Origin of the sequence: Dactylosporangium sp. NPDC050688 (assembly GCF_040654515.1) — a bacterium.
GTDB lineage: Bacteria > Actinomycetota > Actinomycetes > Mycobacteriales > Micromonosporaceae > Dactylosporangium.
Map to the genome: position 1 here is coordinate 57672 of NZ_JBFAIC010000038.1, position 50057 is coordinate 107728.

52 protein-coding genes, 1 tRNA gene and 1 pseudogene (1 of these 54 only partly in view) are annotated in these 50057 nt (G+C 73.1%); 23 read left to right on the forward strand and 31 right to left on the reverse strand.

Annotated features, from left to right (window positions below):
- The 4 genes from AB0H83_RS30550 to AB0H83_RS30565 form a co-directional block, all read right to left on the reverse strand.
- Positions 1-387: the beginning of a hypothetical protein gene (locus AB0H83_RS30550; RefSeq protein WP_360100756.1), read on the reverse strand. Its footprint begins 1215 nt before the window's first position; the window shows 387 of its 1602 coding nt (coding positions 1-387); the start codon lies at positions 385-387; its stop codon lies beyond the left edge, outside the window.
- A gap of 31 nt (positions 388-418) precedes the next feature.
- Positions 419-491 (reverse strand) — tRNA-Arg (locus AB0H83_RS30555).
- Positions 492-620: 129 nt separating this feature from the next.
- Positions 621-1418: an RNA-guided endonuclease TnpB family protein gene (locus AB0H83_RS30560; RefSeq protein ID WP_360100759.1), complete on the reverse strand. Its 798-nt coding sequence runs from the start codon at positions 1416-1418 to the stop codon at positions 621-623.
- Positions 1419-1997, reverse strand: a complete 579-nt coding sequence (locus AB0H83_RS30565; protein ID WP_360100762.1) for a helix-turn-helix domain-containing protein — start codon at positions 1995-1997, stop codon at positions 1419-1421.
- 292 nt (positions 1998-2289) lie between these two features.
- Here AB0H83_RS30565 and AB0H83_RS30570 point away from each other — a divergent pair, with 292 nt between their 5' ends.
- Complete coding sequence (locus AB0H83_RS30570) at positions 2290-3828, forward strand: DUF6493 family protein (protein ID WP_360100912.1); 1539 nt, start codon at positions 2290-2292, stop codon at positions 3826-3828.
- Between the two features lie 214 nt (positions 3829-4042).
- Positions 4043-6508: a tetratricopeptide repeat protein gene (locus tag AB0H83_RS30575; RefSeq protein ID WP_360100765.1), complete on the forward strand. Its 2466-nt coding sequence runs from the start codon at positions 4043-4045 to the stop codon at positions 6506-6508.
- Positions 6509-6747: 239 nt separating this feature from the next.
- On the opposite strand, the gene AB0H83_RS30580 is transcribed toward AB0H83_RS30575, so the two are convergent.
- Positions 6748-7194, reverse strand: a complete 447-nt coding sequence (locus AB0H83_RS30580) for a helix-turn-helix domain-containing protein (RefSeq protein WP_360100768.1) — start codon at positions 7192-7194, stop codon at positions 6748-6750.
- Positions 7195-7251: 57 nt separating this feature from the next.
- Here AB0H83_RS30580 and AB0H83_RS30585 point away from each other — a divergent pair, with 57 nt between their 5' ends.
- Entirely contained in the window at positions 7252-8067 is an 816-nt protein-coding gene (locus AB0H83_RS30585; RefSeq protein WP_360100771.1) for an alpha/beta hydrolase, read from the forward strand.
- Positions 8068-8079: 12 nt separating this feature from the next.
- On the opposite strand, the gene AB0H83_RS30590 is transcribed toward AB0H83_RS30585, so the two are convergent.
- From AB0H83_RS30590 to AB0H83_RS30645, 12 genes are all read right to left on the reverse strand, one after another.
- Positions 8080-8775: a hypothetical protein gene (locus tag AB0H83_RS30590; protein WP_360100774.1), complete on the reverse strand. Its 696-nt coding sequence runs from the start codon at positions 8773-8775 to the stop codon at positions 8080-8082.
- Positions 8772-9737 carry an NAD-dependent epimerase/dehydratase family protein gene (locus AB0H83_RS30595; RefSeq protein ID WP_360100777.1) on the reverse strand — a complete coding sequence of 322 codons (966 nt, stop codon included), beginning with the start codon at positions 9735-9737 and terminating at the stop codon, positions 8772-8774. The genes AB0H83_RS30590 and AB0H83_RS30595 overlap by 4 nt, the downstream gene beginning before the upstream one ends.
- Complete coding sequence (locus AB0H83_RS30600; protein WP_360100780.1) at positions 9734-11038, reverse strand: nucleotide sugar dehydrogenase; 1305 nt, start codon at positions 11036-11038, stop codon at positions 9734-9736. Before AB0H83_RS30600 ends, AB0H83_RS30595 begins: the two co-directional genes overlap by 4 nt.
- Positions 11039-11068: 30 nt before the next feature.
- Positions 11069-11989: an endo alpha-1,4 polygalactosaminidase gene (locus AB0H83_RS30605; RefSeq protein WP_360100783.1), complete on the reverse strand. Its 921-nt coding sequence runs from the start codon at positions 11987-11989 to the stop codon at positions 11069-11071.
- Entirely contained in the window at positions 11986-12930 is a 945-nt protein-coding gene (locus tag AB0H83_RS30610) for an NAD(P)-dependent oxidoreductase (protein WP_360100786.1), read from the reverse strand. The genes AB0H83_RS30605 and AB0H83_RS30610 overlap by 4 nt, the downstream gene beginning before the upstream one ends.
- A complete protein-coding gene (locus tag AB0H83_RS30615; protein WP_360100789.1) occupies positions 12927-13655 on the reverse strand; it encodes a sugar phosphate nucleotidyltransferase in 729 nt (242 codons plus the stop codon). The genes AB0H83_RS30610 and AB0H83_RS30615 overlap by 4 nt, the downstream gene beginning before the upstream one ends.
- A gap of 29 nt (positions 13656-13684) precedes the next feature.
- Positions 13685-15214: a hypothetical protein gene (locus AB0H83_RS30620; protein ID WP_360100792.1), complete on the reverse strand. Its 1530-nt coding sequence runs from the start codon at positions 15212-15214 to the stop codon at positions 13685-13687.
- The gene (pelF, locus tag AB0H83_RS30625) at positions 15211-16842 is read right to left on the reverse strand and encodes a GT4 family glycosyltransferase PelF (protein WP_360100795.1); all 1632 of its coding nucleotides are present in this window, start codon (positions 16840-16842) and stop codon (positions 15211-15213) included. The genes AB0H83_RS30620 and pelF overlap by 4 nt, the downstream gene beginning before the upstream one ends.
- Before the next feature lie 11 nt (positions 16843-16853).
- Complete coding sequence (locus AB0H83_RS30630; protein ID WP_360100798.1) at positions 16854-18959, reverse strand: hypothetical protein; 2106 nt, start codon at positions 18957-18959, stop codon at positions 16854-16856.
- 423 nt (positions 18960-19382) lie between these two features.
- A complete protein-coding gene (locus AB0H83_RS30635; RefSeq protein ID WP_360100801.1) occupies positions 19383-19835 on the reverse strand; it encodes a hemerythrin domain-containing protein in 453 nt (150 codons plus the stop codon).
- A 106-nt stretch (positions 19836-19941) separates the two neighbouring features.
- A complete protein-coding gene (locus AB0H83_RS30640) occupies positions 19942-21174 on the reverse strand; it encodes an NAD(P)/FAD-dependent oxidoreductase (RefSeq protein WP_360100804.1) in 1233 nt (410 codons plus the stop codon).
- 10 nt (positions 21175-21184) lie between these two features.
- Positions 21185-21733 carry an OsmC family protein gene (locus AB0H83_RS30645; protein WP_360100807.1) on the reverse strand — a complete coding sequence of 183 codons (549 nt, stop codon included), beginning with the start codon at positions 21731-21733 and terminating at the stop codon, positions 21185-21187.
- Positions 21734-21829: 96 nt separating this feature from the next.
- Here AB0H83_RS30645 and AB0H83_RS30650 point away from each other — a divergent pair, with 96 nt between their 5' ends.
- From AB0H83_RS30650 to AB0H83_RS30665, 4 genes are all read left to right on the forward strand, one after another.
- Positions 21830-23038 carry a homoserine O-acetyltransferase gene (locus AB0H83_RS30650; RefSeq protein ID WP_360100810.1) on the forward strand — a complete coding sequence of 403 codons (1209 nt, stop codon included), beginning with the start codon at positions 21830-21832 and terminating at the stop codon, positions 23036-23038.
- On the forward strand, positions 23035-24348 hold the full coding sequence (locus AB0H83_RS30655) for an O-acetylhomoserine aminocarboxypropyltransferase/cysteine synthase family protein (protein ID WP_360100813.1): 1314 nt from the start codon (positions 23035-23037) through the stop codon (positions 24346-24348). Before AB0H83_RS30650 ends, AB0H83_RS30655 begins: the two co-directional genes overlap by 4 nt.
- 2 nt (positions 24349-24350) lie before the next feature.
- A complete protein-coding gene (locus AB0H83_RS30660; protein WP_360100816.1) occupies positions 24351-24833 on the forward strand; it encodes a CoA-binding protein in 483 nt (160 codons plus the stop codon).
- 91 nt (positions 24834-24924) lie between these two features.
- A complete protein-coding gene (locus AB0H83_RS30665) occupies positions 24925-25578 on the forward strand; it encodes an SIMPL domain-containing protein (RefSeq protein ID WP_360100819.1) in 654 nt (217 codons plus the stop codon).
- A gap of 7 nt (positions 25579-25585) precedes the next feature.
- Here the strand turns inward: AB0H83_RS30665 and AB0H83_RS30670 are convergent, their stop codons facing one another.
- Positions 25586-26371: an FkbM family methyltransferase gene (locus tag AB0H83_RS30670; RefSeq protein WP_360100822.1), complete on the reverse strand. Its 786-nt coding sequence runs from the start codon at positions 26369-26371 to the stop codon at positions 25586-25588.
- Positions 26372-26460: 89 nt separating this feature from the next.
- Between AB0H83_RS30670 and AB0H83_RS30675 the strand changes: the two genes are divergently transcribed.
- The 4 genes from AB0H83_RS30675 to AB0H83_RS30690 all read left to right on the forward strand — a co-directional run bounded on the left by AB0H83_RS30675 (position 26461) and on the right by AB0H83_RS30690 (position 28148).
- Entirely contained in the window at positions 26461-26754 is a 294-nt protein-coding gene (locus AB0H83_RS30675) for a metalloregulator ArsR/SmtB family transcription factor (RefSeq protein ID WP_360100825.1), read from the forward strand.
- A complete protein-coding gene (locus tag AB0H83_RS30680) occupies positions 26751-27137 on the forward strand; it encodes a VOC family protein (protein WP_360100828.1) in 387 nt (128 codons plus the stop codon). Before AB0H83_RS30675 ends, AB0H83_RS30680 begins: the two co-directional genes overlap by 4 nt.
- A 49-nt stretch (positions 27138-27186) precedes the next feature.
- Positions 27187-27570, forward strand: coding sequence for a cupin domain-containing protein (locus AB0H83_RS30685; protein WP_360100831.1), 384 nt, complete (start codon positions 27187-27189; stop codon positions 27568-27570).
- A gap of 164 nt (positions 27571-27734) precedes the next feature.
- On the forward strand, positions 27735-28148 hold the full coding sequence (locus AB0H83_RS30690; RefSeq protein WP_360100834.1) for a hypothetical protein: 414 nt from the start codon (positions 27735-27737) through the stop codon (positions 28146-28148).
- 72 nt (positions 28149-28220) lie between these two features.
- On the opposite strand, the gene AB0H83_RS30695 is transcribed toward AB0H83_RS30690, so the two are convergent.
- The gene (locus AB0H83_RS30695; protein WP_360100837.1) at positions 28221-29120 is read right to left on the reverse strand and encodes a LysR substrate-binding domain-containing protein; all 900 of its coding nucleotides are present in this window, start codon (positions 29118-29120) and stop codon (positions 28221-28223) included.
- Between the two features lie 65 nt (positions 29121-29185).
- Between AB0H83_RS30695 and AB0H83_RS30700 the strand changes: the two genes are divergently transcribed.
- Positions 29186-30112 (forward strand): EamA family transporter, encoded by a 927-nt coding sequence (locus AB0H83_RS30700; protein ID WP_360100840.1) that lies wholly within the window; start codon positions 29186-29188, stop codon positions 30110-30112.
- A 42-nt stretch (positions 30113-30154) separates the two neighbouring features.
- On the opposite strand, the pseudogene AB0H83_RS30705 reads toward AB0H83_RS30700, so the two are convergent.
- Positions 30155-30895: pseudogene (locus AB0H83_RS30705) on the reverse strand (PQQ-binding-like beta-propeller repeat protein); the annotation flags it as partial.
- Positions 30787-31281, reverse strand: a complete 495-nt coding sequence (locus AB0H83_RS30710; RefSeq protein WP_360100843.1) for a hypothetical protein — start codon at positions 31279-31281, stop codon at positions 30787-30789. The pseudogene AB0H83_RS30705 and the gene AB0H83_RS30710, both read right to left, overlap by 109 nt.
- A gap of 79 nt (positions 31282-31360) precedes the next feature.
- Between AB0H83_RS30710 and AB0H83_RS30715 the strand changes: the two genes are divergently transcribed.
- On the forward strand, positions 31361-31870 hold the full coding sequence (locus AB0H83_RS30715) for a diadenosine tetraphosphate hydrolase (RefSeq protein ID WP_360100846.1): 510 nt from the start codon (positions 31361-31363) through the stop codon (positions 31868-31870).
- Positions 31871-32310: 440 nt separating this feature from the next.
- On the opposite strand, the gene AB0H83_RS30720 is transcribed toward AB0H83_RS30715, so the two are convergent.
- A complete protein-coding gene (locus tag AB0H83_RS30720) occupies positions 32311-33024 on the reverse strand; it encodes an HD domain-containing protein (RefSeq protein ID WP_360100849.1) in 714 nt (237 codons plus the stop codon).
- Between the two features lie 73 nt (positions 33025-33097).
- Here AB0H83_RS30720 and AB0H83_RS30725 point away from each other — a divergent pair, with 73 nt between their 5' ends.
- On the forward strand, positions 33098-34189 hold the full coding sequence (locus AB0H83_RS30725; protein ID WP_360100852.1) for a zinc-binding dehydrogenase: 1092 nt from the start codon (positions 33098-33100) through the stop codon (positions 34187-34189).
- Positions 34190-34233: 44 nt separating this feature from the next.
- Here the strand turns inward: AB0H83_RS30725 and AB0H83_RS30730 are convergent, their stop codons facing one another.
- Positions 34234-34764, reverse strand: coding sequence for a helix-turn-helix domain-containing protein (locus AB0H83_RS30730; protein WP_360100855.1), 531 nt, complete (start codon positions 34762-34764; stop codon positions 34234-34236).
- Positions 34765-34834: 70 nt separating this feature from the next.
- Here AB0H83_RS30730 and AB0H83_RS30735 point away from each other — a divergent pair, with 70 nt between their 5' ends.
- Complete coding sequence (locus AB0H83_RS30735; RefSeq protein WP_360100858.1) at positions 34835-35302, forward strand: group II truncated hemoglobin; 468 nt, start codon at positions 34835-34837, stop codon at positions 35300-35302.
- A gap of 11 nt (positions 35303-35313) precedes the next feature.
- On the opposite strand, the gene AB0H83_RS30740 is transcribed toward AB0H83_RS30735, so the two are convergent.
- Complete coding sequence (locus tag AB0H83_RS30740) at positions 35314-36051, reverse strand: TetR/AcrR family transcriptional regulator (RefSeq protein ID WP_360100861.1); 738 nt, start codon at positions 36049-36051, stop codon at positions 35314-35316.
- Positions 36052-36131: 80 nt separating this feature from the next.
- Here AB0H83_RS30740 and AB0H83_RS30745 point away from each other — a divergent pair, with 80 nt between their 5' ends.
- The 3 genes from AB0H83_RS30745 (at position 36132) to AB0H83_RS30755 (ending at position 40172) form a co-directional block, all read left to right on the forward strand.
- Positions 36132-37646 (forward strand): MDR family MFS transporter, encoded by a 1515-nt coding sequence (locus tag AB0H83_RS30745; RefSeq protein ID WP_360100864.1) that lies wholly within the window; start codon positions 36132-36134, stop codon positions 37644-37646.
- Positions 37639-38241, forward strand: coding sequence for an NAD(P)H-dependent oxidoreductase (locus AB0H83_RS30750; protein ID WP_360100867.1), 603 nt, complete (start codon positions 37639-37641; stop codon positions 38239-38241). Before AB0H83_RS30745 ends, AB0H83_RS30750 begins: the two co-directional genes overlap by 8 nt.
- Before the next feature lie 80 nt (positions 38242-38321).
- Complete coding sequence (locus AB0H83_RS30755) at positions 38322-40172, forward strand: Hsp70 family protein (RefSeq protein WP_360100870.1); 1851 nt, start codon at positions 38322-38324, stop codon at positions 40170-40172.
- A 22-nt stretch (positions 40173-40194) separates the two neighbouring features.
- Here the strand turns inward: AB0H83_RS30755 and AB0H83_RS30760 are convergent, their stop codons facing one another.
- The 3 genes from AB0H83_RS30760 to AB0H83_RS30770 form a co-directional block, all read right to left on the reverse strand.
- A complete protein-coding gene (locus tag AB0H83_RS30760; protein WP_360100915.1) occupies positions 40195-41211 on the reverse strand; it encodes a hypothetical protein in 1017 nt (338 codons plus the stop codon).
- A 111-nt stretch (positions 41212-41322) separates the two neighbouring features.
- A complete protein-coding gene (locus tag AB0H83_RS30765) occupies positions 41323-41700 on the reverse strand; it encodes a VOC family protein (RefSeq protein ID WP_360100873.1) in 378 nt (125 codons plus the stop codon).
- A gap of 4 nt (positions 41701-41704) precedes the next feature.
- Complete coding sequence (locus AB0H83_RS30770; protein ID WP_360100876.1) at positions 41705-42616, reverse strand: hypothetical protein; 912 nt, start codon at positions 42614-42616, stop codon at positions 41705-41707.
- A gap of 112 nt (positions 42617-42728) precedes the next feature.
- Between AB0H83_RS30770 and AB0H83_RS30775 the strand changes: the two genes are divergently transcribed.
- A complete protein-coding gene (locus AB0H83_RS30775) occupies positions 42729-43199 on the forward strand; it encodes a hypothetical protein (RefSeq protein ID WP_360100879.1) in 471 nt (156 codons plus the stop codon).
- A 225-nt stretch (positions 43200-43424) separates the two neighbouring features.
- On the opposite strand, the gene AB0H83_RS30780 is transcribed toward AB0H83_RS30775, so the two are convergent.
- Entirely contained in the window at positions 43425-44189 is a 765-nt protein-coding gene (locus tag AB0H83_RS30780) for an aminotransferase class IV (RefSeq protein ID WP_360100882.1), read from the reverse strand.
- A 33-nt stretch (positions 44190-44222) separates the two neighbouring features.
- On the opposite strand from AB0H83_RS30780, the gene AB0H83_RS30785 reads away from it, so the two are divergent.
- Genes AB0H83_RS30785 through AB0H83_RS30795 form a run of 3 tightly spaced genes read left to right on the forward strand, consistent with a single transcriptional unit; the run spans position 44223 to position 47083 of the window.
- Entirely contained in the window at positions 44223-45011 is a 789-nt protein-coding gene (locus AB0H83_RS30785; protein ID WP_360100885.1) for a HEAT repeat domain-containing protein, read from the forward strand.
- A 57-nt stretch (positions 45012-45068) separates the two neighbouring features.
- Positions 45069-46283, forward strand: a complete 1215-nt coding sequence (locus AB0H83_RS30790) for an MFS transporter (RefSeq protein WP_360100888.1) — start codon at positions 45069-45071, stop codon at positions 46281-46283.
- Positions 46280-47083 carry a hypothetical protein gene (locus AB0H83_RS30795; RefSeq protein WP_360100891.1) on the forward strand — a complete coding sequence of 268 codons (804 nt, stop codon included), beginning with the start codon at positions 46280-46282 and terminating at the stop codon, positions 47081-47083. The genes AB0H83_RS30790 and AB0H83_RS30795 overlap by 4 nt, the downstream gene beginning before the upstream one ends.
- Positions 47084-47335: 252 nt before the next feature.
- Here AB0H83_RS30795 and AB0H83_RS30800 read toward each other — a convergent pair whose 3' ends face one another.
- Both AB0H83_RS30800 and AB0H83_RS30805 read right to left on the reverse strand, forming a co-directional pair.
- Positions 47336-47794: a DUF4878 domain-containing protein gene (locus AB0H83_RS30800; protein ID WP_360100894.1), complete on the reverse strand. Its 459-nt coding sequence runs from the start codon at positions 47792-47794 to the stop codon at positions 47336-47338.
- A gap of 31 nt (positions 47795-47825) precedes the next feature.
- Entirely contained in the window at positions 47826-48263 is a 438-nt protein-coding gene (locus tag AB0H83_RS30805) for a TIGR03618 family F420-dependent PPOX class oxidoreductase (protein WP_360100918.1), read from the reverse strand.
- A 64-nt stretch (positions 48264-48327) separates the two neighbouring features.
- Here AB0H83_RS30805 and AB0H83_RS30810 point away from each other — a divergent pair, with 64 nt between their 5' ends.
- Complete coding sequence (locus AB0H83_RS30810) at positions 48328-49761, forward strand: glucose-6-phosphate dehydrogenase (RefSeq protein ID WP_360100897.1); 1434 nt, start codon at positions 48328-48330, stop codon at positions 49759-49761.
- Between the two features lie 7 nt (positions 49762-49768).
- Here AB0H83_RS30810 and AB0H83_RS30815 read toward each other — a convergent pair whose 3' ends face one another.
- On the reverse strand, positions 49769-49891 hold the full coding sequence (locus AB0H83_RS30815) for a hypothetical protein (protein WP_360100900.1): 123 nt from the start codon (positions 49889-49891) through the stop codon (positions 49769-49771).
- Positions 49892-50057 lie beyond the last annotated feature (166 nt).

Consider the following 50057-nt stretch of genomic DNA (forward strand, 5'->3'; position numbering starts at 1 on the left):
CGCCGCGGTGGTGACGGTCAGCCGCAGCCGCTGCGGGCCGGTCGGCGACATCGGCAGCCGCACCCGCAGTAGCGGCGCGGTGTCCGCGCCGGCCCGCGGGGCGAGGACCGCGCTCACCATCGGCTGCAGCGTGCTCATCCCGCCGCGGTGCCGGGGCAGGTGCCAGCGCAGCAGGTCCACGCTCAGGTGCCGCAGGTCGTCATCGAGCGCGGCGAGGGCGGCGGCGTCGAAGCGCGTGCCGTCGAGCGTGACGTCCACGTCGCAGCGGGCGAGGGCGGCCGCGCCGCGCCAGTCCCCGGCGGCGCGGGCGGCAGCCGCCGCGTCCACGACGTCGCTGGGCAGCGACTCGGCCCGGATCCGGCGCCACTGCGGCAGGTCATGACGCAAGACGGTGAGCACCTCCGCGCGGCGTGGGGTGGTAGGCCGACCGGATTCGAACCGGCGTCTTCCATCTTCGCAAGGTGGCGTGACGACCTCTGCACTACGACCTACCGCCCGCGAGCGTAGGCCATGCACCGCCCCCGGAAAAATGTCGTACCCCCGGACTACCTTCTGCGCCATGACGAATGCCGTGCAGTCGCTGAGCTACCTCGCCGTTGCCGTTGAGTGCTGTTGAGCGTTCATGCGGCTGCCGCTCCTTGCGGGGCGGCGGTCCCGGTTTTGCCCGCGGCGGTTGCCGTGGTGCCGGGTTGACGTTTCGTCGCCTCCTGCCCGCGGGTGCGGGTCTTGTGGTTGGCTCCACGTCCTGCCACCGGGCCACTCCCGGCGGATCGCACCTCGGCCGCGTTCGCGGCGAGGGCGGCGAGGTTGCGCGCGGCGTTGACGTCCCGGTCCAGGGTCAGGCCGCAGCTGGTGCAGGTGTAGATACGCTCGGCGAGGGCGAGTTTGGCTCTCACCGCGCCACACGCCGAGCAGGTCTTGCTGGAGGGATACCAGCGGTCGGCCACGACCAGCCGGCCACCGTGCCACACCGTCTTGTACGCCAGTTGCCGGCGGATCTGCCCGAACCCGGCGTCGGCGATGCGCCGGGCCAGCCTGCGGTTGGCGAACATGCCGGCCACGTTGAGGTCCTCGACCACGATCGTGCCGTGCTCGGCCGCGAGACGGGTGGTGAGCTTGTGCAGCCCGTCCCGGCGCTGGTTGCCCACCCGGGCGTGTGCGCGGCCGAGCCGGGCAGCGGCGCGCCGCCACCGCTTCGACGGCTGCTGTTTGGTGCGCGGGTCGGGGCCCTGCTTGCGTGCCAGTGCCCGCCCGAGCCTGCGCAGACACGCCTGCGCGGCCTCCAGATGCCGCGGATTCGGCACCAGCTCCCCGGTGGACAACACCGCCAGATGCGAGACGCCGACATCCACCCCGACAACCGACGCCGGTCGCGCCGGGACACGATCGGCCCGCTCGACCTCGACGGTGAACGCCACCTACCAGCGGCCGCCGGCGCGGCGCACGGTCGCGGACATGATCCGGGCCGTGCCGGCCTCCAGGCGGCGGGCCAGCTTCCGGGCGGACTCGTGCAGCTTCAACCGCCCCAACCTCGGCAGCACCACATGACGACGGTCCGGCTCCACCCGGATCGCGCTCGTGGTGAACCGCACCCTCGGCGCGCTGCGGTGCCGGGACTTGAACCGCGGGAACCCGACCGGCCTGCCGGCACGTTTCCCGCTGCGGGAATCGGCCCAGTTCTTCAATCCGCGGGCGAGCGCGTCCAGGCCGGTGTTGAACGCTTCCTTCGACACCTGCGGCCACCACGGCGCCACCACGCCCTTCACCGCGTTCCACTCCCGGCGCAACGCCGGCAACGACCAACCCACCGCCGTCGTCAACAACTCCTCCGGCACCCCGTAGGAGCGTTCGGCGGCACGCTGACCGACCACAGCCTTCACCCTGGCAAGGGCCCAGTTGTGCGCCACCCGGGCCGCACCCGCATGCGCCAACAACGCCCGCTGCTGCACCGGCGTCAGGTCGAGAGCGAACCGGTACGCCTGCACCACCCGCACCACACCACCTCCTCCAACCCGACACCCGGCAGTATCACCCACGGGTACGACACTTTCCGGCCACCCGCCACCAACACCCGCTCGAACGCACTCAACAGCACTCAACAACAGCAGTTGACGCCCCGTCGGCACTCCACGACGGGGGCCTGCAGCTGCAGACCGCCGGGGGCGTGGCGCAGCGGGCCGCCACCGCCAACCCGCGGTTCTTCACCGGGTTCCTGACCACGCCGGCCGCAGCGGCGGCCGGGCTGCTCGCGTCGCCTCACCCGACGAGCTGGCGGAGGAGGTCGCGGCGCTGGACCAGGCGCCCTGGCAGACGGTCCCGGTCGAGCGGGTCCTCGCGGCGCTGGTCCGGCTGCACGCCACCGACCCCGACGGGCTGCGGGCCGCGCTCGCCCCGGTGATGCAGCGCGCCGGCGACCGGCTCGGCGTCAGCTGGTGGGTCAGCGACGCCCACCGGGAGGCCGGGGCGCTGTTCACCGCCGGGCTCAACCAGGCCGCCGGCCTGCCGTATGTGCTCGCCGAGGCGACCAAGGTCCTGCGCGGCGCGCCCGCGGACGTGCGGGTCGGCAACCCGTATGCGAAGCTGCACGGCGTCCTCATGCTCCGGTTCGCCGAGGTCGTGGTGCGGCTGCGCACCGAGCCCGTGCCCGCGCTGGTGGCGACCCCGACCCGGGTCAACGGCCTGATCGACCCCGGCGCCCTGGTCGAGCGGCTGGCCCGCGCCGAGCGGGAGGACTGGCGGCCGTGGCAGCGGGACCTGCGCCAGGCGCTCTACCGGCTGCCCGCCGACGTCGACGCCGACGCGCTGCGGCAGGCCCGCACCCTGCGCTCGGAGGCCGGTCTGGCGCTCGTGGAGTGGCTGGAGTCCAGCGGCACCGGCCGTCCCCTGGTTGACGTCGTCCGGGTGCACCGCCAGCGCGCCGAGCGCGGCCGCTATCTCGACTGGCTGCCCGAGTCCCGCTTCTTCGCCGCCGCGCAACCCGACCCGTCGGCCCTGGACCCCTACCGGCTCACGGAGCTCACCCCGCCGACAGTCGTCGACGCCGACCTCGGCTCGCACAGCTGGGCCGCGGTGTGGCCGTCGGTGCTGCCGTCGCAGCGCGAAATCGTGGCCGGCTACCTGCTGCCGGTCATCGCCGCGGCGACCGACCTGTCCGGCGGGCGCGGCGACGCCCGGCTCCTGCCGCTGCCCGCCGAGCTGAGCGGCCCGGCCGGCAGCGCGACGGTGACCGCCATCGCATATGGTCTCGCCGCGACCCAGCCGGACGAGCGCATCGCCGCCCTCGACGCGCTCCTCGCCGTCGGCGGCCTGCCCGGCTTCCCCGGCGCCGCGCTCGGCACCCAGCTCGCCCGCCTGACCGCCACCAAGCTCATCGTCCTGGGCCGGGTCGTGACCCAGCTCGAGGAGGCCGCCCGGATCGCTCCGGGCATGACGTGGCAGGTCGTGGCGGGCGCCTTGGCCGGCCTGCTGCCCGCGGAGCACGCCGCCCGGGTCCCGGGCCCGGCCACCACGCCCGCCTCGTCTGCGCCCGCCTCGTCATCGCTCGCTTCGTCACCGTCCGCTTCGGCGTCGCCCACTTCGTCACGGTCCGCTTCGTCACGGTCCGCTTCGGCATCGCCCGCGCAGGCCGGGGGTGCGCCGGCAGCGAAGGGGCGTCCGGTGCATGCCACCCCGCGTGGCCTGCCGGATCTGCTGACGGTCGCCTCGACCGCGGCGGCGGCCTCGGGCTTGCGCGGCGAGGTGCCGGGCCTGGCGGATCTGGCCGCCCGGTCCGGTTCGACCAGGCTGGTCGTGGAGGCCAGGCGCCTGCACAAGACCCTTGCTACCTGAGGCCGGACCGACCGACCATCAGGGCGGTCCAGCGGCCCTCAGCCTGCTGGCACCTGCCGGCACCGGTGCCCTCGTGTCTCCGGTGCCGGCCTGCTGCGTCCATCGTGGCGGACGACGGGGCGTGGCTCCAGGACGTTGGCCGGAACTTTGTCGGAACTTGTCATACCGGAGGCGTACGGTGTCCGGCAGCAGCACGTGAGGGTCGGAGGTGGCGATGCATGAGGGTGACGGCTCCGGGGCGTTCGGTGCGCTCGTGCGCGCCCACCGGCGCAGGCTCGGGCTCACGCAGGAGGAGCTGGCGACCAAGGCCGGGCTGAGCGTCCGCAGCATCGTGAAGCTGGAGGGCGGGCGGATCGCGGTGCCGCGGCCGCCGACGGTGCGGCTGCTCGCCGAGGTGTTCGGGCTCACCGGCGCCGCCGCCGACGACTTCCACCGGTGCGCGGCGGGCGTCGCGGCCGGCACCGTGGCCGGCCCGCCGGCGCCGGCGGGGCGGGTGCCGGCGCAGCTGCCGCCGGACGTGTCGACGTTCACCGGGCGGGAGGCGGAGCTGGCCGCCCTCGACGCGATGGCCGCCGAGGCCGCCGACCAGCCGACGGCGGTGTTCGTGGCGGTCATCACCGGGCCCGCCGGGGTCGGCAAGACCGCCCTTGCGGTGCGGTGGGCGCATCACGTGCGTGACCGGTTCCCCGGCGGCCAGCTGTATGTGAACCTGCGCGGCTACGACCCGGCGCAGCCGATGCCCGCCGCCGACGCCCTCGCCCGGTTCCTTGCCGCGCTCGGGGTGGCGGCGCAGGACGTGCCCGTCGACGTGGACGACCGGGCCGCCCGGTTCCGCACCGAGGTCGCCGACCGGCGGGTGCTGCTCCTGCTGGACAACGCCTCGTCGGTCGAGCAGGTCCGGGCGCTGCTGCCCGGCACCGCGTCGTGCACGGCCCTGGTGACCAGCCGCGACACGCTGCCGGGGCTGGTCGCCGTCGACGGTGCGCGGCGGGTCGAGGTCGGCCTGCTGCCGGCCGGTGACGCCGGCGCGCTGCTGCGCCGGCTGGTCGGGGCGCGGGCCAGGGCCGAGCCCGGGGCCGCCGCCACCCTCGCCGAGCAGTGCGCGCGGCTGCCGCTGGCGCTGCGGGTCGCCGCCGAGTTGGTGGTCGCCCGGCCCGACGCCACGCTCGCCGACCTCGTCGCCGAGCTGCACGACCAGCGCCGCCGGCTGGCCCTGCTCACCGCCGGCGACGACCCGCGGGCCTCGGTGTCGGCGGTGCTGTCCTGGTCGGTGCGGCACCTGCCGCGGGCCGCCGCGCACGCGTTCGGGCTGCTCGGCCTGCACCCCGGGCCGGACTTCGACGCGTACGCGGCCGCCAGCCTCACCGGCGCCACCCTCGCCGAGACCCGGGCCACCCTGGACGTCCTCGCCCGTGCGCATCTGGTGCACCGGACGGCACCGGGCCGCTACGGCATGCACGATCTGCTGCGGGCGTATGCCGCCGAGCAGGCCACGCAGGTGGGGCAGGCTGGGCGGGCGGTGGACGAGGCGCGCGGGCGGCTGTTCGACCACTACCTGACGGCCGCCACCGCGGCGATGAACGTGTTGTTCCCGGCCGGCGGCCCGGCCCCCACGCCGGCAATGCCCGGCGGTCCTGTCCCCGCGTCGGCGACATCGGCGCCCGTCGACGCGGCGGCGGCCATCGTGGTGCCGCCGGTGCCGACCGACCGGGCGGCGGCACGGGCCTGGCTGGACGGCGAGCGGGCGGCGCTGCTCGCCATCGTCGCGCAGGGCGCCACCGGTGACCGGCCCGCACACGCGGTGCGGCTGGCATCCGTCCTGGGGCGGTACCTCGCCGGTGGGCAGCCGGCCGATGCGGTCGCCGTCCACGGGCACGCCCTCGATGCGGCGCGGGTGCTCGGCGACCCGGCGGGCGAGGCCGAGGCCGGCACCGCGCTCGGCGTCGCGCTGCTGCGGCTCGGCCGGACCGATGACGCCACGGAGCACCTCGAGCGGGCGGCGGAGCTGTACGCGGGCCTCGGTGACCTCGCCGGCGAGGCCCGGGCCTTTACGGGGCTGGGCCTGGTGGCCGGGAGCCTCAGCCGGCTGGCGTCGGCGGTGGCCTCGTTCGAGCGGGCGGTGCGGCTGTTCCAGCAGGCCGGCGACCCGGCCGGCGAGGCACGCGCCCTGAACAACCTCGGGCTCGTCGAGGAGCGGATGGGCGACTACGGTCCGGCCGGCGAGCACGTGGGGCGGGCGCTGCTGCTGTACCAGCAGATCGGCAGCCGGCTGGGGGAGGCGAGCGCGCTGACCGACCTCGGCATCGTCGAGCATCGGCTGGGGCGCCATGAGCTGGCCGCCGAGCACCACCGGCAGGCACTGGCGGTGTTCGTCGACGGGCAGGACCGCACCGGCGAGGCGTGGGCGCGCAACGGGCTGGGGGAGGCCGCCCGCGAGCTCGGCGACCCGGCCGGCGCGCTGTCGCACCACGTGGCCGCCCTGGCCGCCGCGATCGTCGCCGACGCCCGTGACCAGCAGGCCAGGGCGCACCGCGGGCTCGGCGACGCGCACGAGGCCCTGCACGACCTGGCCCGCGCGGGCGTGCACCACGAGCACGCGGTGTCGCTGTACGCCGAGCTCGGCATGCCGGAGGCCGCCGACCTCCGGGCCCGCCTGACGTCGAGTTCCCGGCCCGCCTGACGTCGAGCTCCCGGCCCGCCTGGGGTCAGGCTTCAGGTCCGCCTGAGGTCAGGCTTCAGGCTTGCGTGGCGACGAGCGCGCAGGAGGCCACCGGCCCGAGGTGTCCCCGAAGCCCGCGCCGGGAGACGCCGTGGGGGAGCGACCCGCGAAGCCCGCCGCGCGAGAAAAGCCATGCGGCAGCGAACCGCCGAGCCGTCCACGGCCCTGCGGCGCTGCGCAGGGCACGGGCGGCGCTGCTCCTACCGCCCGTCGCGGGCGCGGGCCACCGCCTGTGGCGTCAGGCGGCTGCCCAGCACGTCCAGCGCCGCGAGGACCTCCGCCAGTTCCGACGCCTCGTGGTCGCCGAGGGCCGCGGCGACCGCCGGGCCGATGTTGATGGCGGCGACCGCGAGCTGGCGGGCGGTCGGCGAAGGGTTGCGGCGCAGCAGCTGGCGGCGCCGGTCGGTCGGGTCGGGGGCGGCCAGGACCGAGCCGGCCTCGCGCAGGCGCGCCACGGCACCGGAGACCGCGCTCTGCGGCAGGCCGGTCCGGTCCGCGATCTCGCCGACCGTGGTGCCGGGGTGCTCGTACACGTCGCTCATGACGATCACGACCGTGCGCTCGCCGCCTGCGGGGGTAGCCGGCAGCGCCTGCTCGCCGATCTTCATCAGGGTCCTGCCGAGCAGGATCAGTTCCGCTGGGCCCATGCGCACCACAGTACATCACTCTTGATGCATCAGAAATGATGCATTAGCGTCCCGGGCATGCAGACCCTTGTGCACGTCGACGGCGCCCGCATCCACTACGAGGTGGCGGGGCGGGGTCCCGTCCTGTTCATCGCGCAGAGCGGGGAAGGCGACGCCGGCCGGACGGTCGACCTGGTCGCCCGGCTCGTGGACCGGTTCACGGTCGTGACGTACGACCGGCGGGGGCTGTCCCGCAGCCGCCCCGGCGACCCGGCCGCACGGGTGTCGGTCCGTCAGCACGCCGACGACGCGGCCGCCGTCCTGCGGCAGGTCACCGACGGACCGGCCATCATGCTGGGGCTCAGCCTCGGCGCGGCGATCGGGCTGCATCTTCTGGCGGCGCACCCGGGCGCCGTGGGCACCCTGATCGCGCACGAGCCGATCGCGCTGCGGTTTCTCGCCCCGGCGGACGACGCCGAAGCCCGCGCGCAGCTGGAGTCGGTGCGTGCGGTGCACCGGCGGGACGGGTGGCGGGCCGCGGCCGTGCGAGTCGCTGCCGTGCTCGGCATCGACCCGCGCGGCCAGGAGACCGAGCCCGGCGTCACCCCGTTCCCGTTCACCGAGCAGCGCGCGGCGAACTTCGAGTTCTTCCTCGCCAACGACCTGGCCGCCGTGCTGACGGACCCGCTCACCCTCGCCGACATCCCGGCCGGCGCGCGCATCCTGCCGGCCGTCGGGCGGACCAGCCCACCCGACGGCTTCGACTTCAGGGCGGCCCAGGCGCTCGCCGCCCACCTCGGTGTCCCGGCGCACCCGTTCCCGGGTGGGCACAACGGTAACCTGACCCACCCGGGTGCGTTCGCCGACGCGGTACGGCAGCTGGCCACCGCGTAGCACCGCGTGCCCTCACACCAAGGACAGCGCCCGGTCGCTCACCACGCAGTGCATGCCGAACAGGGCGGCCCGGCGGCGGGCGAAGTCGGCGAGCCCGGGAGTGTCGGCGTAGTCGAGCGCGAACAGCTCCAGGTCGTAGCGCGGCAGCTCCTCGGCGACCTTGGCGTGCCCTTCCAGGATCTCCGCCGGCCAGGGGCCGTACCCGTCGTCGGTCCAGCGCGCGGAGAAGGACTCGAACAGGATCCCGTCGACGTGCTCGGCGAGGTCCGGCAGCAGCCCGAAGCCCCGGTTGGCCAGCACGTAGCCGGAGCCGGGCACCGACCGGACCTCGGCCACGAGGCGCAGCAGGTGGGGCAGGTCCTCCGGGAACGTCAGCTCGACGTTGAGCGTGTCGAGGAACAGCCCGGTGAACCCGCCGTCGATCGCGGCGCGGGCCTGTCCCAGGATGTGCTCGACCCATCCCGGGTGGCCCACGTGCACGAACGCGCCGCCCCAGTCGGGGTTGCGTTGCGGACGCTGCCAGGGTGCCGGCGGCCCCTGGTCCTCGGACAGCGACAGGTAGGCGAGAGGCTCGGTGCCGTCGGCCCGCAGCAGCCCCAGCTCCTGCGGGCCGTAGAACTCCGGCTGCAGGACCGCCCGCCGGTACCGGCGCAGGCTCGCGAGGCGTCCGGTGCCGTAGTAGAAGACGATCGGGGCCTTGTCGTTCACCGGGCCGCCCACCTTCGGTACCACTCGACGGTGCGCCGTACGCCCTCTTCCAGGTCGACGGCCGGGCTGTAGCCGGTCAGGGCGCGCAGCAGCCCCAGGTCGGGGCAGCGCCGGGTGACCGCTCCCGGTGCGCCCTCGACCGGCTCCAGGGCCGCGTCGGTGCCGGTGACCCGCAGGACCAGCTTGGCGAGGTCCGCGATGTTGGTCTCGGCGGTGTCGTCGCCGATGTGCACGATCCGCCCGGCCGCGTCCGGGCATGCCATCAGCCGCAGGATCGCCTCGACCGCGTCGTCGACGTAGCAGAACGCCCGGGACTGCTCGGCGCCCGGGACCTTGAACGGGGTCTCGCCCCGCAACGCCCGCAGCGCCATCTCCGGGATCGCGTGATCGGTGCCCATCCGCGGCCCGTACACGTTGTGGAACCGGCCGACGACGGCGTCGAACCCCTTCGCCCGGGCCCCGTGGATGAAGGCTGCCTCGCCGAGTAGTTTGCTGACGGCGTACGCGTAGCGGGGCGCGGTGACGTCCCCGACCGTCACCGGGGTGTGCTCGCCGGTCGGCACCGGGGCGATCCCGGCGTCCACCGAGCCCGCGTAGACCTCGCTGGTCGAGGCGAAGAACACGCGGTCACCGGGCAGAAGCCAGTCGAGCAGGTGCAGCGCGCTGAAGGTGTTGACCCGCACCACCCGGGCCGGGTCCGCTTCGACGTTGCGGACACCGACCACGGCGGCCAGCAGGTAGATCTGGTCCCAGCCGTGCGGCAGCCGCTGCCAGGTGTCCGGGTCGGTGAGGTCGCCGGGGCGGACGCTGACCGAAGGGCTGCGCGACAGCTCGGCCAGCTCCAGGTCGTCGCGCCCCCGGGAGAAGTCGTCCACGATGCAGACCTCGTGGCCGTCCTCGGCCAACCGGCGGGCCAGGTGCAGGCCGATGAAGCCCGCCCCGCCGAGCAGCAGCGCCCTCATGCGGACGCTCCCTGGCGGAAGTAGCCGATGCCGGCGTAGCGCACGCCGGCCGCGGTCAGCGCGTCCTCGTCGAGGATGCGCCACGAGTCGAAGACGATCGCAGGCCGCTTGGCACCGAGCACCGCGCCCATCTCGATCGCGCGGTAGTCAGGGTGGTCGTTGACCACGAGGACGGCGTCGCTGTCGCTGAACGCCTTGTCGATGCTGGTCGGTTCGCCGCCGTACTGGCGCACCACACTGTCGGGCACCATCGGGTCGTGGCCGAGCACGGTCAACCCGGCCTCGGAGAACACCGGCATCATCGACTCGATCGGCGTGCCGCGCATGTCGTCGGTGGGCGGCCAGCCCTTGTACGCCCAGCCGAGCACCGCCAGCCGCGCGCCCTGGGTCGACCCGCGCTCCTGCCGGATGAGGTCGACGACCTTCCGTGCCACGTGCACGGGCAAGAACTCGTTGAGCTTGCGCACCGGCTCCACCAGGAACGGCGGCCGTTCGCCGCTGCCGCTGAGCAGGATGTACGGGTCCTTCGACAGGCACCCGCCGCCGACGTAGCCGGGTTTGGCGAGGTCGGGCCGGGGATAGTCGAGGTTGGCCGCGCCGATGACCTCCAGCGGGTCGAGGCCGTGCTGTTCGGCGATCAGCGCGATCTCGTTGCCGTAGGCGTAGATGAGGTCGGTGTGGCAGTTGTTCGACAGCTTCACCAGCTCCGCGGCCTCCAGGCTGGAGACCGGAACGAGCTGCGTGGCCAGTCCGCCGAACAGGTCCATGCCCGCCCCGAGGCTCGCCTCGTCGAGCCCGCCGACGACCTGCGGCAGCTCGACGAGCTCCCGCAGCGCCTGGCCCTGGATCGTGCGCTCCGGCGCCATCACCAGGCGGGCCCGCCCCCACGTCTCCAGCAGCGGCGGCAGCACCACCCGCCGGCTGGCCCCGACCGGCACGGTGCTGCGCACCACGACCAGCGTGTCGGGCCCGCACCAGTCGGCGACCTGGCGGGCCGCGGCGGCGAGGTTCGTCAGGTTGGGGCGGCGGGTGTGCTCGTCGACCGGCGTGGACACGCAGATCACCGCGGCGTCGACCGTGTCGCGGGGCAGTGCGGTGTCGATGAACACCGACCGGCCGGCGTGCTCGGTGAGCGCCTCGGCCACGCCCGGCTCGTAGATGTGCGGCCGGCCTCGGTTGAGTGACTCGATGACGGCTGGTTGGACGTCCACGCCGTGGACGACGAACCCCTTGCGGGCGAGGGCGGCGGTCAGGGTCAGGCCGACGTAGCCCATCCCGATCACGCCGATCGTGCGTGCCATGTGTCTGGTTCCTTTCGATGTGGTGCCCGGTCAGCCGCACGGTGCGGCGATCCGGTCGAGTTCGCGGGTGGTCACGGTGCCGATGAAGCGTTCGGTGCGGTACCGGCGGCAGGCGGCGCGGACGTTGCCGGCCTTGCGGGCGTAGTCGACGGCGAGCACGACCTTGCCGGCGTCCCGCAGCGCCCGGACGTCGGCGAGGTTCTCTGCGCAGTAGTCCTCGGTGCAGGGCCGGTCGGTGGCGAGGAAGAACAGCTCCTCCACGCCGATGCCGTCGATCGCGTCGACGTAGCCGGGGTAGTGGCGCAGTTCCGGCGAGTTCTGCGGGACGATCCAGAATCCGGGCCGTCGCTGCCGGGCGTACCGGCTGACCCGCGCGATCAGGTCGACCATCGCGCGGGCCAGCCGGTCACGGGTCCAGCCGGGGACGAGACGCAGATCCAGTTCCTCGTACGCCAGCGGGGTGTCGAGGTAGACGCCGTCGAACCCGGCCTCGAGCGCCCGGTCGACGCGGACCCGCACGACCCGGTCCCACCACCGCTCGTCCCAGTAGCGCACGAAGTGCTCCTCGGGCCAGTCGCCCCACCGGTTGAGCACCAGGTCGCCGGCCTCCGCGCGCAGCGGGTCGTACTCCGGCCGGTACTGCTCGATGCTGCCGATCTCGAAGTACGCCAGCACCCGCTTGCCGGAGTCGCGGACCGTACTGATCTCGCCGGCGCGGAACAGGTCGGACCGCGCGTCGCGGGCCAGGTCGATCACCGCGATCCGTTGCGGCGCGCGGGCGATCGCCGCCAGGCCGTCCCCGTCGTAGCCCTGCAACTGGTACACCCAGCCGCCGGTGGCCGGCGCGGCGGAGCGGCTGGTGTCCCGCGGGCACCCGGTCAGCGCCGACGCGGTGAGCAGCAGCGCGGTGGCGAGCGCGGTCCGGCGGCGGCACCGGCCCGGCGCGTTCACCGGCCGGCGGTGGCATCGAGCCCGGTCCAGACGGCCTTCACCGACTCCGAGAGCTCGTACGTGGGCGCCCATCCGAGCGCTGCCCGGGCCCGGCCGACGTCGGCGCGGATCCAATCCACCCCGGTCGAGCGGGCCGGGCCGGTGCCCTGCTCGACGATCGCGCCCGGGTAGCCGGCGGCCTCGGCGAGCAGGCGGACCGCCTCACGGGACGTCACCGCCCGGCCGCTGGCGACGTTGACGACGCCGGTGCCCGGCTCCGGCGCGGTCACGGCGGCGAGCACCGCGGCCGCCACGTCCCGGACGTCGACGAAGTCCCGGTACGCGGTGAGCGGACCCAGCGTCACCTGGCCGTCCCCGCGGGCCAGCGCGTCCTGGATGAGCCCGGCGGCCCGGCCGAGCAGGTTGTCCCGGTGCAGTCCGGCGCCGATCGGGTTGAAGACCCGCAGGGTCACCCCGTCGACCCGGCCGTCCCGGTCGGCCAGCTGCAGCAGGCGCGTCGCGGCGAGGTGCGTCGTGCCGTACTCGCTGACCGGCTCGCACGGGTGGTCCTCGGCGACGCTGACGCCGTGGGCGACGATGCCGTACTCCGACGCCGAGCCGAGCCGGACCAGCCGGGCCCCCGGCACTGCGGCCGCGACGGCCTCGATGAGCCGGGCGGTCACCAGCGTGTTGCTCTCCACGAGGTCGTGCCCCGTGCCGGTGAGCCGGCCGGTGCAGTTGACGACCACGTCGGGCTGGACCTCCCGTACCAGGTCGGTCAGGGAGGCGAGGTCACCGGCGACGAGGTCGTGCCGGCTGCGGGGCGGGCAGACGACCGTGGCGATCCGCGGGTCGGCGGCGAGCGTCGTGCGCGCCTGCCCGCCGACGAACCCGTTGGCCCCGAACAGCAGTACCCGAACCTGGTTCATGCCGTCACCTCCGCTGCGCTGCGGCCTGCTCATGCCGCCACCTTGCTGCGCGTCGGAAGCAGGACCGGCTCGAGCTCGCCGAACCTGCGGTTGGCCTCGTCGTAGTCCTCCGGCCGGCCGATGTCGAGCCAGACGCCGCCGAAGTCGTAGCTGTTCGGGAACTCGCCCTGCCGCAGCAGGTCCTGCACCAGGCGGTCGAAGCCGAGCGGCAGGCCGGCCGGATACGGCTCGAGCGCCTTGCGGGACATCCCGTAGACCCCCATCGAGACCCGGTGCCGGTAGGTCGGCTTCTCGGTGAAGCCGACCACCCGGCCGGCCTCGACGTCGAGCACGCCGAACTCGGTGCGGATCGTCTGCGCGACGGCCGCGATCGTGAGCGTCGCGCCGGACACCGCGTGCGCGGCCAGCAGGTCGGCGTAGTCGATGTCGGTGAGCAGGTCCCCGTTCATGACCAGGAACTGCTCGGGCAGGTCGTCCTTGACGGTGAACAGCGGACCCACCGTCGACAACGGTGTGCTCTCCTCGACGTACTGGACCTCCAGCCCCCACCGGGTGCCGTCGCCGACGAACGCCCGGATCAGCGTGCCGAGGTGGTTGATCGCGAGCATGACGCTGGTGAAGCCGCGCGACGCCAGTTGCTCCAGGACGATGTCGAGAATCGCGTGCCGTTCTCCGATCGGCATCAACGGTTTGGGAAGTGCGGTGGTGTACGGGCGCAGCCGGACGCCCTTACCACCGGCCAGGATGACCGCGTGCATGTGTTGCGTGCCTCCGTTGAGTTTCGATGTCACCGGTACTGCCGGACGTGCCCGAGTGACGGGGACAGGGCGACGGACAGGAGTCCGAGCAGCAGTACGGCGCTGCCGAGATTGGCCAGGGTGTCGGTGAGCGCGGCCGGCGGCGCCGGCCACGCCACAGCGGTGGCGAGGAACGGGCGCCCGGCGAGGTGCGCCCCGAGCGCGACGGCCAGCACGGCGCACAGCCGTCCGTAGCCGCCGTGTCCTGCCAGGACGAAGATCAGGAAACAGGCGCCGGCGAGGGCGACCTGGGTGGCGGCCATCGCGGTGGCCGCCGGTGTGAGCCAGCCGGCGTGCCGCAGCGCGGCGAGCAGCGTGACCGCGGCCACGGCCGCGACGAGGCAGCAGGCGCCGACGTTCGCCGCCAGCAGCAGCCAGACCCGCCGCCGGAAGTGCCGCGGACCCCACGGGTCGTTCAGCATGCCCTGCGACCGCTCGCCGAACCGGCGGACCCGCCACTCCACGAACCCCATCGACACGACGAGCGGCAGCGCCGCGACGAGCACGTCGAAGCGGCCCGCCAGGTACGGCACCTGCCCCTGCAGGATCAGCGCCGCCAGCAGGGCGGTGTGGGCGACCACCAGCGCGAAGGTGGCCCAGCGGCCCCGCATCACGGCCCGGACGCCAGGCCCGGCCGGTGTCCCCGGCACGAGCAGCGCCCGCCTGACGGCGACGGCGAAGGTCACCGCGACACAGGCCACGGCGGGTATGAGCGCGGTCTCCGGCACCCGCCGGTCGCTCAGGGCGAACACGACGCCGGCGATCACGGCCGGCGACATGAGCGCCACCAGCCACACCTCGTCGCGCAGGTACAGCAGGAGGGTGCTCGCCAGCTGGTACGCCGCCACGGCCGGCACCAGCAACGCCACCGTCGGACCGCCACCGTCGGCGACGGCGATGACCGCGCCGAGCAGCCCTGCCACGCCGACACCGGTGACCGCCGACAGCGCCAGGAAGCGGCCCGCGGCGCGCTCGTCGCCGGCGTTGACGTACTGGTACGCGAGCCAGGTGATGCCCCCGGCCCACACCCAGCCCAGCAGCCCGGCCGCGACGATGGCGAGCACCGGCGGGCGCGGATGCGTGACGGTGGCGACGGCCGGGAACAGCATGACCGGCAGCAGGTACAGCGCGCCGTGGCACAGCTCCCGCAGCGTCTGGCCGCGCTTCCGGTGCCGGGGCGGACGCCGGGGCGAACGATGGGCCAGGCCGGCGAGGCGGACGCGCACCTCGTGGGCCAGCTCGAACACGTCGTGGTAGCCGTACTGGACCCGCGCGGTGCGGTCGGTGACGCCCTGCGCCTCCAGCATCGCGGCCACCTGCAGCCCGTCGACGAACCGGCCGCCGCTGCGGGCGTAGATCTCGGCGACGAGGACGTCGACCGGGTCCGTGCTGGCCTCCGGGCGGACGAGCATCGGTTCGAGCCCGGTGATCGGCATCTCGATCGTGTCGTCGGTCGCGAGCCCGCGGGCCATGACGGCCATCGACGTGAGCCGGCTGCCGGCCCCTGCCGCGCCGCTCATCGGCGGATCCAGGCGGAGGTGTCGTGGACGTCCCACAGCCCCCGGCTCCACGGCGCGCCGCCACGACCGCCCGCCCCCGTCCGGGACGCCGGGTCCAGGGCGGACGCGAGGCCACGCAGGTCGGTGGTGGCGACCCGCCCGACGGCGGCACGCCGCGCCGCACCGGTGGGCGCACGCTCCAGGTGTGGCGTCACCAGCCGCTCGTACAGACCCCGGTAGTCGGCCAGGGACTGGGTCAGGGTGAACCGGTCGAGGACCCGCTGCCGGGCCTCGGCGGCCAGCCGGCTTCGCAGCTCGGGGTCGCGCAGCAGGGTCACGCACGCGTCGGCGACGGCGTCCACGTCCCGCGGCGGGACCACGAACCCGGCGTCGCCGACCGCCTCGGAGACCCCGCCCACGTTGGTGCACACCATGGTCCGGCCGCAGGCCATCGCCTCGATGACCGTGTACGGGAAGCCCTCCGAGATGCTGGTGAGCGCGACGATGTTGCCGCTGTGGTACGCCTCGACCAGGTCGGGCGCGTTGCCCTCCAGGCGCGCGGCGTCGGCCAGGCCGAGCCGCTCCACAAGGGCGAGGCAGCTGTCGCGGTACCGCAGGTCGGTCGCCGAGCCGTAGATGCGCAGCCGGGCGCCGGGCACCCGGTCCCGGACCACGGCGAAGGCCCGGATCAGCGTGTGCAGGTCCTTCAGCGGGTCGATCCGCCCGACGAAGACGACGGTCGGCTCGTCCGGCTCGGTCTTCGCGCTGGGGAACAGCTCGGGCGCGACGCCGTTGTACATCGTCCACATGCGGCCCGGGTCCGCGCCGTTGCGCAGCTGCCAGCGGCGGTTGTACGCGGAGTGCGGCGCGAGCGCGTCGGCGAGGTGGTACGCGGCGCCGGCGACGCTGCGGTGGAAACCCAGCAGCAGCACCGTGACCGGGTGCGGCAGGTCGCCGTGCATCTGCTCCAGGTACCGCTCGCGCAGGTACACACCGTGCTCGGAGATCAGCAGGGGCGTGTCGTGCGTCCACTTCGCCGTCATCCCGACGAGCGCCGACAGGCCGTTCATCGCACAGTGCACCACGTCGGCGCGCGTCGGCGGGACGGTGAGCGGGCGCAGCATGTGGCCGATCAGCCTGGCCGCCTGCGCCGCGTCGGCCAGCGTGAGCCGCAGCGGCCGGCCTGCCAGGGCCGGGTGGTCGGCGCCCAGCGCGGCGCCGACCTCCCGCCACCGGTCCTGCATCGCGCCGAGCGCGGCGTTCGAGCCGACCGCCGCGGCGAGGTCGCCGCCGTCGGCCGCGAACTCGTACAGGCCGCGCAGCGCGAGCAGGAACCGGCTGCGCTGGACCGTGGCCCGGTCCGGGCTCGGGTCCGGCGGCGTGATCAGTGCGGTGAGGAACGTGTCGTACGCGGCACGGAACACCGTGGCGGGGCGCCCTCGGGTGCGCCGGCGGCGAGCGCCGCCAGCGCACCACAGCGGGATCGACACGACCCGGTCGAGATTGGCGGGGCTCTCCCAGCGGGAGCGCTCACTGCCGTCGACGGTGAGCGCCACCACCTCCCACCGGTACTCGGGCATGCCGCGCACGAGCTGGTCGCACCACACACTGACCCCGCCGTGCGCGAACGGGTACGTGCCCTCGGACACCAGCGCCACCTTCACGACCGCGGACTCGCCGGGACGGTCACCGCGGTGCCGGCGGACAGCGTGAGCTTCGAAGAGACCTCGGTGCCGTACGTGCTCGCACCCGCCGCCGTCACGCCGCTCACGGTCAGCGCCCCCGCCAGCGGCGACGTCACGGTGACCGTGCGGGCCACCGGGTCGTACACCGCGTCGACGTTGCCGCGGACCTGGGCGAAGTGCGCGATGCGGTGCGTCGCGTACGCACTCAGCGCCGTCCAGTCCGGGTTGAGCACCGGCACCGAGTAGTAGCCGCTGTACTTCGCCAGGACCCGCTCCACCCAGTCGGTGGCCAGCGTGCGGCCGGAGCCGTAGTCGCGCAGGTTCGCGATGTGGAACGTGTGCGTGTACAGCGACCCGGTGGCGAGATGGCTCAGCGCGACGTCGGCCTCGTAGTCGAGCATCTGGGCGTAGGTGAGGTTCGTCGGCCAGTACGGGAAGCGCCCGCCGGGCCCGTAGTACGAGTTGTAGAACGCGATCTGCTCCGCCGGCGTCGTCGTGTGGTACGCGATGTTCGTCGGCCAGTCGGGGACGATCGTGATCCCGGGCGACAGCGGGTGGACCTTGCCGCAGTTGAAGCAGTCGGGCACGTGGCTGGCGAAGGACATGTTGCCGTGCACGTACCGCACGCCCAGGTCCCGGGCCGCGTTGAGGAACTGCTGGTTGGACGCGGCGAGCCCGAAGTCCGTCGGCGGGTTCACGTCGTCGTCCGGGTTCGGGTTGTACACGCCGAGCCCCGAGTACTCACCGGTCTTGAGGATCGCGGACGGCTGCGACAGTCCCAGCCGGGTGGCGACCGTGCGGTTGGCGGAGATCTCGTTCGCGCTCGTGGCGTAGTCGGTGGTGTTCAGCTCCGGGTGGGTCAGCGTGTGGTTGATCCACCGGAACTTCTTGGACAGGCACCGGCTGGTGGCGGTGAGCGTGGTGACGCCGCCGTTCGGGCTGCACCGCGCGCCCGATGTCAGGTCCGCGTCGCCGCCGTTGTACGCCAGGTTGAACGTGAAGTTCGACGCGAGCGGGTACGCGCCGCGCAGGGCGGTCAGGCGCTGGTCGGTGTTGTACGCGTCGTGGCCCGACATCTGGAAGCCCGGGTCGGACTCGACGTGCCCGTCGGGGAAGTAGTGGTCGGCGCTGTTGAACCAGTCGTCGATGTCGACGTTGATGAAGTGCCGTTGCTCGCCGAGGAACAGCCCCCGGCTGGCCCACCGCAACAGACCGTACGTCAGCAGGTTCGCCTGCAGCAGGTACTGGTTGGAGGTGAAGGTGAGCGCCATCCGCTCGCGGCCGTCCGTGGACGTGGTGCGCACACCGAGCACGTCGCTGCCGTTGACGAGGACCGGGTCGGCGGCGCAGCCGGCGGTGACGCGCGTGCGGTACACGTACGACTGCGTGATCGGCACCTGGGCCGTCGACTTGAGGTAGTCGAAGACGCCGGCGCCGGCCGTCGTCAGCGACGCCGGCAGCGCGGTGTCGCCGACGGAGCCTTCGCTGGACGGGGACAGGCAGTAGCTCTCCGGCCAGGCGCCGTAGCTGGTGTACAGGCTCACCTGGCGGACGGCGTAGTCCCGCTCGTAGGCCCACAGCAGGTTCCACTCGTCGGCGTCGAGGCCGCTGACGTACCCGCCGCCGCTGGCGTACATCAGCATGCTGCTGGTCAGCAGGACGGCGTTGTACCGCCCGGTGCCGTCGGGCCGCACCAGGGACGCGGCCGTCAAGGGCTGGTCCTTGCTGAGCAGGACGTCGTACGTGGCACCGGCCCGGTCCAGCGTCGAGGTCCAGGTCTCGACGCCCCAGTCGGTGCCGTCGACGCCGACCACGAGCGCGCGGAGGCCGACCTTGCCGTTCGCCGGCGCGGCCAGCGTGGCTGCCGGGCCGGCCGACTTCCCGGCGGCGGAACCCGGCTTGCCGGAGCGCAGGGTCAGGTCGCGTCGCAGGGGCACCGCGCCCTTCGTCTTCGGCAGCGGTGCGCCGCGGTTGGTGACCCGGTGCGGCGCGGGCTCGCCGAGGACGAGGGTGTGCCCGGAATCGTGGGATGGCTGCTGGCGCCCCGGTTGCAGGGCCACGGCCTGCTGTGCCCCGCTCATGACGAGGACGGCACACAGGGCGGCAGCGGCGGACACCCGGAGTAACAGCCGGGTGCCTGGCGTTCGTGCCGTGATCATGAGAACTCCGGTCGGTTCGAAATGCAATTGGTTCAGAAAATCGCGGTGCGGCGAAATCGCGCACGAAAGCACCGCGGGACAACGGCGAATACGCGCCCGGCGGGGAAATTGAATGGGACGAACCGATGTTACGAGTCTGTTAGAAGGGTGGGATTCGACCTCTGCATGAGATCGTGGGTGGGCTGATTTCTCACCCCGGACTGTGGGTCCGCGGCGGCCGGCACGGCCCGCTCACTTGTGATCTTGTGCGGTTGGTCGAAGTCGCGTCGTGGTCGTCCGGACGGCCGGGACGCGACTTCGATCCAGGGTGGTCGGGCCGGTGGTCCGGCCCGCCATACCGCAGCGCTAGGAGATCTGGTCGCGGAACCGGAACACCATGGCCGACCAGCCGGTGTCGGGGGTACCGCCGTCGAGGGCGGCGCTGATCGCCCGCTCCTCGAACGCGAAATGCGACTCCATGATGGCGGCTAGGCCGTCCAGTTCACTATTGATCGCGGGCGATGGGTCAGGCGAGGAGGCGAGCTCGGCGACGCGGGACAGGATCCAGGCGATCATCCCGTGGTCCTCGACGAGCTTGGCGATCGTGCCGGAAAGGTCGGGGCGCAGCCGGAGCAGTTCGGCGAACATGCCCGTGTCCTCGCCCTGGTGGTGGGCGGTCAGCGCGGCGCAGAAGGCGAGGCAGTGGGTGGGCAGGTCCCGGGCGCGGCCGGCCCGCAGGTCCCGGAGTTGGTGGCGCAGGTCGTCGTGTGCCTGCGCGAGCTGTGCGCTGAGCGCGACCGCGCGGTCGTGGGTGGCCAACGGATGGCGTCCTTCGGTTGCACACCTCCATGCCTGACGCAGACCGTCACCGGCACGCGATGCTGCCACTCATCCGATCATGCCCCGCAGGGCGGCGCAAGGACGGTCAGCCGCCGGCCGAGTGCCCGGCCGGGTGTCCAGCCAGGTGCCCGGCCAGGTGGTCGACCACGTCGCGGGCGTCGTCCTCGATGCCGTGGATGAAGGTCGACTTGCGCCGCCGCAGCACCGGCAGGCCCAGCGCGTACAGGCCGGGGGAGGCCAGCACGCCGCCGTCGTGCGCCAGGCGGCCCTTGGCGTCCATGACGGGGACGTCGAGCCAGTCGTACTCGGGGCGGAACCCGGTCGCCCAGACGATGCTGCGGATCTCGCCCGAGCGCAGGTCCAGCTGCAGCCGGGACGAGGCCGGCACGGTCGTCGGGGCGAAGCGCTCCCCGGTGCCGCCGGCGAACGCGTCGAACGTGTCCAGCAGGCGCTGCAGCTTGAGGTCGGCGAGGGCGAACACGTTGCGCAGCCCGCCGGAGAACAGGGCCCGGCCGTCGCGGACCGCCGCCCAGCGGCCGACGAGCGACACGCCGAGGGCGGTGAGCGCGTTGAGGTCCACGCTGGAGCGGTCCGGGGTGCCGGCCAGCTGCGGTGACGGCAGCCGGCGGGCGCGGGTGAGGTCGTCGATCTCGTCGTAACGCTGGTCCCACACCCCGGAGGCGTCCATCCACCAGAGGATGTCGCGGCCACGGTACGTGCGCGGCAGCCGGGTGTGCTCGCCGACGGACAGCGTGACCGGCCGGCCGGAGCGCTGCAGCTCGGCGGCGAGCTGCACGCCGGTCGCCGAGGCCCCGACGACGAGCACGCCGCCGTCGGGGAGCTTGGCGGGGTCGCGGTAGTCGAACGGCGTGAACTGCTCGACGGAGGACGGCACCGCCTCGTGGAAGGCGGGCACCACGGGCCGGTTGCAGGCCCCGCTGGCGATGACCACGGCGCGGCACCGCAGCGGGCCGGTGCTCGTCGTGACCAGGTAGCCGTCGTCGGTGCGGCGCACCGACGTGACCTCGGTGCCGGTGCGCACCGGGGCGGCGGTGACGGCGGCGTAGCGCTCGATGAGGTCGACGACCTCACCCATCGTCATGTACCCGTCGGGGTCGGGGCCCTCGTAGGGCATCCCCGGCAGGCGGGACTGCCAGCTGGGGGTGAGCAGCCGCAGGGAGTCCCACCGCTCCCGGCGCCACGAGTTGGCGACCTCGCCGCGCTCCAGCACGACATGGTCGATCGACCGCTCGCGCAGGAAGTGGCTCGCGGCGAGGCCGGCGTGTCCGGCGCCGATGACGACGGTGGTGACGTCCAACTCAGGTTCCTCAGGCCACTTCGACGGTCACGTCGGTCGGGTTGGTGAGCGCGTCGAAGACGGCGGAGCGCTTCTGCGACTGCGCGACGAGCGCCTCGATCTCCTCCTTGGAGGCGTCGGCGTCGATGTTGAAGGTCACCTTGATGTCGTTGAACCCGTTGCGCACGTCGGCGTCGGCGCCGAGGATGCCGCGGATGTCGTGCTTGCCCTCCACGACCGCGTCGACGGAGCGCAGCTGGATGCCGCGGTTCTGCGCGACGGACGCCACGCCCGCGGTCAGGCAGCCGGCGAGGCCGACCAGCAGGTACTCGATCGGGGTGATGCCGTTGTCCTCGGCGGCGAAGACGGCGGGGTGGTCGGCGTCGAACACCGACTCGTTCTTGTGGCTCTGCTCCTGGCCGAGGCCGTAGAACTGCTGGACGCGGGTCGTGCTGTGCACGCCGTGCTCCCACTTCGACGTGGCGCGCCAGGTGAACTGCGCCGCCTCGGGCGCGCCCTGCAGCGCGGTGCGCGCCTCGAGCAGGGCCTGGACGTTGACGCCGTTCTCAACCGTGGTCATGAACGTGACGCTCCTCTCACATCAACGAACAACCATTATCCCCATCGGGTTGGTTGACAGTACATCGGCTGCCTGGCTGCGGCTATGATCGCCACCATGACTTCGGCCTCGACCCGTACGGCCGGCTCGGTCGGCGTCGTCGAGACACAGTACGCCGACCTGCCCGCGCCAGTTCCGCTCGACTGCGGCCGGGAGCTGCCCGTCCGTGTCGCATACGAGACGTACGGGACACTGTCCCCCGAGCGGGACAACGTGCTCCTGGTCTGCCACGCGCTCAGCGGCGACGCGCACGCGGCGGGGGAGTCGGCGAAGCCGCGGGAGAGCACCCGAGACGGGTTCGGCGCCGAGGACCGCGACGGCGCTGCCGGCAAGGGTCTCGGATGGTGGGACGGCATGATCGGCCCGGGTAAGGCGTTCGACACGGACCGTTACTTCGTGGTGTCGACGAACCTGCTCGGCGGCTGCGGCGGCACCACCGGCCCGGCGTCGCTCGACCCGGCGACAGGCCGGCCGTATGGCGCGGACTTCCCCGTGATCACCGTCGCTGACATGGTACGGACCGAGCGGGCGCTGCTCGACGTGCTCGGCATCGAGCGCCTGGCCGCGGTCGCCGGTGGGTCGCTCGGCGGGATGCAGGCGCTGCAGTGGGCGGTGACGTATCCCGACCAGGTCGACGCGGTCGTGGTGATCGCCAGCACGCACGCGCTGCACCCGCAGGGCCTGTCGTGGAACGCGATCGCCCGCGACGCGATCATGCGCGACCCGGACTGGCAGGGCGGCCGGTACTACGGCACCGGCCGCAAACCCGACGCCGGCATGGGCGTGGCCCGGATGGTGGGGCACGTCACCTACCTGTCGTCGGCGTCGATGGGCGACAAGTTCGGCCGGCGGCTGCAGTCCTCCGACGACATCCGCTACACGATCACCGACGCCGAGTTCCAGGTGGAGAGCTACCTGCGGCACCAGGCGGAGACGTTCGTGCGCCGGTTCGACGCCAACACCTACCTGTACACCTCCCGCGCCCTGACCTACTTCGACCTGGCCCGCCAGCACGGCGGCGGGTCGCTGGTGAAGGCCCTGGAGGGCGTGCGGGCCAAGGCGCTGCTGATCGCGTTCAGCTCCGACTGGCTGTACCCGCCGCTGGCCTCGCAGGAGATCCACGACGCGCTGCAGGAGCTCGGTAAGCCGGTCGAGCTGCACGTCATCGACGCGCCGTACGGCCACGACTGCTTCCTGCTGGAGGAGGCCCGGCAGACGCCGATCATCCGGGCGTTCCTGGGAACCGACGAGAAAGAGGCACCGTGACCGACCAGCCCCTGCGGGCCGAGCAGGCCCGCGAGTTCGGCTTCGAGACCCGCCAGTTGCACGCCGGGCAGCGGCCCGACCCCAACACCGGCGCACGGGCGGTGCCGATCTTCCAGACGACCAGCTACGTCTTCGAGGACCCCGAGTCCGCCGCCGCGTACTTCAACCTGCAGGAGTACGGCAACACGTACTCACGCATCATGAACCCGACGGTGGCCGTGTTCGAGGAGCGGGTGGCGAACCTCGAGGGCGGCAGCGGGGCGGTCGCGTTCGCCAGCGGCATCGCCGCGCAGGCCGCCGCGCTGTTCACCCTGCTGCAGCCCGGCGACCACGTGGTCTCGTCCTCCGCGCTGTACGGCGGCACCGTCAACCAGTTCAAGCACCTGCTGCGCAAGATGAACGTGGACGTGACCTGGGTCGACCCCGACGACCCGGAGGCGTGGCGCAAGGCGGTCCGCGACACCACGAAGGCGTTCTTCGGCGAGACGATCGGCAACCCGTCCGGCAACGTGCTGGACATCGAGACCCTCGCCGGCATCGCGCACGAGCACGACCTGCCGCTCATCGTGGACAACACGTTCGCCACGCCGTACCTGTGCCGCCCGATCGAGTGGGGCGCCGACATTGTCATCCACTCGGCGACCAAGTTCATCGGCGGGCACGGCACCAGCATCGGCGGGGTCGTGGTCGAGGCGGGCGCGTTCAACTGGTCCAACGGCCGGTTCCCGGTGGTCGCCGACCCGTCCCCGGCGTACCACGGCCTGCAGTTCCACGAGACGTTCGGCACGTACGGCTACCTGATGAAGCTGCGCGCCGAGACGCTGCGCGACCTCGGGGCGGCGCTGTCGCCGTTCAACGCGTTCCTGTTCCTGCAAGGGCTGGAGACGCTGTCGCTGCGCATGGACCGGCACGTCGCCAACGCCCGGAAGGTCGCGGAGTTCCTCGAGGGGCACGCCCTGGCCGCCAACGTGACCTACCCCGGCCTGCCCGGCAGCCGGTACCTCCCGCTGGTCGACAAGTACCTGCCGCTCGGCGCGGGCGCGGTGTTCTCCTTCGAGTGCGCCGGCGGCCGCGACGGCGGGCAGGACCTGATCCGGGGCGTGTCGCTGTGGTCGCACCTGGCCAACGTCGGCGACGCGAAGAGCCTCATCATCCACCCGGCGAGCACGACGCACCGCCAGCTCAGCGACGACGAGCTGCGCGCGGCCGGGGTCGCCCCGGGCACGGTGCGGCTGTCGGTCGGCACCGAGTCCGTCGACGACCTGATCTGGGACCTCGAGCAGGGCTTCGCGAACGTGAAGGCAGGCTGACCATGACCGAGCTCAGCAAGTACCAGGACCCGCTGACGATCCAGCGGGTGCTGCACGGCGCCAGGACGATCGCCGTCGTCGGCCTGTCGGGCAACGAGCTGCGCGCCAGCCACTTCGTCGGCTACTACCTCAAGCGGCACGGGTACCAGGTGATCCCGGTGAACCCGCGCGAGCCGCGGATCCTCGGCGAGACCAGCTACGCCAGCCTGCGCGACGTCCCGGTGCCGGTCGACGTCGTCAACGTGTTCCGCGCCCCCGACGCGCTGCCGGGCATCGCCCGCGACGCCGTCGCGATCGGCGCGAAGGCCCTGTGGACCCAGTTCGGCGTCATCAACGCCGAGGGCACCCGCATCGCCGAGGAGGGCGGGCTCACGGTCATCGTGGACCGCTGCCTGAAGGTGGAGCACGCCCGCTACGTGGGCCGGATGCACTGGCTCGGCTTCAACACCCAGCGCATCACGGCCGTCCGCGGCGGCCTGCAGTAGCGGGACGGCCCTGACCGACCGCTACCTGACCGCACTCCCCGCGGCCTGCGGCACCGGCACGGCCACCGCCGCGGGCGCATAGGCTGGCCGCATGACGGTGGTTGCGGTACGAGGCGAGGCACTGCGTGAGGTCGACCCGGAGCTGGCGGAGTTCACGGTCGTGGTGGTGGCGCGGGACAAGGACCGGCAGGCGGCGCTGACCCGGCTCCGGGAGCGGTCCGACGCGCTGCGGGCACTGCTGGACCGGCACAGCGAGGCGATCGAGCGCAGGGAGACCGGCGGGCTGCACGTACACCCGGAAACGGCGAAGAAGGGCGAGAAGGTCACCGCCTACTCCGGCAGTGTGGCGACCACGGTGGTCGTGCACGACTTCGCGGCGCTGGGGGAGCTGATGCTGACCCTCGCCAACCAGGATCAGACGCACGTGAACGGCCCGATGTGGTCGCTGCGGCCGGACAGCCCGGTGTTCCGGGCGGTGCGCCGGGACGCGGTCGCCGACGCGATCGCCCGGGGCAAGGAGTACGCCGACGCGCTCGGCGCGCAGGTGGTGGAGCTGCTGGAGCTGGCCGACCCAGGGCTGGGCCGGGGCTCGGAGTCCTTCGGGCAGTTCCAGACCTACGACCTGGCGGCGAAGTCGCGCGGCGCGTACGGCGGCGGCCCGGCGCTGGAGCTGGACCCGCAGCGGCAGCGGGTGCGGGCGGAGGTCGAGGCGCGGTTCACCATCACCACGCCGACCGCCCTGTAGACGGCGCTCAGAGCTCGATGACGGCGAACGGGTAAAAGGGCACCCGCACCAGCTCGTCGATCGTCACCGGCGTCGGCTGTCCCTCCTGGTCGAGCACCCGGAACGCGCCGCCGCAGTCGTCGCGGATCGTGCGCAGCAGGGCGGCGAAGCGTTCGGTGTCGGGGCCGAGCATGATCGCGTTCCACTCGAACACGATCCGCCGGATCCGGTCCTCCTTGATGAGGTTCATCATGCCGGTGAACGCGTGGTACTCCCCGCCCTCAATGTCGATCTTCAGCAGGTCGATCACGGGGAGGTCGGCGAGCGCGTCGTCGAGGCGCACCGCCGGCACCTCGATCATGGTGATCTCGTCGCGGCGGTGCGCGTGCGCCGGGCGCTGCTGGATGGAGGAGTCGCCGACGAACTTCGCCGAGGCGTGGAACTTGACCGTGGTGTTGTCCGAGTACGCCGCCTCGGTGCGCACCGTGATGTCATGGTCGGTCAGCCAGTTCAGCGACAGGTTGTCCTTGAGCAGGTCGCAGGTCGCCGGGTTGGCCTCGAACGCGATGATGCGCCCCTGCGTGCCGACCAGCTTCGCGGCGAGGACCGTGAAGTAGCCGACGTTGGCGCCGACGTCGACGATCGTGTGGCCCGGCTTCACGTGACCGGCGAAGAACTTCGTCAGCGGCGGCTCGATCGCGCCCCACGTGGTGAGCGCCGGCATGAGGCTGTAGTCGTCGGCGGGGACGACGAGCATGCCGCCGTAGACCAGATCGATCAGCATCCGGTCGCGGCCGATGTACGTGCCACGCATCGGGGCTCCTCTCGTACCCGATCATCTTGGCACCGGGAAGCAGGTCAGGTGGCCGAGTTGCTTGATATGCAAGCAGATACTTGCCTATCATGGGTGGCGTGAGCGACATCTTCAAAGCGCTCGCCGACCCGACCCGCCGGGCGATCCTCGACGAGCTGACCGACCGCGACGGCCAGACGTTGTTCGAGCTCTGCGGCCGCCTGACCATGAAGCACCAGATCAGCTCTTCCCGCCAGGCGATCTCGCAGCACCTGGAGCTGCTGGAGGCGGCCGGGCTGGTCGTGGTGCGGCGGGAGGGGCGGTACAAGTTCCATCACCTCGACACCGCGCCGCTGCAGGACATCGTGCGGCGGTGGCTGAACCCTGCGAAGGACACCTCATGATCATCAACCTGGCCAGCCTGTTCGTCGACGACCAGGCCAAGGCGCTGCGCTTCTACACCGAGGTCCTCGGCTTCGTGAAGAAGCACGACATCCCGCTCGGCGAGCACAGCTGGCTGACCGTGGTGTCGCCGGAGCACCCCGACGGCGTCGAGCTGGTCCTCGAACCGGCCGCCCACCCCGCGGTCGGGCCGTTCCGCGCGGCGCTGGTCGAGGACGGCATCCCGTACACCTCGTTCGCCGTCGACGACGTGCACAAGGAGCACGAGCGGCTGCGCGCCCTCGGCGTCGTCTTCACCCAGGAGCCGACCGAGATGGGGCCGGTGACCGTCGCCATCTTCGACGACACGTGCGGCAACCTCATCCAGCTCGCCCAGCAGCACTGATCAGGAACGTACAAGACGGCCGCCTCCGCCGCGGCGCACACTGGGTGCCGTGCGACCGGTGAACCTCACCGAGGCCCTGGCCTCCTTCGACGACGTGTACGGCCCGCGGATCGTGGCCCGGGTCAACGACTACGACGTGCGGATCGCGCACACCCTGGGCGAGCACGTGTGGCACGTGCACGAGCACACCGACGAGTTCTTCCTCGTGCTGGACGGGCAGTTCGACGTCGCGATCCGCGACGGGCACGGCGAGCGCACCGTGACCCTGCGCCAGGGTGACACGTTCGTCGTGCCCCGCGGCGTCGAGCACCGCCCGTCCTCGCCCGGCGGCGCGATCCTCATGTTCGAGCCGTCCGGCACCGTCTCCACCGGCGACCGCCACGACGGCGCGGTGCCCTCCCACGTCGACACCACCACCGGGCACAGCCTCTGACGGACGATGACCTGCTCCGCGACGGGCGTGCCGGCGGCGGGTCAGCCCGGTGTCCACTGTGTCCGTACCGCGCAGGTTTAGCGAAAAGCCAACTCGTCGGTTGACGCCCGCCGCGGAACGTTGCGAAAGCATTGCGGTCGAACCGATTCAGATGGAGGTACGACATGAGGATGCGCCGGTTCGTCGTCGCCCTGACCGCAATGGCAGCCACGACGTTCGGTGCGGTGGCGATCGCCCCGGCACCCGCCCAGGCGGCAACCAGCTGGAGCCTGAGCGGCACCGCCGGGGACGCCTACGGCGTCTGGGCGCACGGCACCTGGTGGTGGTCCGGCGGGCGCCTGTACCTGGAGGTCAATGTCAAGGACACCATTGCCGACGGCTACGGGGCTGTGATGGGCCTTACCGCCAGGTACAACGACGGCGGCACGCGGAGTGAGGTCGTGTACAACGGCGGCGGGGCAGGCACGACCGTCACCCGGCAGTTCAATTTCGCCGGGAACGTCACCAAGATCACAGCAGGCGAGTGCACCATCAACCTCAACACCTCCTGCGTCGGCGCTGAGGCTCGAATCTACTGACGCGAACCGTCCGACGACGACGGTAGGCAATGTGTGTGTGGGGCCGTCGCCTGCTGGCGGCGCCCCGCACGGCTACGAGCGGTTCGGCGGAGCCGGTCTCGTCAGCAGATCCAGCAGGACCGCGAGCGGTGGCCAGGCGCGGCGGCCCAGCCGGGTCACCGCGAACGCGCGCAGCCGCACGTCCGGGCGGCGCAGCGGTGCCAGCGCGACACCGGCGGCCACCGGCTGGTCGGCGGGCAGCAGCCCGACCCCCAGGCCGGCCGCGATCAGGTCCTGCAGCAGCTCCAGGCTGTCGGCGCGGTGCGCGATCCGGGGCGTGTAGCCGGCCATCGACGCGACGGTGCGCACCACGTCCTCGTCGGCCGTGTTGCGCGAGTTGACCAGCCAGTTCGTGTCGCGGAACGCCCGGAAGACCGCCAGCGCGCCACCGTCCACGCCTGCCCCGGCCGGCACCCCGAGGCTCCACCTGACGCTCCACAATGGACTGACCTCGACCGTGTCGGGGAACCCCGAGGGGGCGAGGTTGTAGTCGTACGTCAGCGCCAGGTCCACCTCGTCGCCGGCGAGCAGCTGCAGCGCCTCGGCCGGCTCGTGCTCGTGGATCAGCACCCGCAGCCGCTCGTGGCGAGCCGGCAGCGCGGCGACGATCGGCAGCAGCGACCGGCGGATCGCGGTGGCGAACCCCGCGACCCGCACCGTGCCGGCCGGCTCCGCCGACGGGTCCAGGTCCAGCCGGGCGGCCTCGACCGCGGCCAGGATGGTCACCGCGTGGCGGGCCAGCCGCCGCCCCGCCGGGGTCAGCCGCACCCGCCGCCCGTCGGGCTCGATCAGGGCGGTGCCGGCCTCCTTCGCCAGGACCGCCAGCTGCTGCGACACCGTCGACGTGGTGGTGCCGAGCTCCTCGGCGACCTCCCGCATCGAGCCCAGCCGGGCCAGCTCCGCGAGCAGCAGCAGGCGGTCATTGTTCAGCATTTTCGAACGGTACCTCAACAAATCTCACGTGGACGTGGACGGTTGCGATGCCGTGTACTGCAGGCATGTTCGCCGCGATCGCCGCCATGGTCTGCATCCAGCTCGGGCTGGCCGCCTCCGTCGGCCTGTTCGACAGCGTCGGCCCGTCCGGCGCCGTCTGCCTGCGCCTCGCCTGCGCCGCGCTCCTGCTGCTCGCGCTGGTCCGGCCGCGACCGCGCGACTTCACCCGGGCCAGCATCCTGGCCACGGTGGCCCTCGGCGTGGTCACCGCCGGCCTGACCCTGACGTTCATGGCCGCCGTCGCGCGGCTGCCGCTCGGCACCGCCAGCGCCCTGGAGTTCCTCGGCCCGCTCGCCGTCGCGGCGGCGCGAGGCCGGGGACTCGCCGTGCTCTGGCCGGTGCTCGCCGGCGGCGGCGTGCTGCTGCTCACCGAGCCCTGGCACGGCGGCACCGACCCGGCGGGCGTCGCGTTCGCCCTGGCCGCCGCCGCGTGCTGGGCCGGCTACATCCTGCTGACCCAGCACGTCGGCGACCACGTCAGCGGCTACGCGGGCCTGGCCGTCTCCACCACCGTCGCCGGGCTCGTCGCGGCGGCCGTGGCGGGCCCGGCGGTCGTCGCGGGCCTCACCTGGCCCGTGCTGGCCGCGGGGTTCGGCCTGGCCGTGCTGCTCGCCGTGGTGCCGTTCAGCCTGGAGATGTACGCCCTGCGCAAGCTCACCGCCGGTGCCTTCGGCACCCTGATGAGCCTGGAGCCGGCGATCGCGCTGCTCGTCGGCGGGGTGCTGCTGCACCAGGCGCCCGGCCCCCTCGCGGTGCTCGGCGTCGGGCTGGTGGTGGCGGCGGGGGTCGGCGCCGCCCGTACCGGATCACGGGCGGTAGACCCTGAGCGTGGTGCCATCGGTGAGGTACAGCCGCCCGCCGGTGACGACGGCGTGCCCGCTCGCCCGGTCGAACCGGCCTGCGCCGGGCACGTCCCGGCCGGTGACCGGTGACAGGACGCGCATGGGGTGCCCCTCGACCGTGACGTAGAGCAGCCCGCCCGCCCGGACCGGCCGTTGCGCCGCCCCGGGCAGCGTCCGGCTCCACAGCCTCGTGCCGCGGCCGGCGTGCAGCGCGGTGAGGGTGGCGCCCGTGGCCGCGTACACCCGCCGCCCGTCGATCGCGACGGACTCCGCGGTGCCGGGCCGCCGCCACGCGATGCCGCCGTCGCCGGCCCGGATCGCCGCCACTCCCGTCTGGTCACCCTGCCCCACCGGGTCGGGCACGGCGACGAACCGCTCCCCGGTCGCGGCGCGCGGCGTCCACCGCACCTTGGTGCGCCAGAGGTGCCGCCCACCGGCGACGGTCACGGCGGCGGCGCCGTGCGCGTCGTGCAGCAGCACCCGCCCCGCGGCCGACACCGGCCCGGCGAGGACGGCGCCGGTGCGGCTCCACCGTTTCGCGCCGTCGCGGCCGCGGTACGCGATGACCGTGTCCTCGTTCGTCATCGTCGCCCACCCCGACGTGACGACGGTGCCCGCGTCCACGACGAGCTCGTTGACGGGCGGCTCCTGCAGCACGTGCCAGCGGCGGGCCCCGGTCGCGGCGTCCAGCGCGTACAGGTGGCCGTCGGGGTCGCTGTTGGCGTAATAGCTCGTGCCGGCCACGATGAGCAGGCCGTCGCTGATCACCAGCTTGCGGAAGTCGGCGCCGTCGAGGATCTTCGGGTCCCGCCAGATCCGCTTGCCGGTGCCCGCGTCGAGCGCGGTGACCCCTTCGCCGTCCAGGACGTACACCGCCCGCCGGCGACGAGCGGCGGCGGCAGGGCGGGGGCGCACCCTTCCGCCCCGGCCGCCGGCGTGACCGACCACCGCTGCCTGAGCCGGCCCGGGACGGTGAGCGCGCGCAGTTGCGCCGCCGTGGTGCCGCGGGCGGTGAGGACGAGACCGCGCTCGCCGGACCGGGTCACCGACGGGTCGTCGAGCTTCGCGGCCCGCATCCTGGCCAGCAGCAGCGCCCGGGTCACCTCGAGGTCCCCGGAGCTCGAGGCGGTCACCGTCAGGCTGACCGCGGGGCCGGTGCCGACCCTCGACAGCACCACGACGATCCCCGTGGCGGCGAGGGCGAGCACTGCCACCACGACAGCGACCAGCATGAGCACCTGCCGTCCCCGCAACGCCATGCGGTCACTGTACGGGCGACGCTCAACCCTGTGACTGCGGGTACGCCGGCGGTGGCAGGGTGTAGGTATCGTGATGGCGATGGATGACTGGCGCAAGGACCGGATCCGGTCGGCACTGCAGGGCCGCAACCCCACGGTGCTGGCGCGGCTGTCATCGGGGTTCGCCGTCATCGGCGACACCCAGTTCCTGCCGGGCTACTGCGTTCTGCTGTCCGACGACCCCGACGCCGACCGCCTCGCCGACCTGCCCCGGGCGCGACGCCTGGCGTTCCTGGCCGACCTGGACCTGATCGGCGAGGCGGTGCAGACCGTGTGCGCCCGGCGCGACCCCGAGTTCCGCCGGGTCAACTACAGCGTCCTGGGCAACCTCGACCCGATCCTGCACGCGCACATCCATCCGCGGTACGGCTGGGAGCCCCCGGAACTGCTCCGCGGCCCCGTCAGCCACTACCCACCGGCGGTGGCGCGGGCGGTGCCGCTCGGCCCCGAGCACGACCCGCTGGGCGCCGACCTCACCGCCGAGATCCTGCGCCTGAGCGCCGACTACGACGAGCTCGCCCGGATCCCCGAGGACTTCCCGGGTCTGTGAGGCACCGGTCACGGGCCGTCATCGCGCTGGACACGGCGGCGTGCGACCCCGAGGATCGGGGTGTAGCGCCTACCGGGGGGAGGCGGCACGTGCCACGTCCATACTTTTCGCTGGAAGCGCCGGGTGCGGGGGCGACCGCGACGATCGACCAGCCGGCCCGGCTCGCCGCGCAGGCCGCGCAGTGGCAGCGGCGGCGTGATGAGCGGGCGCGGGTCAGGGCCGAGTTCGCGGAGGCCCGGGCGCACGGGCTGGCCGCCCGCCACGCGACCAAGCTGGCCCGGCTCCGCAGTGCCAGGGCGCTGGCCGTTGCGGCCGATGCACCTCGCCGGTCTGCGCCTGGACCTGATTCTCGGCCGGTGCAGGTCGCCGATGCTGGCCGCGGCCGGCATGCAGTGGTCGGGCGGCAAGCAGTGGGCGGGCGGCAAGCAGTGGGCGGGCGGTCAGACCACCGGGTCGAGGATGGCCGCGAAGCGCTCCTCGGCGAGGTCGAGCTGGCCGAAGATGTGCTGCTTCACCAGCCGGGACAGCGGGGTGTCCGGCCGGGCGACCAGCTCCCGCAGCACGGGCACGAGCGGGCGGTATTTCGCCGCCGAGCGGGCCACCTTCGGGCCGGTGGTGTGGATGACGCCGACGCCGTTGTCGGTGAAGTCGGAGACCTTCAGCACGCGAGCCCACGGCTCGCGCTCCAGGCTCTGCCGGACATGCCGGCGGTATTGCTCGTCCCTGTCGGCGGCCGGGTCGTAGACGGGGTTGGTGACGGCGGCGACGAGGTGGGCAGTGCGGGCACCGAAGCGGGCGGCGAGCGCCGCGAGGGCGGACTCGGCGCCGGCGCCCGGGACGCCGGCCAGCTCGTCGGGGTGGTCCTCGACCGCGTCGTGCAGCACGGCGGCCGTGATGACGTCGACGTCGCTGACCTCGTAGTGGTGCATGACGCGGATCGCGACGCGCAGCAGATGGTTGATGTAGGGCTCACGGACCCGGCGGTCGTCACGGTGCAGGCTTGTCGCGACGTCGAGGGCGTCGACCAGCCGTTGGCGCTCGGGGGCGGCGAAGCGCTGGATCTCCAGACGGTAGCGCTCGCGCAGCCCGTCCTCCCCGTAGACCTCGGTGATCGCGTGCATCGGCATCGTCGAGAGGTACGGCGGATAGTCCATCATCAACATATAGCGGATCACGGCAACCGGTGGTTGACCTCAAGCCTGGTTGAGGTTGCAGGATCGTCCAGTGATGCGAGCGGTGTGGTGGCGCGCGGTCGGTCCCCCGTCGGTGCTGGAGCTGGGGGAGGCCGCCGAGCCGGTCCCCGCCCCCGGCGAGGTGCTGATCCGGGTGGAGGCGGCCGGGATCACGTTCATCGAGACGCAGACGAGGGCCGGTCGGGCCCCGAAGGCAGGCGCGGTCCCGCCGGCAGTGCTGGGCAACGGGGTGGGCGGGACCGTCGCCGGCGTCGGCGCGGACGGCGACCGCGGGCTGGTCGGCCGGCGGGTGGTGGCGAGCCTCAACGGCACCGGTGGATACGCCGAGCTCGCGGTCGCCGCCGCCCGCAACGTGGTGCCGGTCCCCGACGGCGTGCCGACCCTCGAGGCGACGGCGCTGCTCGCCGACGGCCGCACGGCGCTCGGGCTGCACGAGCTCGCCGCGCCGCGGCCGGGGGAGACCGTCCTCGTCGAGGCCGCGGCGGGCGGGCTCGGCACCCTGCTCGTCCAGCTCGCCGTCGCCGCGGGCGCCCGCGTCATCGGCGCAGCGTCCGGCGAGCGGAAGCTCGCGTTGATCCGCGACCTGGGCGCCGAGGCCGTCGACTACACCGTCCCCGGATGGGCGGACCCGTTGCCGGGCCTCGACGTCGTGTACGACGGTGTCGGCGGCACCATCGGCCGCGAAGCCCTCGCCGCGACGGCCCCCGGCGGCCGGTTCCTCGTGCACGGCGCCGCCGGCGGTCCGTTCACCCAACCCGGCGGTCCGTCCACGCAACCCGGCGGCCCGTTCACGCAACCCGGCGGTCCGTCCACGCAACCCGGCGGTCCGTTCACCCAACCCGGCGGTCCGTTCACGCAACCCGGCGGCCCGTTCACGCAACCCGGCGGTCCGTTCACGCAACCCGGCGGCTCGTTGACGCAACCCGGCGTGACCGCGTTCGGCTTCCCGGAGCTGCTGCGCATCGGGCAGCAGGCACCGGAGCTGACGGCCCGCGCCCTGCAGGCCGCCGCCGAGGGCCGGCTCCGCCCGGTCATCGGCCAGACGTTCCCGCTCGCCCATGCCGCTGATGCCCACGCCGCCATCGAAGCCCGACAGACCCTCGGCAAGACCCTGCTCATCGTCTGACCCGCACCGCCGCCCGGGGGCGAGCGGGGCGTGCATCGTCACCGTCAACCCGGCGTGTCGGCGGATCTCGGCCAGGAGCGCCCGATTCCGCCAGTCGGGTCGCCGGACGGTGCAACCGACGTCGATCGTCGTCGACGACTACACCCGGCTGGCCGACCGGCGTCGTGCAGGCCGCCGAGACTGCCGTCGCCTGCGCCGAGATCCTGCCTGTCGTTGCCCCACCTGGCGGCCGGCACAGACGACGGTCTGGGCATCGGCGTGCCGGTGCGGGCGGCGCGTGCGGTGCCCCAGTCGTACAGGGCCTGCAGGACCGGGGCGAGGCTGGCGCCCTCCTCGGTCAGCCGGTACTCCACGTGCGGCGGCACGGTGCCGAAGTCCTCGCGGGACACCAGGCCGTCGGCCTCCAGTTCGCGCAGGCGCTGCACCAGCATCTTCTCGCTGACCTGGGGCATGCGGCGGCGCAGTTCGCCGTACCGGTGCGCGCCCTGCTTCAGGTGCGCCAGGATGACCGGGCGCCACCGGCCGCCGATGACGTCGACGGCGAGCTCGACCGGGCAGTGGTAGCGCTTCTCCACCGTGCGGGCTCCCTACTTACCGGAAAGTGCGTACTGGATCACCAACCGGGCGCTGTGGTCGAGTGTTCCCATGGACAAGCAGCAACCGCCGACACTGTACGAGTGGGCCGGCGGCACCGAGGCGTTCATGGCGCTCTGCGAGGCGTTCTACCGCAAGGTGCCGCAGGACGTGCTGCTGGCGCCCGTGTTCGCGCACATGCACCCGCGGCACGCCCAGCACGTCGCGACCTGGCTCGCCGAGGTGTTCGGTGGTCCGGCCACGTACACCGCTGCGCACGGCGGCTACCCGTACATGCTGAACCAGCACCTGAACAAGGGCGTCACGGAGCCGCAACGGCGGCGCTGGGTCAACCTGATGCTCGACGCGGCCGACGAGGTCGGGCTGCCGGGCGACCCTGAGTTCCGCGCGGCGTTCGTGGGCTACCTGGAGTGGGGCACGCGGCTGGCCCGGGAGAACTCGCAGCCAGGCGCGAACCCGCCGCGGGAGGCGCCGGTGCCGCGCTGGGGATGGGGGGTGGCACCGCCGTACCAGCCGTGAGACAACGGCTCTCAGGGGTTGCCGGGCAGGGCGGCGGCGATGCCGTTGAGCACGGTGTCCAGGCCGTACTGGAAGCGCGCGTGGGGCGACATGTGGGAGAGCCGCCCCTCGCGGATGGCGCGGCTGAACATCGGGTAACTGCCGGATTCGACGACGTGCCTGACGTACGGTCCGACGTACTCGGCCATCCACTGCTTGCGATCCATGCCGGTGCTCCGGGCCTGGTCCAGCCAGCCGATCTCGTCGCGGACAGCGCTGGCGACGTAGTCGCCCACCATGCCGTACAGGCTGGTCATCTCGTCGATGTGCAGACCGAATCCGTCGAGGGCGCTGAGCGAGTAGTCGTAGACCCGCAGTGAGTTGGGGCCGAGCGTGGGGCGCCGGGCGAGGGTGGCCTGCCAGGGGTGGCGCAGGCCGACGGCGCGGGTCTGGTGGGCCACCAGCGAGAGGTCCCTGCGCCAGTCGCCGCTGGGCCGTTCGGGCAGCTCGACCTCCCCGACCACCGCGTCGAGCATGAGGTCGATCAGGTCGTCCCGCCTGGGCACGTACCGGTAGAGCGACATGGCGCCGGTGCCCAGCTCCTGGCCGATCCGGCGCATGGTCGCGGCGTCCAGCCCTTCCTGATCGGCGATCTCGACGGCGACCCGGGTGATCTGGGCCCGGCTGTACCCGGGTCGCCGGCCCGGGCCGGACCGCTCCACCTTCTCCGGGCGCATCCAGATGCTGACCTGATGCTCGGCGGCGGACATCACACCTCCCCTTCTTGCGTACATCGTACTCGAAAGGCTAGCTTGCATTTCGAGTACGACGTACGCGATTGGAGTGAACCGTGAGTCGACCTCTGCGTGTGGGCGTGTTCGGGGTGATCCTCGGCATGATCACAGCGCCGCTCGACGGGATGATGCTTGGGCCTGCGCTGCCGGTGATCGTCGGTGACCTCGGCGGGCTGGAACACTTCTCCTGGGTCGTGACGGCCTACCTCGTCGCCATGGCCACCTCGACGCCGATCTGGGGCAAGCTCGGAGATCTGTACGGGCGCAAGCCGGCATACCTGTCGGCGATCATCCTGTTCCTGCTCGGGTCCGGGTTGTCCGGAGCGGCCCAGGACATGGCGCAGCTCATCGGCTTCCGAGCGGTCCAGGGCCTCGGCGGCGGCGGTCTCATGGTCGGCGCCCTCGCGCTCATCGCCGAGTTGGTGCCTCCCCGGCAGAGCGGCCGGCTCATGGGCCTGTTCGGCACGATGATGCCCGTCGCCTTCATCGCCGGCCCGCTGCTCGGGGGACTGTTCACCGACCACCTCAGCTGGCGGTGGGCCTTCTACGTCAACATCCCGCTCGGTGTGGCCGCCGTGCTGCTCATCGCCACCACCGTGCCGGCCGCAGCCCGGCGGATCAAGGCCCGCATCGACGTCCCAGGCGTACTGCTGCTCAGCGCCGCCATGGTCGCGCTGACCCTGCTGGCGAGCTGGGCCGGCAGCCGCTACTCCTGGGGGTCGGCGCCGATCGTCGGGCTCGCCGTCGTGAGCCTCGTGGCCCTGGCCGCGTTCGTCGCCGTCGAACGGCGCGCCGTCGAACCGGTGGTCCCACTGCGGCTGTACGGCAACCGCAACTTCACCCTCGCCCAGATCCTGCGGCTGCTGGCCGGCGCCGCAATGATGGTGTTCGCCACCTTCCTGCCCCAGTACCTGCAACTGGTCAAGGGAGCATCCGCGACCGCGAGCGGCATGTTGATCCTGCCCGCGATGCTCGGCATGGTCGTGGTACTGATCGGCAGCGGCCAGCTCATCAGCCGCACCGGCCGCTACCGTGCCCACCCCATCCTCGGCGGTGCGCTGCTGGCCTGCGGGATGCTTGTCCTGCTCGCGCTCGGGCCGGGCGCCGATGTGGTGCTCGCGTCGGCGCTCACGCTGTTCGGCGGTGCCGGTGTGGGCCTGCTGATGCAGAGCACGACGATGGTCACCATCAACAGCGCACCGCCGCGTGACGTCGGCGCGGCCAGCGGATCGGTCACGCTCTGGCACACCATGGGCGCCTCACTGGGCGCCGCCGGGCTCGGTGCCCTCTACACCAACCAGCTGCATGCCACGCTCGACGATCGCCTCAGCGCCGCCGAGGCTGCTCGGATCCTCTCCGCCGGCGAGCTGACCGCCGGCGCCGTCCACCAGCTCCCAGCCGCTGCGCAGGATGCCGTACGCGCCGCGGTCACCAACGGCGTGCACGCCATCGCCCTCGCCGGCGCCGCTCTCGGCTTCCTCGCGTTCGCGCTCGCCTGGCTCGTTCGCGAGACGCCGCTGCGCACCGAACAGTCCACCCCTACACCCGTTCTGGAGCAGAATCATGTCTGACAATCGACTGCGGCTGGCCGTCCTCATCGGCAGCATCCGAGACGGGCGGGTCGGCCCGACCGTCGCCAACTGGTTCGTCGGCGAGGCCGAGCGCCGCGACGACATCCTCGTCGACCTCATCGACCTGGCCGACGTGCCGATCGGCTCGGCCGCGCCGACGATGGCGCCCCCGCCGGAGGTGCTGGCGGCGCTGCGCGAGCTGACCCCACGCCTGGACGCCGCTGACGCCTTCGTCGTGGTGACCCCGGAGTACAACCACAGCTACCCGGCCGGGTTGAAGAACGTCATCGACTGGCACAACACCCAGTTCCACGCCAAGCCGGTCGCGTTCGTCTCCTACGGCGGGATGTCCGCCGGCCTGCGCGCGGTTGAGCACCTGCGCGCGGTCTTCGCCGAACTGCACGCCGTCACCACCCGGGACACGGTCAGCTTCCACAACGTGTGGGAAACGTTCGACGGCGACGGCCGACCCAAGGAACCGCAGCGGTCCGCAGCCGCGGCCAAGATCGTGCTCGACCAGGTCACCTGGTGGGCGCAGGCCCTCAAGAACGCCAGGACCACGTCCCCGTACCAGGCCCTGAGCACCACCCGATGAGAGGCGCACCGACGTGCCGGCACTGGCACCGCCGTACCAACCGTGAGACAACGGGCCTCTCAGACATTTAGCCTGAAAGTGTGGGAGGCTATCAGCTGAGCGTCGACTTCGGCACGTCGAGCACCGTCGCGGTGCTCGCCGGGCCGGACGGCGAGCACCGTCCGCTGCTGTTCGACGGTGAGGAGTTCCTGCCGTCCGCGACCTGCCTGGACAACGCGCCGCACCTGCTCGTCGGGCGCGACGCGCTCGCCCTCGGCCAGGCGTATCCGGACCGGCTCGCGGCGTACCCGAAGCGCGCGGTCGACCGCGGCGCCGTCGTGCTCGGCGGCGTCGAGTGTCCCGTCGGCGACCTGTACGCGGCCGTCTTGGCCCGCGTGGCGGCCGAGGCCCGGCGCGTCGCGGGTGAGCCGATGAGCACCGTCACCCTCGCGCATCCCGCCTGCTGGGACCGCCGCCGCCAGGCCACGCTGACCCGGGCCGCGGCGAAGGTCGGCCTCGCCCCCACCAGGCTCGTCGCCGAGCCGGTCGCGGCCGCCCTGCACGTGGTCGATTCCGGCACGCTCGAGGTGCCCCAGGCTTCCTCGCTCATCGTGTACGACCTGGGCGCCGGCACCTTCGACGCCGCCGTCGTGCGCCGCACGGGCGGGACGTTCGAGATCCTGGCGCAGCGGGGCCTGCCGGACGCCGGCGGCCTGGACCTCGACGCGGCGATCGCCGCGCACCTCGGTGGGCTGCTCGCCGACGACACGATCCGCTGGGAGCGCCTGGCCCGCCCGCAGACCGCCGACGACCGCCGCGCCGCGCGCCGCCTGTTCGACGAGATCCGCGCCGGCAAGGAACTGCTGTCCGTCGCCGGGTCCACGACGATCCTGGTGCCGCTGTTCGAGGAGTCGGTGCCGCTGACCCGGGCCGACCTGGAGCGCATCGCCCGGCCGCTGCTGGACCGCACGGTGGCCGCGACGGTCGCCACCGTCGCCGAGGCGAACGTGACCCACGCCGAGGTCGCCGGCATCCTGCTCATCGGCGGCTCCTCGCGGATCCCGCTGGTGGCGCGGCTGCTGCGCGAGGCGCTCGGCGTGGTGCCGACCGCGGTCCGGCGCCCGAAGCTGGCGGTCGCCGACGGCTGCCTGCCGGTCCGCCCGCGCGGCCAGGCCCGCCGCCCCCGCCTCGCCGAGCAGGCCGAGGCCGCACCGCCGGGCGCCGAGCGGGCCGCCGGCTCGCGGCCGGGCGCCGAGCAGGTGGCGGCCGCGCGGCTGTTGGTTGCGGTGCCGCCGGTTACGGAACCGCCGTTTGCGGAGCCGGGCACCGCAACGGGTCGCCGGACGCAACCCGATGCGCCCCGGTTCGCGCCGGCAGCGTTCAGGCCGGCGAGGGACGCAAAGCCCAAGCCCGCCACCGCCGCCCCGGCGAACAGCAGGAGCACGGCGCCGGGCGCGAGGCCCGCGGAAGCCAAGGTCGCCACGGCGAAGGCAAAGGCGGCCACCGGCAAGGGCCCGAGGTCGAAGGCGGCCCGCGTGGCGAAGGCCGCGGCCGGGACGCTCGCCGGGGCGGCGGTGGCGGTCGCGGCGGGGGTTTGGGTGGGGTTCGTCGTGGCGCCGTCGGACTCGTTCTCCACGATCCAGGTCGGCCAGTGCGTACGCCAGGACGGCGCCCAGGCCCGCCGCGTCGACTGTGCGGAGGTGGACGCGTACACGGTCACGGCGAGGGTGTTCCCGGCGGGGTCGTGCCCGGATCCGGGCCAGCCGTATGCGATGCAGGAGCAGACCCAGCTGTGCCTGGCCCCCGCCGCGCAGAACACCTTGCCACAGCCGGGCGGACAGCGGGTGGGCGGTCAACGGGCCGGGTCGCCGGCCGTGGACGGCGCGGAGGGGGCGGGGGTGCGGCCCGCGGACCCGAAGCAGAGCACCAAGGCCCGCCGGTTCGGCCCCTGAGCCAGGGCCCGCGCGAATGCGGTCAGGAGCGGGACAGCTCCGTGATGCGGCGCAGGAGCAGGCCCTCGCGCAGGGCCCACGGGCAGACGTCGACGTCGGTGATGTCGAGGGCTTCCATGGTGGCGGCGGCCACGATCGCGCCGGCGAGGATCTGGCGGGAGCGGCTGGCGGCGACGCCGGGCAGGGCGGCGCGCTGCTCGGGGCGCATCGCGGCGAGGCGCGGGATCCAGTCGTGCAGGCCGTCGAGGGTCAGCCGCCCGTCGGCGCCGGCGACCCTGGACAGCTGCTTGAACGTCTTCGACGTCGCGATCCGGCAACCCCCGCCGTCCGCCCTCCGCGTCGGGGCGGCGCCGGCCCCGGAGGCAGGACCGGCACCGACGCCGGCACCCGGCCCGGCCGCAGCACAGGCGCCCGGTCCGGAGGCGGCCTCGGCGCCGAAGGCGGCGCGGAGGCGGGCGACGTGCGGCCGGACGGTGCGCAGCACGTGCCGGTGCACTGCGGCGACGTCGCGGGCGGTGGCCGGGTGGCAGGGCAGCATCGTGCGGGTCAGCCGGGCCGCGCCGAGCGGCAGCGACACCGCGACACCCGGGGTCTCGCCGGCGCCGGCCGCGATCTCGGTGGTCGCGCCGCCGATGTCCAGCAGCATGACCGGACCGGCGGCGCGGCCGAGCCAGCGGCGCACCGCGAGGAACGTGACGCGGGCCTCGTCCTCGCCGCTGAGGGAGCGCAGCTCGATGCCGGCGGCCTTGCGGACGCGGGCGCGGATCTCCTCGACGTTGGTGGCGTCGCGGATCGTGGCGGTGGCGAGGGGGATGAGGTCGATGACGGCGTGGCGGCGGGACGCGTCGACGGTCTCGGTCACCGCGGACACGAGCCGGTCCACGGCGTCGTCGGACAGCGCACCGTCGTCGTCGACGGAGTCGGCGAGCAGCGTGGGTGCCTTGAGGCGGAACACCGACCGCGGCGGGCCCCCGGGGCGGGCGTCCACCACGTGCAGGTGCGCGGCGTTGGAGCCCACGTCGAGCACGGCCAGTCGCATCGGCACCTCCCCACCGTCCGGATCGCTCAGACCTGACGCGCTACCCGAGCATTCTCGCACCGAAACATTGCGAAACCGTGGCGCCCGCCGGACATCCACATTGGACACCGGTCAGTCCGGGACGTGGCCGAGATCGATGATGCAGAACCGGTTGCCGTCGGGGTCGGCGAGCACCACGAAGTCGGGGTCGGCGGGATAGCTGTCCCACGCGACCCGCTGCGCGCCCAGGGCCACCAGCCGGTCCGTCTCGGCCCGCTGCTCGGCGGCGCCGGCGACGTGCAGGTCCAGGTGGATGCGCGGGTGCTCCTGCGGCGGGGTCACGTTGGCCTGCAACGCGATCGGGGTGCCGGCGCCGCCGGGCGGCACGAGGATCGTCGCGGCGCCGCCGAAGCCCTCCTCGTGCACCCGGTACCCCAGCGCCTCCTGCCAGAACCGGATGGCCCGCGGCACGTCGCCGACGCCCAGCACGATCGCACCGATCCTCAGCACGCGGTCAGCCCTTCGGCGCCTCGAAGACGAGCATCGCGCCGGCGGGCGGGTCGCCGTAGATGGCGCGTACCGTGGTCTCGTCGAAGCGGGACTCGTCGGCGACGTTGACGAAGTCGCGGATCGCGGTGCCCGAGCAGTACGTGTCGGCCAGGGGCGCGCCGCGGCCGGTCAGCACGTCGGGGACGTGCACGGTGCGGAAGTCCACGCTGTAGCGGGTCAGGCCGGACGTGTTCGGGGTGGAGCGGTGCAGGTGGGCGCCGGAGAACAGCAGCACCTGGCCGGGCGCGGGCAGCACGACCAGCTCGTTGGGCGGGTTGTGGTCGATCGCGCCGGGGCGGACCTGCGCCTCCTGCTTGACGGACGCGGCGGTGGTGAGCCGGCCGACGTTGTTGCGGTAGTAGTCGAAGTCCGCGGAGTCGTTCTCGACGGGCGCGTTGAAGCGGTCCAGGTCGAAGGACATGGCGTTGTCGTCGCGGGCCGGGAAGATCGGCAGCCACCAGTTGAGCTGCTGGCGCGGCGCGGAGTACCACACGTCGCGGTGCCACGGGAAGGCGAACGCGACGCCGGTGGTCAGGTGCCCGACGGGGAACGAGGTGCGCGGCTTCGGCACGTCGAAGTGGGTCTCCTCGGCGGTGAAGCCGGCCTCCTCGATGATGTTGCGGACCAGCTTCTTGGACCGCTCGTCGTGGATGAACCGCGGCTTCCACGGGCCGAGCAGCGCGGCCATCGCGGCCGGCTCGAAGTGCTCGTGGACGTGCTCGGGGTCGTACGGGGCGAACAGCTCCGTCAGCTGCTCCCGGGCGTGGTCGACGAACTTCGCGACCGAGGGCAGCTTCGTCATCACCAGCAGGTGACCGTCGTAGAGGCGTTGGCGGAGTATTTCAGGTGTTGCCTGCAGGTCGACGTGAACGGCCATGATTATTTCCTCCCCGGGGAAAACATTCGCAGGTGAGCCTAGGCATCCCGGCGATGCCGCGTCACCCGGATCCGAGGTTGGTACCGGGCGGGTCAGGATTCCAACTGAAGCGGTGGGCCGCCCCTCAGGTGATCGGCTGACCCGGACCCGCCCCGCCCGTACCGTCGTCAACGGTGACTCCGTCTCGGCGTACGGGCTGTTCGTCGAGCACTACCAGAAGGACGAGGTGATCTGGAACGGTCAGAACGGCCGGACGATCTTCTTCCAGAACGAGAAGCCGTACGACCCACCGAGCCAGTCGGCGTGGCGCACGGACGCGCGCGGCTATGCGGCGTACAAGGTCGCGGACACCGTCACGTCGCACGAGGCGTGGGGGATGGGCAGCTACTGCAACTTCACCGCCGACCCGTCGATCGTGAACGAGCACGGCTTCGAGACCCCGGTCAACCCGAACGTGAAGTTCCACGACCTGCTCACCGTGTCGCTGGGCGGCAAGGGCACGATCGCCCACGTCATCAACAGCACGGGCGGGCCGGCGCAGGGCACCGACACGGTCCCCGTGTACCTGGTGAGCTTCCCGTAGGGCCCGCGATCATACCGGTGTGCCGTTTCGGTTAACAGAGTTTGACATTGCCGCTCCATCGACGTACAACTCTGTGAGAGCGCTCTCAGCAAGGCTTGCCCGGGTCGGCCGCCACCGGCCCGGGCAGGTTCCGCGCACCCCCTCGGCAGAGGGTCAGCTCAACGGCAGGCCCGTCCGGCATGGGAGCGCCGGACGGGCCATCTGCGTCACCGGGCCGCGGTGCGCTCAGAGCTCGTCCCAGGCCACCGACGCCAGCGCCTTCGTCACTGTGGCCATCAGTGGCTCGTCGACGGCGAACGCGTGCTCGTCGATGGCGGTGACCGGCACGACGCCGATCGAGTTGGTCACGAACGCGGCGCGGTACGCGGCCAGGTCGGTGAGGGTGACCACGGCGCGGCGGGACGGCAGCAGCGGCTCCAGCAACTGCATCGCGACGCCCGGCAGGGCGGGGGCGTCCGGCCAGACGACGTCGGCGCCGTCGAAGAAGGCGATGTTGTGCACCGCCGTCTCGGTGATCTCGCCGTCGGGGGTGGTGAGCAGGGCGTCGTCGAAGCCGTGCTCGACGGCGGCGCGGCCCCAGTAGATCTGGCCGAAGCTGCCGAGGTGCTTGATGTGCGCGACCGGGCGCTGGTACGGCACCGACATCAACCGCAGCGGCGACGGTGAGGGGTACACCGGTTGCCGGACCGCGACGAGCACCGACAGCGGACCGCCCGGCACCGGCTGGTAGACGTTGACCCGCACGGCCGCGTCGGGTACGTCCCGCACGGCGTGGCGCAGCAGGGCGCGGGCGTGCGCGGGGTCCAGCGGCGTGTCGAACAGGGCCAGCGACGCCGACGCCAGGCGGCTCAGGTGCAGGCCCAGGCCCTGCACGCGACCCGAGCGGACCTGCAGGGCGGTCAGGTGGCCATAGTTGACCAGCGCCGGGTGGTACAGCTGCTCAGCGCTCGGCACCTGCCCGTCGATCTCCAGCCGGATCAGCCCGTTCATGATCGTCCACCATAGTCCCTGTACCGTAGGGCGGTGGACCTGCGCTCCGGCACGCTCGAGGCACGGGAGGAGCTGCTGCACGAGCTCCTGGACCGGGCACCCGACGACGTCACCGCGGCCGAGGCGGTCCGCGCCGTCGTGCGGGACTACGGCGACTACCACCGCTCCCTGTACACCAGGGCCCTGAACCGGGCGGACGTCTTCGTCGACGACTCGCTGCGCGAGCCGCTGCTGGCCGCGCTCACCGACACCCGGTACAACTGCCAGGCCTGGGCGGCGATGGGCTGCGCCGCCGGCGGCTTCACCGAGGCCGTGCCGGCCCTGCTCGACCTGCTCGACGACCGCGACTGGAACGTGCGCGAGCAGGCCGTGCGCGCCCTCGGCCGGCTCGGCGACGCGAGCGTGGTGCCCGTCCTCGCCCGGCTGCTCGGCGACCCGCAGGAGTACACCCGCCAGCACGCCGCCGACGCCCTCGCCGACATCGGCGGACCCGAGGCGCTCGACGCGCTGTGGCACGAGCTGGAGCACCGCCGCTACCCCCGCATCGGGTACATCGCCAGCAACCTCGCCCGCTTCACCCCCGATATCCTGCCCCGCCTCGAACAGGCCACCGCGAGTCCCGACCCGAACCAGCGGTACTGGGCGGCGGTCGCGCTCGGCTCCACCGGCGACGAGCGGGCCACCCCGATCCTGGAGCGGCTCATGGCCACCGACCACGCCGCCACCGTCTTCGACGGCCGGGTCGACGTCGCCGCCAAGAAGGCGCTGCGCACCCTGCGCCGCATCCAGGCCGCGATCGCCGCCCGATCCGCCACCGGCTGAATCCGCCGACGGTGAACCACCCTTGATCGCCGCCGCCGGCCGCGATCGGGTGAGCGGATGCGCACCGGTGTCCGCTCCTCGCCGTACTGGCCCGTCGTCAGCCACCCGCAGCTCGGCCGGGTCCTGCCCGGCCTGGTCGTCTCCGCCCTCGGCGACGGCATGTCCCTCGTCGCCGTCACCTGGCTGGCGCTGCAACTGGCCCCGGAGGCGCACGGCGGCACCTGGGTGGCGGTCGCCGTCGCCGCGTACTCGCTGCCCAGCGCCGCCGGCGGTGTCCTGCTCGGCCGGTTCCTCCGCGGCCGCGGCGGCGCCCAGCTGGCCGGCTGGAACGCCGTGCTGCGCGCCGCCGGCCTCGGCGCGATCGCCGTGACCGCCGCGTTCGGCGGTCTCTCCCTCGGCCTGTACGTGACGCTCCTGGCCGTCTCGTCGCTGCTGGCCACGTGGGGGTCGGCCGGGCAGTACACGCTGATCGCCGAGCTGCTGCCAGCCGAACACCATCTGCCGGCCAACGCCGTGATGACCACGATCCGCAACGTCGCCACCGTCGCCGGGCCGCCGCTGGCGGGGCTGCTCATCGGCTGGACGGACGCGGCGACGGTCATCGCCGTGGACGCCGCGAGCTTCGCCGTGCTGGCGGTGACCTACCGCCTCGCGGTGCCTGCTACGCCCTCGCCTGCTGTGTCTCCGTCTGCTTCGTCGGCGCCCGGGTTCGCGGCGCTGCGCGCCGACCGGACGTTGCTCGGGCTGCTGGCGCTGTCGTTCGCGTTCTTCCTGCTGTTCGGGCCGTTCTACGTCGCCATGCCCGTGCACGTCGCCACCGACCTGCACGCCTCCGCCACCGTCCTCGGCGTGTTCTACACCGCGTTCGGCGCCGGTGCCCTGCTCGGCGGGCTCGCGGCCGGCTACTTGAGCCGCTGGTCGCTGTGGCCGACGACGATCGGCATCGTGGTGGCGTTCGGCGCGGCGATGCTGCCCCTCGGCCTCGGCGCGCCCACCCCGCTCGCCGCGGCGAGCTTCGCCCTCGCGGGGGCGATCTGGGCGCCGTACATGGCGACGTCCATGGCCCTTTTCCAGCGCACGACACCCGCCGCCGAGCTGCCGTCGGTCCTCGCCGCCAACGGCTCCGTGCTGGTCCTCGCCGTCCCGCTCGGCACGATGCTCGGCGGCCCGCTGGTCGGCGCCCTCGGGGCCCGCCCGACCCTGCTGGCGTGCGCGGTGGGGACCGTCGCCCTCGGCGTGGTCGCCGCGGGGCTGCGCATGCTGCGGCGGTGAGTTTTGTCGTACCCCTGTGGTGGGATCGGGGCGTGGATCTGGTGGTGGAGCGGCACGGTGGCGAGTTCAGGCTGGTGCGGGTGCCTTCGCAGCTGGTGCCCGCGGTGGGCAGGGCGGGGTTCACGTCGCGGGACGGGTATTGGTGCAAGCGGTTCCCGGACGGCACCCCGCACCTCGACCGCGCCTGGTCCAACTTCCAGCGGCTGATCCTGCCGATGCTGCGCCAGGTTGCGGGCCTCGACCCGGTGCCGTGGGCTGACGCGCTGGAGGAGGTGTGCCGGCGCCTGGAGCCCGCGGGCGTCGACTGGTGGCTGACGGGGAGCGCGGCCCTGGCGGTGCGCGACATTCCCGTCACCCCGGGCGACCTCGACCTGGTCGTGTCCGACGGCGACGCGCTGCGGGTGGGCGACCTGCTGCTCGACGGCCTGATGGAGCCGGTGGCCCCGGCGGACTGGTTCTGCTCCTGGTGGGGGCGCGCGATGATCCCCTCGCCGGGCGGTGCGGACTGGGACGCTTCACCCGGCGCGGAATCTGGCGGTTCGGCCGGCGGAGGCGGTGCGATCGACGATGGTGCTGCTGGCGGAGCGGGCGGGGCCCGGGTGGAGTGGGTCGGCGGGGTGGGCCCGGCGGCGGACGAACCGTTAGCGACCGACTTCGGCCTGGCCGCCGCGGCACGCCTGGAGACCGTGCGCTGGCGGGACTGGTCGCTGCGCGTCCCGCCGCTCGATCTGCAGCGCGCGGTCAGCGTGCGCCGTGGCCTGCACGACAGGGTGGCGCTGATCGACGCGCACGCCTCCTGAGCCGTCTCCGGTGCGCCGCGCAGCGCCAGTCAGCCCCGCGCGCCCACGGCGCCGGCGGGACCGCTGCCGTCGGCTCCCGTGTGCAGGCTCTGCCGCGGGACCGTCAGGCTCGGTCCGATCACCAGCACGGAGGAAACCGGCGCCTCGACGGGTTGCCTCGCCGGTGAGCGCGCGGCCCGTCCCGGCGGCCGGCCCGCCCCGGCGGCCGGCCGGCCCGTGCGCGTTGACCGTGCGAGCCGAGCGGCCTCGGGGTCAGTAGGGCTGGCCGCACACCTTCCACTCGCCGCCCTCCTTGACCAGGGGGAACGCGTGACGGTCGGTGAAGCCGGTGTCGAGCGTCAGCACGAGGGTGACGGTCGCGGTGGTGCGGCCGTTGTTGTTCATCACGTTGACGCCGGAGAAGGAGTGGCTGCGGATCTTCGGCTGGCTCGCGACGCCGTCGCGGAAGGCGGCGCTGGTGAACTTGGCCTGGGTCGCCTCGCACAGCAGGGCGTAGGCGGCGTCGGCGTTGCCGTCCTCCAGGTGGGTGACGAACGTGTCCGCCGCGGTGCGGGCCGGTTCGGTGGCGTTCTTGACGCCCTTGAACAGCTGGTAGCCGCCGAAGACGAGGCCGCCGCAGCACAGGACGAGCACCACGCCGAGCACGATCAGGATCGTCTTCCACGGCCGCTGCTGCCTGGGCGGCTGGGGGACTTCGTAGGGGTACGCCACGCCGACACCATAGGGGACCGCGGCGGGAAAGTCAGGGGTTGGTGATGAAGCGTTCAGGGCGGACGAGCACGGCGACCCGGCGGTCCTCGAGCATGACCCGGTCGTACTCGTCGAGGTCGGGATGCACGCCGCCGGCGGCGTGGTACACGTCGCGCAGCAGCAGGCGCAGGGGCTCGGCGCCCGCCTCGGGGCCGATCACCTCGGCCGGGCCGCTGACCGAGATCCACTCCCAGCCGGCCCTGAAGACGAGGGTGGCCCGCGGCCGGTCGGCGAGGTTGCGCAGCTTTGCCGTGCCGCCGCGGGAGACCAGCGCGACGACCGGCTCGCCGGTCAGAGGGTGGGGCAGGATGCCCGCGTTGACCACGGACGTCGACGGCTCGCCGTCGGGGCGGACCGTCACCAGGACCGCCAGCCAGTGCTCCCGCTCGGCGAGCTCCGCCACCCGCCGCAGGCCCGCCTCGCTCGTCATCACGCCGACCAGCCTATCCCCGCGCCCGCCGCATGCCGGGCCGGTGACGGGGCATACCGCAGACATGAGCTTTGCATCGACCGCGCCCACTTCCAAGGAAGACCCCAGCGGCACGCAGCCCAGCGCCGCGCACGAGCCACCCACGCTGCTCATCCTCGGCGCCGGCGGTGACCTCACCGCCCGGTTGCTGCTGCCCGGCCTGGCCGGGCTGCTCGCTCACGGGGGCGCGGCGGGCCTCACCCTGATCGGCTGCGGCACCGACGACTGGACCGACGCCCAGTGGCGCGAGCATGTCACGGCGGCGGTCAAGGGCAGCGCCGGCGGCGACGAGCGGGTCACCCAGGTGATCGAGCGGTCGCGGTACCACAAAGCCGACGTCACCGATCGAGCCGACCTGACCCGCCTGCTGGGCGAGTGCACGGGCGTCCCGGTGCTGTACTTCGCGCTGCCCCCGGCCGTCACGGTGCGCGCCTGCCAGGTGCTCACCGGCATCGACGTACCGGACGGCACGCGGCTGGTGCTGGAGAAGCCGTTCGGCACCGACGAGGCCTCGGCCGCCGACCTCAACGCGCTGATCAACCGGATCGTGCCGGAGCAGCGGATCTTCCGCGTCGACCACTTCCTGGGCATGTCGACGGTGCTGAACATCCTCGGGCTGCGCTTCGCGAACCGGATCGTCGAGCCGCTGCTGAACAACGGCCACGTCGAACGGGTCGAGGTGGTGTTCGACGAGGACCTGGGCCTGGAGGGGCGGGCGGGCTACTACGACAGGGCCGGCGCGCTCGTCGACATGGTCCAGAGCCACCTGCTGCAGGTGCTCGCGCTGCTCACGATGGAGCCGCCGGCCACGCTGACCGCCGGGGACCTGCGCGACCAGAAGGCGCTGGTGCTGCGCGCGACCAGGGTGTGGCAGGACGACCCGGTGCGGTGCAGCCGCCGTGCCCAGTACACCGCCGGCACCGTCGGGTCGCGGCGGCTCCCGGCGTACCGTGGCGAACCCGGCATCCCGCCGGACAGCGGCACCGAGACGCTCGCGGAGGTGCTGTTGACCGTCGACACGTGGCGGTGGGCGGGTGTGCCGTTCCTGCTGCGTTCCGGCAAGGCGCTCGGCCGGCCGCGCAAGGACATCGTCGTCACGTTCCGGCCGTCGCCGAAGGTGCCGGGCGGCTTCACCGGCCACGACCGCCCCGACCGGCTCCGCATTGGGCTGCGCCCCGACCGGCTACGGCTCGACCTCAACCTGAACGGTCCCGGCGACCCCACCCGGCTCGACCAGGTCACGCTCGGCGCCGACTTCGGCGAGGGTGACCTGCCGCCCTACGGCGAGGTCCTCGACGGCGTGCTCGCCGGCGACCCGACGCTGTCCGTGCGCGGCGACACCGCCGTGCAGTGCTGGCGCATCATCCGGCCCGTCCTGGACGCCTGGCGCGACGACCATGTCCCGCTGGACACGTACGCCGCCGGCAGTGACGGCCCCGAAGGCTGGACCCGTCCATGATGGACGGTCAGCGCAGCAGCAGGTTCGCGCCGAGCGTACACAGGACGGACACCACCAGCGAGGCCAGGATCATGAGCAGGCAGCCGAGCCCGCCGGCCAGCGGCCGGATCTCGACGTTTCCGATTCGCATGCGACTGCCGGTACCCGCCGCCCGGCCGGTCCAACCAAACGGGCCGGGCTCCCGAGGGAACCCGGCCCGCGTGCGTGGTGGTGCTCAGCTGACGGTGACGGCCAGGTCGTCCAGGACGAAGGAGGTCTGCAGGGAGGAGTCCTCGGTGCCGTTGAACTTGAGGGTG

What these genes read in the sequence shown, in the direction of transcription:
- AB0H83_RS30680 (WP_360100828.1), top strand. Translation starts at nt 26,751, where the DNA reads ATGATCATCAACCTGGCCAGCCTGTTCGTCGACGACCAGGCCAAGGCG.
- AB0H83_RS30645 (WP_360100807.1), bottom strand. Translation starts at nt 21,733, where the DNA reads ATGACCACGGTTGAGAACGGCGTCAACGTCCAGGCCCTGCTCGAGGCG.
- AB0H83_RS30575 (WP_360100765.1), top strand. Translation starts at nt 4,043, where the DNA reads ATGCATGAGGGTGACGGCTCCGGGGCGTTCGGTGCGCTCGTGCGCGCC.
- AB0H83_RS30700 (WP_360100840.1), top strand. Translation starts at nt 29,186, where the DNA reads ATGTTCGCCGCGATCGCCGCCATGGTCTGCATCCAGCTCGGGCTGGCC.
- AB0H83_RS30665 (WP_360100819.1), top strand. Translation starts at nt 24,925, where the DNA reads ATGACGGTGGTTGCGGTACGAGGCGAGGCACTGCGTGAGGTCGACCCG.
- AB0H83_RS30750 (WP_360100867.1), top strand. Translation starts at nt 37,639, where the DNA reads ATGTCTGACAATCGACTGCGGCTGGCCGTCCTCATCGGCAGCATCCGA.
- AB0H83_RS30600 (WP_360100780.1), bottom strand. Translation starts at nt 11,038, where the DNA reads ATGGCACGCACGATCGGCGTGATCGGGATGGGCTACGTCGGCCTGACC.
- AB0H83_RS30580 (WP_360100768.1), bottom strand. Translation starts at nt 7,194, where the DNA reads ATGGGCCCAGCGGAACTGATCCTGCTCGGCAGGACCCTGATGAAGATC.
- AB0H83_RS30715 (WP_360100846.1), top strand. Translation starts at nt 31,361, where the DNA reads ATGGATGACTGGCGCAAGGACCGGATCCGGTCGGCACTGCAGGGCCGC.
- AB0H83_RS30615 (WP_360100789.1), bottom strand. Translation starts at nt 13,655, where the DNA reads ATGCACGCGGTCATCCTGGCCGGTGGTAAGGGCGTCCGGCTGCGCCCG.
- AB0H83_RS30660 (WP_360100816.1), top strand. Translation starts at nt 24,351, where the DNA reads ATGACCGAGCTCAGCAAGTACCAGGACCCGCTGACGATCCAGCGGGTG.
- AB0H83_RS30725 (WP_360100852.1), top strand. Translation starts at nt 33,098, where the DNA reads ATGCGAGCGGTGTGGTGGCGCGCGGTCGGTCCCCCGTCGGTGCTGGAG.
- AB0H83_RS30760 (WP_360100915.1), bottom strand. Translation starts at nt 41,211, where the DNA reads ATGCGACTGGCCGTGCTCGACGTGGGCTCCAACGCCGCGCACCTGCAC.
- AB0H83_RS30710 (WP_360100843.1), bottom strand. Translation starts at nt 31,281, where the DNA reads ATGGCGTTGCGGGGACGGCAGGTGCTCATGCTGGTCGCTGTCGTGGTG.
- AB0H83_RS30805 (WP_360100918.1), bottom strand. Translation starts at nt 48,263, where the DNA reads ATGACGAGCGAGGCGGGCCTGCGGCGGGTGGCGGAGCTCGCCGAGCGG.
- AB0H83_RS30690 (WP_360100834.1), top strand. Translation starts at nt 27,735, where the DNA reads ATGAGGATGCGCCGGTTCGTCGTCGCCCTGACCGCAATGGCAGCCACG.
- AB0H83_RS30735 (WP_360100858.1), top strand. Translation starts at nt 34,835, where the DNA reads ATGGACAAGCAGCAACCGCCGACACTGTACGAGTGGGCCGGCGGCACC.
- AB0H83_RS30780 (WP_360100882.1), bottom strand. Translation starts at nt 44,189, where the DNA reads ATGAACGGGCTGATCCGGCTGGAGATCGACGGGCAGGTGCCGAGCGCT.
- AB0H83_RS30815 (WP_360100900.1), bottom strand. Translation starts at nt 49,891, where the DNA reads ATGCGAATCGGAAACGTCGAGATCCGGCCGCTGGCCGGCGGGCTCGGC.
- AB0H83_RS30720 (WP_360100849.1), bottom strand. Translation starts at nt 33,024, where the DNA reads ATGGACTATCCGCCGTACCTCTCGACGATGCCGATGCACGCGATCACC.
- AB0H83_RS30770 (WP_360100876.1), bottom strand. Translation starts at nt 42,616, where the DNA reads ATGGCCGTTCACGTCGACCTGCAGGCAACACCTGAAATACTCCGCCAA.
- AB0H83_RS30670 (WP_360100822.1), bottom strand. Translation starts at nt 26,371, where the DNA reads ATGCGTGGCACGTACATCGGCCGCGACCGGATGCTGATCGATCTGGTC.
- AB0H83_RS30650 (WP_360100810.1), top strand. Translation starts at nt 21,830, where the DNA reads ATGACTTCGGCCTCGACCCGTACGGCCGGCTCGGTCGGCGTCGTCGAG.
- AB0H83_RS30595 (WP_360100777.1), bottom strand. Translation starts at nt 9,737, where the DNA reads ATGAGGGCGCTGCTGCTCGGCGGGGCGGGCTTCATCGGCCTGCACCTG.
- AB0H83_RS30610 (WP_360100786.1), bottom strand. Translation starts at nt 12,930, where the DNA reads ATGAGCAGGCCGCAGCGCAGCGGAGGTGACGGCATGAACCAGGTTCGG.
- AB0H83_RS30790 (WP_360100888.1), top strand. Translation starts at nt 45,069, where the DNA reads ATGCGCACCGGTGTCCGCTCCTCGCCGTACTGGCCCGTCGTCAGCCAC.
- AB0H83_RS30675 (WP_360100825.1), top strand. Translation starts at nt 26,461, where the DNA reads ATGGGTGGCGTGAGCGACATCTTCAAAGCGCTCGCCGACCCGACCCGC.
- AB0H83_RS30740 (WP_360100861.1), bottom strand. Translation starts at nt 36,051, where the DNA reads ATGTCCGCCGCCGAGCATCAGGTCAGCATCTGGATGCGCCCGGAGAAG.
- AB0H83_RS30620 (WP_360100792.1), bottom strand. Translation starts at nt 15,214, where the DNA reads ATGAGCGGCGCGGCAGGGGCCGGCAGCCGGCTCACGTCGATGGCCGTC.
- AB0H83_RS30630 (WP_360100798.1), bottom strand. Translation starts at nt 18,959, where the DNA reads ATGAGCGGGGCACAGCAGGCCGTGGCCCTGCAACCGGGGCGCCAGCAG.
- AB0H83_RS30810 (WP_360100897.1), top strand. Translation starts at nt 48,328, where the DNA reads ATGAGCTTTGCATCGACCGCGCCCACTTCCAAGGAAGACCCCAGCGGC.
- AB0H83_RS30695 (WP_360100837.1), bottom strand. Translation starts at nt 29,120, where the DNA reads ATGCTGAACAATGACCGCCTGCTGCTGCTCGCGGAGCTGGCCCGGCTG.
- AB0H83_RS30585 (WP_360100771.1), top strand. Translation starts at nt 7,252, where the DNA reads ATGCAGACCCTTGTGCACGTCGACGGCGCCCGCATCCACTACGAGGTG.